Below are 57,671 nucleotides of genomic sequence, written 5' to 3' on the forward strand. Positions count from 1 at the left end.
CGAGCAGCCCCCCAGCCCCCCTCCCCCCGCTCCCCCAGCCCGCCCACCCCGGCGACCGGCCCACCTCCGGGCCCCACCGGCAGACGTCCCCCCACCCCCACTGCACGGTCCACCGCAGAACCAGCCGGCGGACGCTCCCCCGCCGCGCCACCGCCAGGACTCACCGGCGGACGCTCGTCCCCCGCTGCGGCTGCCTGGTCCCCCGCCGAACCGAGCGACGGACGTTCCCCTGCCGCCGGACCACTCCCGGAACCTGTGGGGGGATGCTGGCCGACTTGGGCTGGGCGGTGCTTCGGCGCTGGGCGGTTGTGTGCGTGGACTACCGCGAGGCGTTCGTGGACTACCGCTTCCCGCAGGGGGTCGCCCGCTGCCAGGCCGAGGGCGGCTCGGAGCCGGTCGAGTGCGTCGTCCGGGTGGCCGGTGCGGAGGTCGGCGGTGGCGCGTACCAGGGCGATGGAGAACAGGGCGCCGATGTCGCCTTCCGCCACGGCGGGGCGCATCGCCAGGTCAAGCTCGGCCGAGGCCTCGTCGCAGCGGCCCAGCTCAACCAGGCAGGCGGCGCGCATCGTACGGGCGGCGGCCACGCGTTCGGGGGCCGCGAACGCCTCGGCGGCCGTCCCGAAGTCCTGGGTGGCCTGTTCCATCCCGGCGCCGGTGAATCCGATCACGCCGAGGTGGTAGCGCACGGCGGCGACCCCGTCCCGGTGGCCGAGCTGGTTGTAGGCGCGCTCGGCCCGCTCGAACGCCCGCCTGGCCCCGGACACGTCGGCGCGGGAGAGACGGCGGCGGGCGATGTGGTACCACTCGTCGGCGGCCTCGCGCCGCTGGCCGCGCCGCCGGACCACGTCCACGATGGCGGCCTCGCACGCCGCCGCGTGGTCGGCGTGCCCGAGCTCGTACAGCAGCACCGCGTGCCCGTCCAGCGCCTGGCAGGCGTCGTCCCACTTGCCGATGGCCTCCAGCTCGGACGCGCAGGTGCTGATCAGCTCGGCCGCGGCGGGCAGGTGGCCCAGCTCGGCGCCGGCCCGCGCGCCCGGGATGAGCGCGCGCGCGGCCCGCTCGGCGTCGCCGCGGGTCAGGTGCAGCTCGCGGGCGCGGCCCGCACGTTCCAGCGCCTCCGCCCGGTCACCCGCGTCGAGGTACGCCGCGGCGGCCTTTTCCTGGTACGTGGCCTCGTCCGCGTGCAGGCCCGCTTCCCGGCACAGTTCGGCGGCCCGCCGGTAGCAGGCGGCGGCCCGGCGTGGCTCCCCTGCCCGGGCGCAGGCGTTCCCCATGGCGGCCCGCTGAGCCGCCTCCTCCCGAGGGTGTCCGAGGGCTCCGTAGCCGTCGGCGGCGTGTTCGAACGCCCGTAACGCGGCCTCCCAGGCGCCGAGTTCCTCGTGCTCGTTCCCGATCCTGGAGTACGTGTCGGCCGCCTGGACCGGTTCACCCGCCTCGGCGAAGGCCCTTCCGGCCCGCTCCAGCAGTTCGATCGCCATTCTCCGGCGCCCACGTCCGGCCAGGCCCGTTGCGGCCCTCACCAGATACGTCGCGGCGCGTACCTTCTTGCTTTCGTCGCCGGGCCCTTCCTCCGCGGCTCTCCCGCCGATCCCGGTAGCGCGACCGGGATCGGCGCTGTCGCCTGTTCCGGCCACGTCCCCGCTTCTGGCGGCGACGTAAGTGGGTCCGGCGACGACGTCGGCGGGACCGGCAGTGGCATTGGCGGGGCCGGTGACGACGTCGGGGGTTCCGGCGGTGACATCGGCTGGGCTGGCGACGTTCCAGGAACCGGCGCCGCCGCCGAACCCGAATACGGCGCCATCGTCGGTCCGGGAAACGCCTCCGGCTCCAGCGACGTGGGCAGTAGCAGTGGTGTCGACGGAACTGTCGCTGTCGTCCGTTCTGGCGACGCCCTCGGTTCCGGCGGAGATGTCGGCGGTACCGGCAACATCGGTGGTTGTGCTGGTACCAGTGGTGGCTCGTGACCGCGATGCGCCCGGGGTGTTGGTCTGGCCGCCGGTTCGGGAGTCTCTGGGCGCCCTGGCGTGGCGTTCGCCGAGGCGGAGCAGGTCTCGGGTGGTTTCCTCGTCGTCGCAGACCATGGCGAGCCGGGTCGCTGCCTCGGCCAGCGGCTTGTCCGGCGTCCCTGACAGGGCGCTGAGCGCCAGGCGGAGCAGCGAGGTGAGCTCGGGATCGCCGCCGGGCACGTTCCCGGCGAGTTCCAGCGCCTCGACCAGGTCCTGCTCGTCGCCTCGTACGGTGAACCGCACCAGCAACCCCTTGACCAGCGCAAGCGGTACGGGCGACGCTCCCGCCCCCGTGGGCGGCGGTGCTTCGGGGGTGCGTGGCCGAGGCGACGGCTCTCGCGCCGCACTCGCCGGGGTGCCTTGCGCCGAAGGCAAGCCGCCGAACGGGTCCCTCGGAGTCACAGTCTGCGATGTGGGTGATGCGCCCGGCGGCGGTACCGCTGAGGGAGGGCCGGACGGAGGCGCGGTGGTTCCGGTGGCGAGGTAGGCCAGCTCTGCGGCTTTGCGAGCCGCCTGAACGGCAGCATCCAGGTCCGCGATCTGACGGGCCACCTGAACGGCACCCCCCGCGTCGGCGGAGCTGCGAGCCTTCTGGATCGAACCATCCCAGTCCGCAGGGCGCCCGGTCGTCTGCACCGTCACGTCCGGCTCGGCGGGTTCGCGTACCTCCCGAGCCGCAGGATCCCAGTCCGCAGGGCGCTCGACCGCCTCCACGGCGTCCCAATCGGCGGGTCGGCGTCCCGCCGGGGCCGCAGCGTCCCAATCGGCGGGCTGGTGTCCTACCAGGGCCTCAGCGTCCCAATCCGCAGGGCGCCCGGTCGTCTGCACCGCCTCGTCCCAGGCGGCCGGCCGGCGTCCCGCCAGGGCCTCAGCGTCCCAATCCGCAGGGCGCCCGGCGGCCTGCACCGTCACGTCCGGCTCGGCGGGTTCGCGTACCTGCTGGGCTGCGGCGGCGAGGGTGGCGCGGTGGCGTAGTACGTCGGAGAGGACTGTGTGCGCTTCCGCCTGGAAGCGCGGGTCCGTATCCGCCGCGAGTGCCTTCCGGAGGGTTGTCACGGCCTCGGTGGCGGTGTGCGCGGTGAGGTCCAGGCGCAGGGCCTGGCCGAGCAGGAGAAGGGCTCGGGGGCGCTGGGGGTGGCGGCCTGGGCAGGCTGTGACGGCGGCACGGGCGGCGGTGATGGCGGTGCGGGCGTCTCCTGTTCGTGTGGCGCGGTGGAGGAGGGCCCCGGCCAGGCCGGTGAGGAACGCGGGCCGTTCCGGATGTCCCTCCGGTGCGCGTACCACCGCCTGCCGCAGGGTCTGTACGGCGATCTCCAGGTCCGCCAGGTCGCCGCTCCCCCGGTAGCGCCGCCAGTGGCGGCGGCCGAGCAGGTCGAGCCGGGTGGCCGCGTCGTCCAGCCTGGCGGCGGCGTTCCCCAGCTCCGATGGTCCCGAATCCTCCGGCCAGGCGCCGGCGTGACCATACGGACCTGGAAGGCCCTCAGGCTGGGTCGCGGAACGGTCCGGTCCCGGGGCGGTTTCCGGGGCATCCAGCGGGTCCGGGGATGCGGGGTCGTGCGGATGGGATGCGGGATGGGCGGGAGGCACCGGGTGGGTCGGCGGGGTGGCCGGAGCGGGGGGTAGGGCGGCGAGCATGTCGCGGCCGGCTTCGAGGGAGCGGAGGTCGCCCGTGACCACGTACCACTCCACCAGGGCCGTGCCGTAGCGGGACAGGACCGCCGGGTGGGCGCCGGCCTCGTGCCAGTGGTCGAGGCAGGCCTGGCCCACCCGCAGCAGCGCCAGCAGGTCGGCGTCGGCGCAGGACGCGGCGGCACGGGTGGACGCCAGGAAGAGGAGGTCCAGGAGCGCCGCGGAGCGTTCCGCTCCCGGAGCGCGGCCGGCGGCCACGAGGTACGCCCTGATCAGGGGGGTGTCGCCGGGCAGCGCGTGCCCGAGCGCCGCCGCCAGGTCCGTCACGTGGCCTGGGCCGGCGAGCGCGGCCCGGAACAGGGCGTGCACCGCGTCGTCGAGCGCGCCGCCGTCGCCGGCCGTCCGGTACAGCCGCACCAGGCCGTTGCCCAGGATGGCCAGCGCCTCGGCGGCCCAGGCGGGTGCGGGCATGTCAAGGGCCTGCTCCAGCAGCACCTGCCCGAGCCGGTCGCACACCTCCGCCGTGGGCGTGGCGAGCGCGCGGCGGAGTATGGCGTGCAGGAGCAGCCCCACGTGCGGGTACGCGTCCACGTCCACGTGGCGGAAGACCTGCTCCGCCAGCTCCGCCCAGGTCTCGGCGGTGGCGGCGGCGGGGACGTGCGTCCCGCGCAGCCGTTCCGGCAGCCCGTCGGGGTCGAGTACGGCGACGGCGGCGAAGAACACGCCGGCCACGGCCGCCTCGCCGTCCTCCTCGGGGGCGAGCCGGTAGCGGGCCAGGTGGAGCACCCCGGCGAGCCGCCAGACGGCGGCGTCGCGTGGCCCGCCGTCGCAGGCCAGCATGGCGTCCTCGGCGTCGTCCAGCGCCGCGTCGTCCAGCACCAGCCGGGGGTCCGCCGCCCGCTCGAACTCCTCGATTCGGGCAGCGAGCACCCTGGCCGGATCTTTCATGGGGCCTAGGCTCTCATCAGCCCGTCCTTCACGTACAGCACCGTTCCGGACGAACCGCCGCGAGCCTGGCCGATGGGGCGAACGCCGCGAACGAGGTCAACATCTCGTACAGGCCCCGGCGTGCCCGGGTGAGTGCCGGGCGCGCCGGGGTAGGTGCCTGGGCATGCTCTATGGCAAGGAACACGTCCGGCGCTACCGCGAGACCGGCGGCGCCGAAGGACACGACTGGAACGGCACCACGACCCTCCTGCTCACCACGAAGGGCCGCAAATCCGGCGAGCCGTACACCACCCCGCTCATCTACCAGCCGCACGGCGACGACTTCGTGGTGGTCGCCTCCAAGGGCGGCGACCCGTCGCACCCCGACTGGTACAAGAACCTGGCCGCCGACCCCGAGGTCGAGGTGCAGGTCAGGAGCGACCGGTTCAAGGCGCGTGCCCGCACCGCCACCGATGAGGAGCGGCCGGAGCTGTGGCGGCTGATGACCGCCACGTGGCCCGACTACGACGAGTACACCAAGAAGACCGACCGCAAGATCCCGGTGGTGGTCCTGGAGCCCCAGCGCTGATCAGAACGTCACCAGCGGCTCCCCGACGAAGTCCGCGATGAAGTTCACGAAGAAGAACCCGAAGAACAGGAAGTTGAGCACCAGGATGACGTGGTGCCACCAGCGCGCCCGCGCCGGCTTGGGCAGCTTGCTGTTGAGATACATGAGCATGAACGGGTAGATCAGCGCGCCGAGGTTCGACATGTTCGCCGACCACTCCACCAGCGCCACCGGCAGTGACAGGTGGATGACGACGGCGATCACGATCAGCAGCACGATCATGAACGGGTAGTAGAAGCGCCGCGGGTCGCCCTCGATGAGCCTGCGCAGCCTGGGGCTGGTGGCATGGGCGGCGTCGGTGGTGACCCGTACCATCGCCTCGAAGATGCCCAGCTGCGTGCTGAACAGGATGAGCACGCCCAGGATCAGCGCGAGGACGAACATCGCCTGCCCGTACTCGTCCCCGAGCGCGGCGGCGACGAAGGTCGGCACGGTCGCCCGGGTGGGTTGCTGTCCCGACAGGTTGACCGCGTGCGCCATGAGGATCGTCGGCAGGAGCATGCCGAGCATGGCGCCGACGAAGAACACGCCCCACATGTCGACCATGATCAGCCGGTACCACCGCCGCCACAGCCCGCGGTTGCGCTCGTCGTCGGGGAAGGTGACGCCGCTGGCCAGGATCTCCTGCCGGCCGCCGCGCAGGCCGGCGATGTAACCGGCGCGGTGGCCCATGCCGTAGCCCTTGTCGCGGTAGTGGCCCATCACGTACCAGTTCAGTCCGGAGGCCAGGGCGGTGAAGCCGGCCAGGCCGCCGAGCTGGGTGGCGGTGATCCCGGCGGGCGGCGCGGCCGGGGTGAAGAAGCCCCTGATGCCCTCCCACCACAGCTCCCACGGCACCACGAACAGGTCGATGAGCAGCAGGGCGACCAGGATGGAGCCGACCATGATCCAGTTGGCCAGCTCCAGGGCGCGGCTGACCCGCCGGGCCGCCGCGGTGATCAGGAAGACCAGCACGAGCAGCGCGATGGCCCACAGCCGGGGCTCCTCGGCCCCGGCGGGCGGGATGTCGCCGTGGACGAGCGCGTACACGCCCTGCCCCGCGGAGGCGGCCCAGCCGCCGGCGATGAACGCGAAGATGACGATGAACACCGACAGCGGGACCCACAGCTTCCAGCCCGGCGGCACCCTCCCCCAGCCGACCACCGGGGTCTCGCCGGTGGCCGTCACGTAGCGGGCGCACTCGACGTTGTAGAAGGTCTGGAGCACGGCCGAGACCAGGATGACCCAGCCGACGCCGACGAAGCCGTACTGACCGACGCTGAGCGGGCCGAGCAGCCATTCGCCGCTGCCGATGGAGATGCCGAGGGCGATCAGGCTGGGCCCCACGGCGAACTTGAACAGCTCTACCTTGCCGATCCGGGGGACCTTGAAGACCTCCTCCGGCGTCGGCAGATCGGTGACTTCGAGGTCCGGGCGGCTGACTCCGAGGGGATGCGTCATCTCTGCCTCCTGCCGTTCAGGGTGATCCCGTACGGCGGGCAGGACAAGGCCCAAATGAGACCTACGTCACATAAGTGACGCGTACAGCTCCATCGTGCGGCGGGCGATCGCGGGCCAGGAGAAGTGTTCGACGGCCCGCGCCCGTCCGGCCAGCCCCATCGCGCGGGCCCGCGCCGGGTCCTCCAGCAGCGTGTTCACCCGCCCGGCGAGGTCGGCGGCGAACCGCTCGGGGTCGTGCGGAGTGCCGTCGGGGCCCTGGCCGATCGGTACGAGCAGGCCCGTCTCACCGTCGGCGACCACCTCGGGGATGCCGCCGGTGGCCGTCGCGACCACGGCGGTCTCGCAGGCCATGGCCTCCAGGTTGACGATGCCCATCGGCTCGTAGACCGACGGGCAGACGAACACCGAGGCGTGCGTGAGCAGCTGGATCACCTCGGGCCTGGGCAGCATCTCGGAGATCCAGAACACGCCCTTGCGGTCGAGGCCGCGCACCAGCCCGGCCACCTCGGCGGCGATCTCCGGCGTGTCAGGCGCGCCCGCGCAGAGCACGAGCTGCGCGTCGGGGGCGAAGGACCGCGCCGCGTGCAGGAGGTGGACCAGGCCTTTCTGGCGGGTGATCCGGCCGACGAAGATGACGTACGGTCGATCGCGGTCGATGCCGTACTTTTTCAGGATCTGGTGGTCCTGGTCCGGGGCGTACTCGGCGGTGTCGATGCCGTTGTGGATCACGCTCACCTTGGCCGGGTCGAGCTGCGGGTAGGCGGCCAGCACGTCGCGGCGCATGCCGGCCGACACCGAGACCACCGCGTCGGCGGCCTCCAGTGCGGTGCGCTCGGCCCACGAGGAGATCGCGTAGCCGCCGCCCAGCTGCTCGGCCTTCCACGGGCGCAGCGGCTCCAGGCTGTGCGTGGTGACCACGTGCGGGATGCCGTGGAGGAGCTTGGCGGCGTGCCCGGCGAAGTTGGCGTACCAGGTGTGCGAATGGACCAGGTCGGCGCCCTCGCAGGCCGCGGCGATCTCCAGGTCGACGCCGAGCACCTGGAGCGCGGCGTTCGCGCCGGCCAGCCCGGCGGGCGTCCGGTAGGCCGACACCCCGGGCTCCTCCCTGGCGGCGCCGAAGCACCGCACCCGCACGTCGGCGAGCTCCCGCAGCTCGCGGGAGAGGTACTCCATGTGCACGCCCGCGCCGCCGTAGACCTCCGGCGGGTATTCGCGGCTGAGCAGATCCACTCGCATGACTCGACTTTACGAGGAATCGCGGGCGTCCGGACACGGTGACAGGCGCCCGAGCGGGAAACAACCGGTGCGCTGATGGCGGCACATAGAGGGATCACTCCGGACACCTCGGGAGAGGGCCGGACAGAGTTACGTCGATAGATGCGCCGATTGGGGGTAGCGTCCTGGACATGAGGTCCCGGAAGGTGCTTGCGGTCGTGCTGGCGGGTGGAGAGGGAAAGAGGCTGATGCCTCTCACGGCGGACCGGGCGAAACCGGCTGTGCCGTTCGGCGGGATGTATCGGCTGATCGACTTCGTGCTGTCCAACCTGGCCAACGGCGGCTACCTGAAGATCGTCGTGCTGACCCAGTACAAGAACCACAGCCTGGACCGCCACATCTCCCGCACCTGGCGGCTCTCGGCCATGCTGGGCAACTACGTCACCCCGGTGCCCGCGCAGCAGCGGCTCGGGCCGCGCTGGTTCTCGGGGTCGGCCGACGCCCTCTTCCAGAACCTCAACCTGATCTACGACGAGATGCCCGAGCACGTGATCGTGTTCGGCGCCGACCACATCTACCGGATGGATCCCCGGCAGATGGTCGAGCAGCACGAGCAGTCGGGCGCCGACGTGACCGTGGCGGCGATCCGCCAGCCGCTGTCGCTGGCCGACCAGTTCGGCGTGATCGAGACCGACCCGCAGGGCAAGCGCATCGTGGCCTTCCGCGAGAAGCCCAAGGACGCGGTGGGGCTGGCCGACTCCCCCGACGAGGTCTACGCCTCGATGGGCAACTACGTGTTCAAGACGCAGGCGATGATCGACGCGCTGCGCGAGGACGCGCTCGACCCGACCAGCAGACACGACCTGGGCGGCAACATCATCCCGATGATGGTCAAGTCGGGCGGGGCCGACGTCTACGACTTCGCCCACAACATGGTGCCGGGCTCCACCGAGCGCGACCGCGGCTACTGGCGCGACGTCGGCACGCTCGACGCCTACTACGAGGCCCACATGGACCTCATCTCGGCCCACCCGATCTTCAACCTCTACAACGACAAGTGGCCCATCCACACCGGTCACGACCCGCTGCCGCCGGCCAAGTTCGTGCACAACGACGGCGACCGGGTCGGGCGCGCCCTGGAGTCGCTGGTCTCCCCCGGCGTGATCGTCTCGGGCGGCACGGCCGTCCGGTCGATCCTGTCGCCCAAGGTCGTCCTCCACTCCCACTCGCTGGTGGAGGACTCGGTGCTGATGGAGAACGTCAAGGTCGGCCGGGGCGCGATCGTCCGCAAGGCCATCATCGACAAGAACGTCGTCATCCCCGACGGCGCCCGCATCGGCTTCGACCTGGAGTACGACCGCACCCGCTTCGCCCTGACCCGGAGCGGCGTGGTCGTGATCGGCAAGAACGAGATCGTCGACCGCTGAGAGCGTTCGCCTAGAGTGGGCGGGTGCATCCTGATCTCCGCCGGTCCCTGGTCCAAGAGCTGAGCGAGTCGGAGCGGCCGCGGCGTTACTGGCGCGGCGACGACGAGCGCGGCGGGGTGTGGCTGTTCGAGAGCGTCGAGGGCGACGGCGAACACTGGGCGATCCGGCAGGCGGAGATCGACGGGGCGCGGCGGCTGCGCCGCTACTGGTGGCGCCACCCGCAGGACGAGCACGGGTTCCTCACCGACCAGCCGCTCGACATCTGGGACCTGACCGAGATCGACGGGGCCGCGTTCGAGGCCGTCTGGGCCGCCGGCGAGTGACCCGCGCCGGGTCCGGCCGGTGGGCGTGGTCCCTGGTCACCCGCTACCGTCCCAGGTCGGCGGGGTGAGCATGGTGTCGATGCGGCGCAGCTCGTCGCGGTGCAGGGCGCTCAGCAGGGCCAGGACCCGCTCCCCCTCGGCGGTCAGCAGCACGCGGACCGCCCGGCCGTCGTCGGGGTGGGCGCTCCGGCGTACGAGGCCCTGCCGCTGGGCGCGGCTGACCAGCTCGACCACGCTGTGGTGACGCAGGAGCAGCCGTTCGGCCAGCTCCCGCACGGTCGCCCAGTCACGGCCGGGGAACCCTTTCAGCGCCAGCATGAGCTGATACTGCTGGGGGGCGAGGCCGGCGGCGCGCACCGCGTCCTCGCTGAACCGCAGGTAGCTGCGGATCCCGAAACGGAACCGGGCGAGCGCCTCGAAATCCTGCTTCGACAGCGGCTCGCTCTCCGCCGCCGCCTCCCGAATCCCCCCGTAACCATCCATAGGATCCATTTTATATCGTGCTACGATGTAAATCATTCAGGTGGGATACGAGATGAGATCGCACCTGGCGCGAGCGCCCAGGAGGTGTGTCGTGCTCGACGACCGCGAACGCGACGAGTTGCGTAGGATCCAGCGCCGGCTGCGCGACGAGGATCCGGGTTTCACCGAGTCCTTCCACAGTGACGCGCGGCACCTGCCCCGGCGAGCGCCCGACCTGTCCAGACGGACCTACACGGTCCTGCTCGTCATCAGCTCCACGTCCTGCCTGATCATGATGGCGGCCGGGTCGCCGTTCATCGCCCTGCTGTTCGCCGGGCTGGCCGCGTGGGTCTGGTACGCACGCGCCCACCCCTACGAGGACGACCAGTGACGACCGCGGACCTCGGCGCATGAGGATTTGAGGTCTTCGGCATCACTCGGTGTTGTAGTACGTTGGCGGTGATTTCCTTTCATCCGCCTTTTCTGGGGGTCCGCTTGATGCGGTCGCGCCACGTCATGGTGGCTGCAACGCTCCTTCTCTCCGCCGCCTGCATGAATGACAGCTCTCCCACTCGGCCACAGCCGACCCAGGCCGCCGTCGATTCCGTCACCACGGCACCGTGCGAGTTCCGGGCCGTCAAGGGCGAACCGCCATCCTGGGCCCGGACGGGATTCACCCCCGGCGTGGAAATGCATTATGCCTCCAGCAGCCGCGGTGACATGCTCGCCATCCTTTTCGGCTATCCGCTTTACAGCCCACCGCTGCCGGACCGGGGCAACAAAATTCTGTGGCGTTCCAGAGCGCCGCTGATTCCGTCCGAGCCGTTGCGCATCGAGGCCCGGCTGAACGGCGTGGGCGCGCCGACGCGCATCACCGTCGAGGGCGGCCCCGGGCCTTCTGCGGTCGACCTGCCGAGCCCCGGATGCTGGCGCCTGGACCTCGCGTGGAGCTCTCACACGGACTCCATCGACCTGGAGTTCGTCAGTCGATGACCGGCTCCCCCGCCGCCGCGTCGAACAGCACCGTCCGCCAGTCCCCGACATTGGCGAAAACGGCGCCGCGGGTCCGGACACCGAACCGGCGGGTGACCCGCGCGGCCTTGATGTGCGCCGGGATCCTCCCCATCTGGTAAACCTGGCCGAGGTTGTGGAAGAGGGTGACGCTCAGCACCCTGCGTGCCGCCACGTCCGTACGGGTCGCGATGAAGACGAGCCCTTCGAGCCGCGGCGTGATGCGCGCCGAGATCCAGGCGTGCGCGATCCGGAAGGCGAGCAGCCGCCACAGCCCGCCACAGTCGAACCTGGTCACGACGACGACGCCACCGTCTGGATCCGGGGCACAGCGCCCGGCGGCGGCGGCCACTACACGATCTGGAGCAAACCCAGGCATATCAGCACTACTCCGCTCAAGGCCCGTACAGTACGGATGAACACCCGCTCTCCGCCCAGGAACGCCCGGCCGGGAACGTGGTTGAGTGCCGTCCCGATCACCGTCCCCGCCACCGAGCCGATCACCATCCCGACCAGGAACACCGGTGCCGCCATGGGGTTGAGCAGCACCGTGACCACGAGCGCGCCCCAGATGAGCGACGTGGTCTTCTGCGTGGTGAACAGCAGACCGAGGTCGACGCCCCAGAGCACACCGCGCCAGCCGGGCCGGAGCGCCCGCGCGTAGTCCTGGGGCACCTGCCGCATCACGTGCGGAGTGCGGTTCAGCACGTCCGCGACGCCCACCCCGACCAGCAGCGTGCCCGCCGCCACCTCGCGCCACCGGAGCGGGAGCACGCTCCCGAGCCCTTCCGCCACGACGGCGGCCAGCAGCGCGATGACCGTTCCGCCCACCACGAGGCCCACGGAGTAGCCCGCGATGAAGCGGCGTGCTGCGCCAGGCGACCGCCTGGACAATGGACCGGCCACGCCGACCATCGAGCGGCCTCAAGGGCTCCAGTACTGCAGGACGAAGCCGGCCAGGGCCAGTGCCACGATCGCCGGGACGTCCATCAGACGAGGTCCTTTCCCGGCGCGACGCTCACGCCGCCCGCTGCGCCGGAGGGGTCGTCGAGGGAGGCGATCCAGCTCGACAGGGCGTTGAAGGAGCTGAACACCACAGCGGACCGCACGACCCCCTCGGGGGAGAGCGCCACCGCCGCCGGGCTCATGCCGACGCCGAGCGCCGACATGCTGAATTGTCCTGAGACGTCCACATAGCCGGGCAGGTCAGCCAGCCCGTACTGCGCCACGAACTCCCTGCCCGAGGCGGCCGACGCGCACGACACCACGACGCCGACGAGGTCCACGCCCGAGGAGGCGAAGAAGCCACGCGCCTCGGGAGCCAGTTCCTGGCACGCCCCGCAGGTCGTACTGAGGACGAGGAGCACGCCCGGCGGCCGGGCGAGCCCGTCGGGGAACTCGATGACCGTCGCGCCGAGCTTGGCGTCGGGCAGCGGCTGCACGGACTCGGGGCGCCTCGTCCCGCCGCCCGCGGACGACTCGGAGATCCGCGCGTTGAGCTCGCCCAGCATCGCGAAGAGGATCACGACCGCCAGGCTGAGCAGCACGAGCAGGGTGACCATCAGTGCCGTGATCATGTTTCGGTCCGTTCGCGCGCCATGGTCCCTCTCACGAAGACGATCAGATGGCGGCGGTTCGCCCAGACGGGGACGAACATCGCCGTGTTCAGCGCGAGCAGCAGGACAGCCTGATCGTAGGCGGTCTCACGCAGCGCCGGCACCAAGGCCCAGGCCAGGATCGCGGCGCCGGCCAGCACGTTCCAGGCCCCGAACGACCGCGAACCGCTCCGGCCGAAACAGCCGCAGGGCAGTGAGCTCGCCCGCAGCCGTCCCAGGACCCCCACCACCGCGAATCCCGTTCCCAGCAGGGCCGCCAGCAGCAAGGTGAGCAGGTGCTCCTGGCCGAACACGGCCAGGACGGCCAGCGCGATCTCCGCGGCGGCGACCGCCCGGACCAGGGCCACAGGCGGCGGTCTCCGTGCGCCGGTCAGCTCACCGAGAGCCTCGGCCAGACCGTGCGGGCTGACCAGCTTGCCGGCGCCCGAGCTGAGCAGGGCCGCTGCGAGCAGCGCGCTGAGGACGGCAGGCAGCACCCCCATCGCCGGCTACGACCGGAGCCCGGCCGCGGTCAGCCCTTCGCCCACGGCCACCTTGCGGAGGTGGACCACGTGGTCCTCCCCGTAGACGGCGACGGGCGCGGTCGAGTAGCGGGCGCCCTTCTCCCCGGTCAGCTGAACGGCCGTATCGACCTTGATCTGCTTGGTACGGAAATGAATGGCGATGACGTCGACAGGCTTCTCGTCCTCGATGCGCGCGCAGACCGCCACGTTCACCGAGCCTTCGTTCTCGAAGATGTAGGCGTAGCCGTGATTCGTCGGGGTGATCGACATTGCGGGCCTCCGGATCGTCCGTCCGTTGCTCAGGGATAGCAGCTGATGGAGGCCCTTCCGGAGGCCTCACAGCATTGACAGAAGGACGCCCCCGAATAGCAGCCCCAAATGTAGTACGCGTTGTTCGCGCACGTGCTGTAGGGGAAGGTCGGGCAGTAGACCAGGCGGCAGCACAGGTATTCACAGATGGCCTGTGCGGAAGCGGGCCGCGCCTGAGTGGCGACGGTCGTGGCAGCGGCCAGCGCGCTGGCGCCCATGGCCCGGGTGAAGAAGCGACGAGTCAACCGGCGGTTGCGCTGCGGGGGCTCATGAACTGCCACGGCCACTCCATCAGAGTCGATCGTTTTGAATTGATCTCTTCAGGAGAGTACAACATCATTCACCCATCAACAAGAATACCTTTTTGGAGGAGTCGGACTTTCTGTGTCAACGTAAAATACCTATTAAGGTCAGGCTGCGACGACCTTCAGGAATTCGATTCCCGCTCTTCTTCGGCCGGACAGCGGCCTCGCCAGCTGATCGGTCCGGGCACCAGCGGTTTCACGGCGAGCCGGGCTCGACGACCGCGCGACGAGGATCTGCGTCAACCGGCGAGGCGGTGGCGGGCGAGCGCGTCGTAGAACGGCTGGTGGTGCTCGGCGACGCGGCGCAGGTGCTCGTTCGTGTCGGGCGTCTCACGTCGCTCGGGCGCCTTCCCGGCCACCAGCCCGCTGCTCTCGGCCACCTCCGCGTGCCACTGGTCGGTGCGCCGCCAGTTGTCCCGTCGACCGGGTTCCCAGCGCATCGCCTCGGGCTTGAAGTCGAGCCCGACCCGCTCGCAGTACGCCCGGACCGTCGGCTCCGGATCGGCCACGAGGTCGTCGCCGTCGATCACCAGCGGGATCTCGCCGGTGGCCGACCGCACGGCGTCGAAGATGGTGTGCAGGTACTCGAAGCCGTACTCGTCCAGGGTGGCCCCGGGGTTCATGGCGTAGTGCGAGGAGATCGCGGCCCGCGGCTCCCGGATCATGAACGTGTTGACGACGTCGCTGAACAGGCGCTCGTCCTCGAGCAGCGGCGTGTAGGTGTAGTCGGAGGTCTCCTTGGCGAACACCCGGCGCTCGCCGGCGCTGACGTCGAGCATCAGGTCGAGCATCTCGATCGGCGAGGTGACCCGCCTGCCCGCGAACTCGACGTGGCCGTCCGCCTGGAGGTACGAGAACGGCTCGTGGGCCACCTCCAGATCGCCGCGCTCGATCATGACGCGCAGGAACGCCGTGGATCGCGATCGAGGCACGGCCCACAGCAGGATGGGCTTGCGCGCGGCGCTCATTGCGACCACTCCGTGGGCCGGCGGTCCCAGCGGAACCCGCGCAGCCGCGCCATCAGCTCCTCGCTCAGCGGTTCGGCGTCGCTGGTGGCGATGTTGGCGCGTACGTGCGTGAGTTTGCGCATGCCGGGGATGACGGTGGCGACGTCGGGGTTCTGGAGGATGAAGCGGAGCGCGAGTTCGGGCATGGTCATGTCCTCGGGCACGATCCGCGCCAGCCGTTCGGCGCGCTCCACGCTCGGGACGAGGTTCTCGGGGACGAAGTACGTGTTGCGCCAGTCGCCCTCGGGCCAGCGGGAGTCGCGGGTGAGGGTGCCGGTGAGGGTGCCCTCGTCGAAGGGCACCCGGGCGATCACCGCGACGTCCAGCTCACGGCACGCCGGGAACAGCTCGTCCTCGGGGGCCTGGTCGAAGATGTTGTAGATGACCTGCACCGTGTCGATCAGCCCGGTGCGCAGGGTCTCCAGGACGTTCCAGGGCTCCCAGCGGTTGACGCTGATCCCGACGCCTCTGATGAGCCCGCGTTCCTTCATCTCGATGATCGCGTCCTGCCAGGCCGCGTCGTGCGCCCAGGCGTCCTCCCAGACGTGGAACTGGAACAGGTCGACGGACGGGGTGCCCAGCCCTTCGAGGCTGCGGTGCAGGTACTCCCACAGGTGATCAGGCGGGTAGACCTCGGACAGTTTGGAGTCGCGGGTGGACGGCCAGGCGCGGTCCATGGGCGGCGGCTTGGTGGCCAGATGGAGGCGGCGTTCCGGGTGCCGTTCGACCAGCCGCCCGAGCATCCTCTCGCTGTGTCCCCGGCCGTAGATCCAGGCGGTGTCGAAGAACGTGCACCCGAGCCGGACGGCCTCGTCCAGCGCGGTGTCGCCGGTCCGGTCGTCGGCGCCCGTCCAGCCGCCCTCGCCGCCCGCTATCCCCCACATCCCGTAGCCGACCTCGCTGACCTTCCAGCCGAGCCGGCCGAATCGACGCTCACGCATCGCCTGCTCCTTCCTTGTCTGTAAGCCTTCTCTTGCCGTCTAGCTCCAGCGGTTCCCGCCGGAGCCGAACCGGGTCTGCCGCACCACGGGGCCGGCGACCTTCATCCGCTCGACCCGGACGACGCCCCGGTGGACGGACAGGGTCACGCTGCCGTCGATCTCGCCGACGAGCCGGTCGATCGCCTCCCGCGCCGCCCGCGCGGCGGGTTCGAGCCACCGCGCCTCGTACATCGCCGAGCCCAGGACGGCGGACAGCCGGTCGTAGAGCTCGCGGCTCGCCCCGTCGAGGCTCGCCTGCAGGACGCGGGTCCACGCGCGGTCGAGCAGTTCCAGGCCGGGCGCCTCGTAGACGCCCCGGCAGACCGTGCCGATGATGCGCCGCTCGACCACGTCGCGCAGCCATACCCCGTGCCGCGCGCCGAGGTCGTTGGCGCGCTTCATCCACTCGACCGGGTCGGGCCCGCTCCCGTCGAGGTCGGCGACCCGTCCTTCGCGGAAGAGGACCGTGACGGTCTCGGGCTCGGCCGTGGCCTGCTCGGGCCACGCGCTCCACCGGGGGTCGAGCCGGGTGACCGGCGTTTCGAGGTCCTCCAGCTCCGCCGACTCGTGCGAGACGCCGGCGAGGCTGGCATCGGTGGACCGTCCGGCGCCGCTGCCCGGGTCGAGGATCAGCCCGTGCTCGGCGACGGCCGCGAGCATGGTCTCGCGGTCGGGGAACCGTTCGAGCGCCCGCGGATCCGTCCACGGCTCGACGACCGGCAGGTCCGGCGCGACGTGGGCGCCGTAACGAGCGAAGCGGCGCTGGTCGTTGCCCCCGCCGACACAGCCGTGCGCGAGTGCCCGGCATCCGTCGGCCCGCATCAGCGGCGCGAGCCCGCTGACGAGCACGAAGCGCGCCGCGCCGGTCGTGTTCCAGTAGCCGCCGTCGTGGCGGGCGCGGTACCGCAGGAGATCCGACGCCACGGCGGCGATGGACGGCCGTAGATCCACGACCACGGATTCGTCCCCGAATCGTCGCACCGAAGAAGCGAGCGCGTCCAACTCCGGGGGATCCGCCTGGCCGATGTCGGCGATATAGTGCCTCGCCGGCGTCGGCAGTTCACGAAGCCAGACCCCGACGGCCAGGGAGGAAAGTCCTCCCGATTGGAATAATCCGACAGGTGCGTTGTCGCCGGTTTGCCGCACGACTCCCCCTTACGTCGACAGATGGGGCGCGATGCCGGCGCTGAATGGGCCGACCGTCACCGACCCTACCCATGGATTCGGGACCTTCACGTCCGGAGCGCCCGGGATCGCGGACGTGAACTGTCCGGCCCTTGTCGATTTTCAGCGCCGTCGAGGCGTTCTGCTGCGGCTCGCTTCCGGCCTCATTCTTCGGGCCGGGATGTGCGCTTACCTGGTCATTGACAGACGACGATCATTTCGCGCCCGTCCGCTGATCATTTTTCGCTCTTCGGCAGATTGTCACAAAACAGCGCGTCCGCAGATTGGCGCGCGCCGCCTCGGGTAACGCCGAATATGCTCTTCGCGACTTCCCCCAGGCCGTGCCTGTCCGGCGTGCCCGGCGCCGCACGGCGTCCGGCCGGCCCGGCTGTCGCTCCACACCGATTTCAGTCCGCGGCACATTTTCGTTCCCGCAGGCCATACCGCCTCGCACACCGGCTTCCTGGCCCGCGCCGGCGACACCCGGGTTGCGCATCCCGGTCTCATGTTCCAAGATGTGAGTAACTTGTAATCCAACTGATATCGGTTACTTCGGTTCGAACGTGCGGCACTCCAGTCGTCTGACGAAAGGAGGAAACACGTGGTCAGCGCACGCCCGAAGGCGCCACCCGCTTGATCGGCCGGGCTCGCGATATCCGGCGGGCCGCTCATGCCCGCGGGCAATTCTGTGGATTTCCGGCGCCCGTACCCGGCCGCCGAAAACTCCGAATCTCACCAGAACCCTCGCCATGCCTGCCGAAGGACCGGTTTCCGCTGTCCGGAAACCACAAATCCGAATGGTCACCGATCTGCCTGGCACGACGATCTGTTGCCGTCGAGAACATCGGGAGCACGATGACACGCCAACCGCATGAGAATCCAGACGAACACCATCTGGCCGCCATTCACTTATTCCTTGGGCCGCACCACGATTTCCCCCGGCGGAGCACCGTCCTCGATCTGTTCCACGCACAAAAGGAGAACGCTCCGGACCGTCCCGCGATCCGCTATCGGGACATCACGGTGAGCTATGCCGACCTCGACGCCTGGGCCAATGTGACGGCCAATCGACTGATCAGCGGCGGTGTCCGGGCCGGACAATTGATACCCGTGTTGATAGCGGACGGGCCCGAATTCCCGATCTCGCTCTTCGGGGTGATGAAGACAGGATCGGCGTTCGTACCGCTTGATCCGGCCTGGCCGGTCGACCGTCTCCGCGCGATCGTGGCCGAGTTGTCGCCGCCCGTCGTCGTGGTGTCTCCGGCGACCGCGGGCATCATCGGCGAACTGGAGCAGGCCCTCCCGACGGTGATCGTCGACTGCGCGGAGCCGCCCGGTCCGGCCGACCGGAAACCGCCGCCGGCCGGCCGCGCGCCGGGGCCGGAAGACCTGATCTACGGGTTCTACACCTCCGGCTCGACCGGCGCGCCCAAGTGCGCGCTCAACCACCACCGCGGCCTGGTCAACAGGCTGACCACGATGTCGCGCCGGTTCGGTGACGGGGCCGAACACGTGACGCTGCAGAACAGCCGGTCCACGTTCGACTCCTCGATGTGGCAGGTGCTGTGGCCGCTGGTGTCGGGCGGGCAGGTCGTGCTGCCGCACCGCGACGGCATCCTCGACCTTGAGGAGACGGCCACGGCCATCGGCCGCTACGGCGTCACGATGACCGACTTCGTGCCGTCCGTGCTGGAGGCGTTCGTGTCGCTGCTGGAGGTGCGCGAGGACCTGCGTGAGGCGACGTCGAGCCTGCGGCGCATGCTGATCGGCGGGGAGGCGGCGGGCGCCGGCGTGGTGCACCGGCTGCGCGCGCTGCTGCCGGGGCTGGAGGTCACCAACACGTTCGGGCCGACGGAGTGCTCGATCGGGTCGGTGTTCCACGACGTCACGGACGCCGACGCCGACCGGATCCCCCTCGGGCGGCCCATCGACAACACCGCCGCGATCCTGCTCGACGACGACCTCAAGCCCGTCCCGGTGAACACTCCCGGCGAGATGTATCTCGGCGGCGAGTGCGTCGGAGCGGGCTACCTCAACGATCCCGAGCGCACCGCGCGGGTGCTCGTGGCCAACCCGTTCCCCCAGATCCCGGGTGGGAAGCTCTATCGGACCGGCGATCTGGCACGGGTCGACGAGGACGGCCTGATGTACTTCATCGGCCGGCGCGACGAACAGGTGAAGCTCGGCGGGGTGCGCGTCGAGCTGGGCGATGTCGCCTCGGCCGTGGCCGACCATCCGCTCGTGGGCAACGCGGTGGCGATCGTGCTCGGCGAGGCGCCCGAGTCCACGCTCGTCTGCTGCGTCACGCCGCGCTCGCCGGACGACCCGCCGTCGCCGGAGCTGCTTCGCGGGTACGCGGCGGAGAAGCTGCCGGCCGAGCAGGTGCCGCACCGGATCGTGGTGCTCGACGCGCTCCCCCTCAACCACAACGGGAAAGCGGACCGCAAGGCGCTGGCCGCCCTCATCGTGGCCCAGACGGCGACGCAGGAGGGCCCGGCGGAGCCTGTCGAGCCGCCGGCCGACCCGATGGAGGAGCTGGTCTGCTCGGCCTGGCGCGACGTGCTCGACCGGGAGCAGGTCTCGGTGGTCGTGCCGTTCTCCGACTACGGGGGCACCTCGCTGCTCGCCTACCGGCTCACCGCCGCGATCAGCGAACGGCTGGGGAGGCCGGTGCCGCCCCGGGACCTGCTCGTCGCCTCGACCGTACGCGCGCAGGCGGCGCGGCTCACCCAGGGCGTCGACGACGACTGCGCCGAGCTCGCCTACATCAGGCACGACCTGGCCTGGAGCCCGCCGCAGACTCTGCTGCTCACGGGCGCGACCGGCTTCGTCGGGGCACACGTCCTGGCCGAGCTGCTGACGCGCTCCAACGCCGGGCTGATCTGCCTGGTGCGGTGCGCCGACCCCGCCGACGGCGCCCGGCGGCTGACCGAGGTCCTCGAACAGTACGGGCTGACGTCCGCCTGGCAGCTGCTGCCCACGGCGCTCAAGACCGGACGGGTCGAGGTGATCCCCAGCGACCTGGGCAGCGAGCTGCTCGGCCTGCCGCAGCGGCGGTTCGACGCGATCGCCTCCACGGTGTCCGGCGTCGTCAACGCCGCGGGCGCGGTGAACTTCCTGTCCGGCTATCTGGACCACCGCCCCGCCAACGTGCTCGGCGTACAGGAGATCATCAAACTCGCCTCGGGCGGCGCGCGCGTGCACACCCTGTCGACCTTGAGCATCTTCCCGCCCGCCGGGCCGGGCGCGCCGCCCGTCACCGAGGACCGGCTCCCGGCGACGGAGGAGGTCGCCGCGGACGGCTACAACCGATCGAAGTACGTCGCCGAGTCCCTGCTCGCCGACGCGCACCGGCAGGGCGTCAGATCCGTGGTGTACCGCCTCGGCGAGGTCTGGCCGCACCGCGCGACCGGCGTGGCCAACCCGGACTCGCTGGCGCACAACCTGTTGTACGCGTGCGCGCGCACCGGATGCGTGTTCCCGACCGGGGCCGAGATCGACGTGACGCCCGTCGACGTGGTCGCCGAGTTCGTGGCCCGCGCGGCGACCGGCGACATCGAGGTGCCCGACGGCGCCATGCACGTGCTGTGGCCGGCCCGGCTGCGCTTCGCCGAGGCGTTCGGCGTGCTCGCCGAACGGTGCGCGCTCGACCGGGTCGGCTACCCCCGGTTCCGCGACCGCCTGGAGGCCATCGCGGAGACCGACGAGCGGCTCGCCGGGCTGCTCCTGCTGCTGCCGCCTCCGGTCGCCGACCAGGACGCGGCACCGGCCGAGTTCGACCGGATGTTCACCGACGGCTCCCGGCACTTCGACACCCGGCGGTTCAGCCGCCACGCGACCTCGCTGGCCAGGCCGGAGACGGACGGGCTCAGGACGCTCGACCGCTACCTCGGTGAACTGACCGGCATTCACGCCTTCGTACCACAAGAAAGGTGAGCGTCATGGAAGAGAGATTCGTCGTGGTGATCAACCACGAGGAGCAGTACTCGATCTGGCCCGCGGGCCGGGAGATTCCGGCCGGCTGGACCGAGGCCGGTACGGAGGGAAGCAAGAGCGACTGCCTTGCACACATCGCGCGGGTGTGGACCGACCTGCGCCCGATGAGCGTGCGACGGTGAAGGAGGAGAACGAGATCATGTCCACACCCGACAAGCGTGACGCAGCCGACATCAGACGCGCCCTGCTGGAGAGGAAGGTCCGCCAGCGCGTGGCGGAGAAGGCCGAGCGGGAGCGGATCGTCCCCGTCCCGCGTACGGGCAAGATGGCCATCGCCGAGCAGCAGCGGTTCCTGTGGTTCCTGCACCAGATGGTCGCGGGCGCACCGGTGTACAACGTGCCGTTCGCGATGCGCCTGCGCGGCCCGCTCGACGTGCCCGCCCTCTCCAAGGCGCTGCGCGGCATCGTCACGCGGCACGAGAGCCTGCGCACCCGGTTCGGCGACGAGCACGGCGTGCCCTTCCAGACGGTCGATCCGCCGCCCGAGACGTGGGACCTGCCGGTGACCGACGGGACCGAGGAGTCCGTCCAGGACTGGATCGACGGGCAGGTGCGCGAGGAGTTCGACCTGCGCAACCACCCGCCGTACAGGTTCGCCCTGCTGCGGCTGGGCCCCGAGGAGCATGTGCTGTCCATCGTCTGGCATCACATCGTCATCGACGGATGGTCCTCGCGGCAGTTCGCCGAGGAGCTGACGGCCCGCTACACCGATCCGGACGGCTCGGAGTTCCCCGAGCTGACCCTCCAGCCCGCCGACTTCGCGGCCTGGCAGCGGCTCTGGCTGCTCAGCGACGGACCGGCCAAGCAGATCGACTACTGGCACTCCGCGGTGGACGGGATGGAACCGCTGGAGTGGCGCACCGACCGGCAGCGCCCGTCGGCGCCCACCGGGGCCGGCCGCATCCACGAGACCCGCCTGCCCGACGACCTGGCGCGGAAGATCCGCGACATGGCCCAGGCCGAGGGGGTCTCCCTGCTCGCCCTGACGATGGCCGGGTACCAGGTGCTGCTGAACCGCTACACCGGTCAGCAGGACATCGCGCTCGGGTCGGTACTCTCCGGGCGGACCCGCTCGGAAGTCGAGCCCATGATGGGGTTCTTCGCCAACACGGTGGTGGTCCGCGGGAACCTGGAGGGCGATCCGGTGTTCCGCGACCTGGTGCACGCCGCCAACGACAACATCCTGGAAGCGATGGCCAACCAGGACGTGCCGTTCGGCCGCCTGGTGGAGGAGCTCAAGCCGGAGCGGCTGCCGGGGCGGAACCCGCTGGTCGCCCACCTGTTCACGCTGCTGCCCGAGCCGATGATCGCGCGCTGGCGGCTGCCCGGCGTCGAGGTCGAGATGCTGACCCCGCAGCCGGAGACGACCCGGTTCGACATCACGTTCCAGATCAACGACCTGCCGGACGGCGGCCTGGGCGTGTGGATCGAGTACTCCTCCGAGCTGTTCGACCACGAGCGCATCGAGCAGCTGGTGGAGCATTTCAGCACGGTCATGGCCGACGCGCTGTCCCGGCCGGACGCCCGGGCGAGCTCGCTGGACATCATGCCCGACAGCGAGTACCTGCGCGTGCTCACCGCGTGGAACCCCGAGCCCGGTGAGCGCGACGAGCGCCTGCTGCACGAGCTGTTCGCGGCGCGCGTGGCCGAGGCGCCCGACGCGGTCGCGATGCGTTTCGCGGGCGAGGACCTGACCTACGCGCAGCTGGACGAGCGGTCCAGCAGGCTGGCGCACGCGCTGGTCGAGGAGTTCAAGGTGACGCCGGGGCGCGTGGTCGGCGTGCTGCTCGAACGCGGCTTCGACCTGCCGGCCGCCGAACTCGGCGTGCTCAAGGCGGGCGGCGCGTGGCTGCCGCTCGACCCGCAGTACCCGGCGGAGCGGCTGGCCTACCAGCTCGGCGACGCCGACGTGGCCGCGGTGGTGACGACGTCGGATCTCGCCGACCGCCTGCCCGCTGAGGTGGAACGGATCCTGCTGGACTCCGACACGCTCGACGGACGGCCGGTTTCGCCGCCTTCCGTGCAGGTGGCGCAGGAGGACACGGCGTACGTCATCTACACCTCGGGCTCGACCGGCACCCCCAAGGGGGTCATGGTCCCCCACCGGGCGGTGGTGAACTTCTGCACCACCTTCCAGCGGATGTTCTCGGTGACGCCGGACGACCGGATCCTGCAGTTCTCCAACCCCGCCTTCGACGTGAGCGTGTCGGACGTGTTCTCGACGCTGACCGCCGGCGGGACCATCGTGGGCGCGCCGCGCTCCGAACTGCTCGACCCGGAGGCGCTGCAGGGGCTGCTGGCCCGCGAGCGGGTGACGATGGTGGACATCCCGCCCGCGGTCCTGGGGCTGCTCGACCCGTCCGAGCTGGACGACCTGCGGGTGTGCTTCATCGGCATGGAGCCGTTCGGCCCCGACCTGGTCAACCGGTGGAGCAAGCCGGGACGGGAGTTCCACAACGGCTACGGGCCGACCGAGGTCACCGTGACGTGCGTGGACTACCTGTGCCCGCCGGAGCCGCTGGAAGGGACGCCGCCCATCGGGCGGGCGATGGCCAACCAGCGGGCCTACGTCCTGGACAAGGGCCTGCGGCCGGTGCCGGTCGGCGTGCCCGGGGAGCTCTACATGGCGGGCGCCGGGCTGGCCGTCGGCTACCTCGGCCGGCCCGACCAGACCGCCGAGAAGTTCCTGCCCGACCCGTTCGCCACCACCCCGGGCGAGCGCATGTACGCCACCGGCGACCTGGTGCGCTGGAACGGTGACGGCAACCTGGAGTTCCTGGGCCGGGTCGACCGCCAGGTGAAGCTGCGCGGGCTGCGCGTGGAGCTGGGCGAGATCGAGCACGCCATCGAGAGCTTCGACGGCGTGCGGCAGTGCGTCGTGACCGTACGCGACGCGGGCACGCCCTCGGCCTGGCTGGCCGCGTACGTGGTCGGCGACGTCGAGCCGGACGAGCTGCGCGAGTTCCTGAGCGGGCGGCTGCCGCTGCACATGGTGCCCACCGACTACGTGCGGCTGGACCAGCTCCCGCTGACCTCGACCGGGAAGGTGGACCACGGGAAGCTGCCCGACCCCCGCCCCGACGGCGGCGCCGGTCAGGCCGAGCTGACCACCGAGACGCAGCGCAGGGTGGCCGAGATCTGGCAGAGCCTGCTGAGCCTCGACCCCGGCAGCGTCGGCGCGCAGGACAACTTCTTCCTGCTCGGCGGCAACTCCCTGCAGGTGACCCAGATGATCTCCCGGGTGCGCGACGCCTTCCAGGTGACGCTCGACCCGCGGCGGCTGTTCAGCTACCCGCTGCTCAGCCAGTTCGCCGCCCAGATCGACGACGCGCAGCACGCGCTGCTCGGCGAGGACGAGGTGGCGAAGCTGGAGGCGCAGGTCGCCGATCTGCCCGAAGAGGAGGTCGATCGGCTGCTGAAGGAGTCGAGCTGATGGCCGGGTCGCACCCCTCCGCCCTGGCGGAGAAACGGCGCGCGCTGCTGGACCTGCGGCTGCGGCGCCGGCGGGAGGAGGCCCTCGCCCAGCAGGAGGCCGCGCCGCCGGAAGGGTGGCCGCGGCCCTCCGGCCGGCGGACGGTGTCCCCGCTCGTGCCGCTCGGCCCGGCGGGCACGGAGCCGCCGCTGTTCCTGGTGCACGCGGCCGGCGGATCGGTGGCCCCCTACGTCGCGCTGGCCGGGCTCCTGGGCGACGACCGCCAGGTCTGCGCCCTGGAGGACCCCGGCCTGCACGGCGGCGCGATCGGGGAACGCTCGCTCGCGGACCTCGCGGCCACCTATCTGGCCGCGGTCCGCGAGGCCCGGCCCGACGGGCCGCTGCACGTGGGCGGCTGGTCGGTCGGCGGCGCGGTGGCGCTGGAGATGGCACGCCAGGACGGCGACGTCGCGCTGACGTTCGTGCTCGACACCGCCGTCCCGGACGCGCCGTCCCGTCCCGGCGACGACGAGCTGAGCGCGTGGTTCGCCTCCGACGTCGCGGCCATGGGCGCCGAACCGGGCGAGGCCGAGCTGGCCGAGCGGTTCCCGGTGTTCGCCGCGAACGTGCGCGCGCTCCTGACGTTCCGTCCGTCGCGGGTGGACAGCCGGGTCGTGCTGCTGTGCGCCGAGAAGTCCGAGAGCGAGAAGCTCAGCCGGTGGCGGCCCTACGCCGACGAGATCCAGGTGGTGCCGGGCGACCACTACACCATGCTCCGACCCCCACACATCGAGGCGCTGGCGGAAGCCATGCGCCACAGATTGAGCGAGGTGAGTGTCCGATGATCCCGGCCTTCACGCCGGAACAGGACAACTTCCGGGAAGAAGTCTGCAAGCTCCTGTGCGAGGACGAGGTGCGCGCGGAGATCGCGCAGTCCCGGCGGACGCCGTACGGGCAGGAGACCGGCCTGCTCGACGTGCATCGGCGGCTGGGCAAGCTCGGCTGGCTCGCGATCAACTGGCCCGAGCGCTACGGCGGAGCGGACGCCACGATCGTGGAGAAGGCGATCCTCACCGAGGAGATGATCCGCCACGGCGTGCCCGACAACGTGCACTCGCTGGGCGTCGACATCGTCGGGAACGCCATCCACCTGTTCGGCACCGAGGAGCAGAAGGAGCGGTTCCTGCCGGGACTCGCACGCGGCGAGATCACGGCCAACGTGCTCTTCAGCGAGCCGGACATCGGGTCCGACCTGGCGTCACTGACCACGCGCGCCGAACCCGACGGCGACGGCTGGCGCCTGCACGGCCGGAAGATCTACAACATGAAGGCGCAGCACAGTGACTTCGCGCTGTGCGCGGCCCGCACGTCGACCGGGCCGGTGAACTTCGCCGGCATCACGCTGTTCCTGGTGCCGCTGCAGTCCATGGGCGTGGTCATCGAGCCGGTGTGGAACCTGTCCGAGGAACGCTTCGACCTAGTGACGCTCGACGGGATCCGGATCGGGCCCGAGGACGTGCTCGGCGAGGCCGACGACGGCTGGCAGGTGCTGGGCAAGGTGCTCCCGCTGGAGCGCACCGGGCTCGACCACTCCGCCAAGGCGGAACGCACGCTGGCCGCGCTGCGCGAGCACGCCCCCCCGGGGTGCGAGCAGCGGCTCGTCGAACTGGACACGCGGGTGCGCGCGGCCCGGCTCCTGGCCTGGCGGTGCGTGGCCAACCTGCACGAGGGCCGGCCCGACGAGGTCCACTCGGCGACCGCGAAATGGTACACGTCGGAGACGGCCAAGGAGGTGTCGGTGGCGGCGGTCGAGATCCTCGGGCCGCGGGCGCTGCTGGACGCACGCGATCCCGACGCGATCGCCGACGGCGTCCTGGACGCCGCGTTCCGGGAGGCGCCGGGGCTCACGCTCGCCCAGGGTTCCTCGGAGATCATGCTCTTCTTCGTCGCCACATCGAAACTGGGGTTGCCGTCATGACCACGATGATCGCCGACTTCTTCGACGAGGAACTGGCCCCGCTGGTACGGCGGATGGCCGACCGGCCGCGCGCGGAGGGCTGGGACGACGACGACAGCCGGGAGACCCGCGCGATGGTGTGGCAGGGGCTGGCCGAGCTCGGCGCGCTCGACGCGTCCGGCCCCGACGCCGTGCGGCTGGCCGAGCTCCTCGGGTCCGTGCTGTACCAGGGCCCGCTGCTCGACACGCTCACCGCGCGGGAACTGCTCGGGGACGACCACATCGGCCGGTCCCCGGTGGCGCTGGCGGTGGCGGACGAGCCGCTGTCCGAGCAGGACGGCGTGGTCTCCGCGCGGCGGACCTTCGTCGGGTTCGCCGCGGAGGTGGACCACTTCCTCCTGGGCGGCGCCGGACCGCGCCTGGCGCTCGTGCCCGCCGGCCATCCCGCCATCACGACGCGCCGGTACGAGGAGACGGGCCGGGGCGAGGCGTACGAGGTCGTCTTCGACGGCGCCCCCGTGACCGCGTGGGCCGACCCCACCCGGTGGGAGGCGGCGCTGGCCCGCGCACGGGTCCGCCAGGCCGCGTACCTGGTGGGTCTGGCCCAGGCGGCGCTCGACCACGCCGTCGGCTACGCGAAGACCCGCCGCCAGTTCGGCCAGCCCATCGGCAAGTTCCAGGGCCTGGCGTTCCGGCTGGCCGAGCTGTCGATGCACATCGACGCGACGCGCCTGCTGGTGCACGACCGCGACGCGGCGGCGCACGCGGCGGCCGACCTCGCGGCGGCGTCGGACCTGGCCCGCACCGTCACGACGCGGACCATGCAGGTCCACGGCGCCGCGGGCATGCGGTCCGACGACGACGCCCAGCTGTACTACCGGCGGGCCGCGGCCGAATCGGTCCGCCTCGGCACACCGGACCAGTTGCGACGCGAAAGCCGGGAGACGCGATGACGATCGTCGTGGCGCAGGAAGAGGAAACCAATGGACCTGGTGATACAGAAGTACGGCGGAACATCACTGGGTGACGCGGGCAAGATCCGTCGCGTGGCGCGGCGCATCGCCGCCGCGGACGGGTCCGTGGTCGCCGTGGTCTCCGCGATGGGCCGCACCACCAACTCCATGATCGAGCTGGCCCGGGACCTCACCGACACGCCGCACGCCCGGGAGCTGGACCTCCTGCTCAGTACCGGTGAACAGGCCTCCGCCGCCGCGCTCGCCATAGCGCTGCACGAGCTGGGCGTGCCCGCCCGCTCGTTCAGCGCGCACGACTGCGGCATCATCACCGACGGAGTGCACGGCCGCGCGCGTATCGTCAACGTCGATCCCGTACGCATCCGCGAATGCGTCCAGGACGGCCACGTCCCCGTCGTCTCCGGCTTCCAGGGCCTGTCCGCCGACAACGGCGAGCTCACCACCCTGAGCCGGGGCGGCTCCGACACCACCGCCGTCGCCCTGGCGGCGGCGTTACGGGCCAGGGTGTGCGAGATCTTCACCGACGTCGAAGGCGTGTTCACCGCCGACCCGCGACACGTCGCCGACGCCCGCAAGGTGGACCGCCTCTTCTACGAGGACATGGCCGAACTGGCCGCCTGCGGCGCCACGGTGCTCGCGCATCCCAGCGTGGAGTACGCCGGCGCCCATCGCGTTCCCGTGCACGTCCGGTCCAGCACGACCGAGGCCGCCGGCACCTGGGTGACCGGCTTCCGCTCGGCCGCCCCGCTCGACGGGGAGCGGTTCACCGCCGTCGGCGTGGCGCACCGGACCGGTCAGCTCCGCTGCCGGCTCGACGGGGTCGACCCCGGCGCCCTGACCACGATCGCCGCCGCGCTGGCCGATCCGATGCCGCCGGTGGACATGCTCGGCCAGCCGGCCGCCGACGCCTCCGCCGGTTCGCTGGGGTTCATCGTGAACGCCGCCGACCGGGACAAGGTGGACGAGGCGCTCGCCGGCCTGCGCGCGGCCGACGCCTTCACCGGATGCCACTGGTCCGGCCCCATGGCGAAGGTGTCGCTGGTGGGCTGCGGTTTCTGTGCCCACCATCCGCAGGTGCGGCTCCTCGTGGACGCGCTCAAGGCCCGCGGCGTCACCGTGACGGACGTGATCGTCCGCGCCCGGCGCATCTCCATCACCTGCGCCGAGCACGACGTGCTCAACGCCGTGACGCATCTCCACCGCATGTTCCTCGGCCCCGGCACGCTCGCGGACGCCCATCCGCACGGCGGTCGCCGCCACGCGGAGCACCGCGCCCACGCGCCGGGACCGCAGCGGAGACATCCGGACCCGCAGTCGACAGAAGCAGAGGGGATACGCCATGAAGGAAGCATCGGCGCGCACGGCCGGAAGGGATGAGAGCACCTTCCGGTCCCGGCATCTCTGGCAGCTCACGGTCATCTGCGGCACCCAGTTCCTGGTCGCCCTCGACTATTCGATCATCAATGTCGCGGCTCCGAGCATCCGCGAATCCATGGACTTCTCCTCCGGTGGAGGCGTCGCGTGGGTTCTTTCCGCCTATCCGCTCGCCTTCTGCGGCTTCCTCCTTCTCGGGGGGAGGATCGCCGATCTGTACGGAAGAAAGCGGGTGTTCATCTGGAGCCTGGCCGGATTCCTGCTCGCCTCGCTGCTGGCGGGCCTCGCCTGGTCGCCGGCGGCTCTCATCGCGGGCCGCGCCCTGCAGGGGGTCGCCGCCGCGTTCATCGCTCCGGCGGGTCTGGGGCTGCTCCAGGCGGCCATCCCGGAAGGACCGCCACGGGAGCGCGCCCTCGGCATCTACGGGTCGGCGCTGTCGGCGGGATTCGTCTCGGGCATGGTCCTCGGGGGCGTCCTCACCGAGTTCGCCGGATGGAGGTCCGTCTTCCTGATCAACGTGCCCATCGTCGTGGCGTTCGGCCTGCTGGCCAGAGCGCATCTTGAGGAGAGCCGGGACAGGCACGCGTCGCGCCACCTCGACCTCACCGGCGTCGTCCTGGCGACCGTGGGCATGGTCGCGTTCGTGTTCGCCCTCACCGAAGGGGAGAAGTACGGCTGGTCGTCGGTCCCGATCCTCGCCTGCGCGGCGGTCGCGGTGCCGGCCGTCGCCCTCTTCGTCTGGGTGGAGTCCCGCAAGGACAACGCCCTCGTGCCGATCTCCATCTTCCGCACGGCCGCCATCGGCGCGGCCAACCTGGTCAATGTCCTGCTGATCTGCTCCTACGGGGGAATGCTCTTCGTCCTCACGCTCTATCTGCAGACGCATCTCGGTCTGGGCGCGCTCCAGACCGGCCTCACGTTCGCGGTCTCGGGCGCGATCGCCATCGTCGTCGGAATCTACGCGGGCAGGTACGTCGAGCGCTTCGGGCTCTACCGGGTCCTCCTGTGCGGGATCGTCATCGAGACGGCCGGCATTCTCATCATGGTGGGCCTGCCGGAAGGCTACGGGTTCGCCCTCGTCCTGATCGGCACCTCCGTGAACGCGTTCGGCCACATCATCGCCCTGGTCACGACGAGTATCGCCGGCACGAACGGCGCCGAGGAGGGGCGGCGGGCCACGGCCGGCGCGCTGCTCAACGTCTCCCAGCAGCTGGGACTGGCCGTGGGGGTGGGAGTCGTCACCTCGGTGGCGGCCCACTTCGCCGCGGCCTCCGGCGGAGCCGTCGACGGCTGGCGCTGGGCGCTCTGGTGCTCGGTCGTCTTCGCGGTGGGGGCGATCGTCGCGACCGTCCTTCTCCGGAAGCGTTTCCAGGGGGAGGCCACGGCTCCGGCCTGACGCCTAGCCAAGGGCCGCGTAACCATTTAAACTAGACGTAATGGTTACTCTAGCTATCAAGGCCCAGTCTCCCTGGCAGGACGCCCACTTCGTCGGCGGCCACCCGGTCCTGGACCTCACGAACACCGTCTTCGACCGCAACCACCCGGCGGAGGACGGCGAGCTGCTGAACACGCCCTCGGACGTCCTGACGTGGTGCGCTTCCGCCGGGCTGTTCGAGGAGACGCCGCCCTTGCCGGAGGCGTCCGCCAAGGATCTCGTACCCGAGGTCCAGTCCGTCCGGGAACAGGCGTGGGCCGTGTTCAGCGCGATCGCGCGCGGCGAGGCGGCGCCGGCCGGGCCCTTCGGCGCGCTTCTCGAACGGGCCGGAAAGGGCGTGGGAGCCGACCAGGTGCAGCGGATCGACGCCGCGCTCGACCGGTTCACCGCGGACTGGACGGCGCCGGGAGCGATTCCGGCCGTCCTGTCGCTGCTGGCGGTCCACGCGGTGTTCACCCTTCCGTCCGGCCGCGTCAGGGCCTGCGGGAGGTGCGGCTGGCTGTTCCTGGATTCCTCGCGGGGCGGACGCCGCCGCTGGTGCAACATGAGCATCTGCGGGAACCGGGAGAAGGCGCGCCGCCACCGTCAGGGCCGGACGCCCTGACCGGCGCGCCTTCCCAGGGATCAGGTGAGCTGCCGCCGCATGATCGGCCGGTCCTTGCGCGGGCGAGCCACCTCGGAGAACCCGGCCTTGAGGAAGGCGCTGGCTATCCCCGTCATCGCCGTGTCCGAGCCCGCGCGTTTCCCCTCGGGAGGCTCGACCGGATACCCCTCGGCGGTCGAGTAACCCTCGGACGCCGCGTACGCGCAGACGGCTTCGAGGATGCCCGGCAGCAGCCCGGAGCCACGATGCTTCTTGTGGACGAAGACGCACGCGAGCGCGCAGACCGGCTCGTCGTCGACGCTCGACAGGAGCGGCGAGCGTTCGAGCCTCGGGAACGCGGAGCGCGGCCCGAGTGAGCACCACGCCACCGGCGCGCCGTCGTCGTAGACGATGACGCCCGGCACCGGTTTCCGCTGGGCGAGACGGCTCATGGCCTTCTTGTTCCCTTCGCCCTTTCCTTCCGTCCACTCCGCGATGGAGAGCCGCCAGTGCATGCACCAGCACCCCCGGGCGCCTCCGTTGGCGCCGAGAACCGTCTCGAAGTCGTTCCAGGTCTTCTTGGACAGCTCTTCGACGGTCAAAGAGCCGTTCCGCTTGCCACGAGCGTTCATCCGCCACACCGCCGATCTGGTTGTTCGTAGCGTTTCCGGCCGCGCGTCCTGGGAAGTTGATGACCTCTCCTCCGCTCGGCCGGTCCGGGTCTTGCGTGAGACCGAGTAACCCGATATCACCTATTTATAGGTTACTATAGACACGTACGGCCGCGAAGACGGTCTATCTGGCACAGCGACGACGGAGGGTCTGCACATGGCCGGAGAAGACGTCCTGGACATGCTCGAAGCCGAGGCGATCCATGTGCTGCGCGAGGTCGCCGGCGCGTTCCGCCGCCCGGTGCTGCTGTACTCGATCGGCAAGGACTCCTCGGTGCTGCTGCACCTGGCGATGAAGGCGTTCGCGCCGGGCCGGATGCCGTTCCCCGTGGTGCACGTCGACACCGGCTGGAAATTCCGCGAGATGATCGCCTTCCGGGACGAGACGGCCGAGCGGCTGGGGCTCGACCTGCGGGTGCACACCAACCCCGAGGGAGCCACGCCGTTCACCCACGGCGCTCACGAGTACACGCGGATCATGAAGACCGTCACGCTGCGCCGGGCGCTCGACGACGGCGGGTTCGACGCCGCGATCGGCGGCGCGCGACGCGACGAGGAGCGGTCACGGGCCAAGGAGAGGATCTTCTCGCTGCGTGAGCCCGGTCATCGCTGGGAGCCGCGCTCGCAGCGTCCGGAGTTCTGGTGGCGGGCGAACACCGAGCTGGCGGAGGGCCAGACGATGCGGGTGTTCCCCCTGTCGAACTGGACGGAGCTGGACGTCTGGCGCTACATCAAGCGAGAGGACATCCCCGTGGTGCCGCTGTACTTCACCGCACCCCGCCCGGTCGTCGAGCGGAACGGCTCGTTGATCATGGTGGACGACGAGCGCTTACCGCTGGAGCCCGGCGAAGAGCCGCGACTGCGCCACGTACGGTTCCGCACACTCGGCTGCTACCCGCTGTCCGCGGCGGTCGAGTCGAAGGCGGCGACCGTCGACGAGGTCATCGACGAGATGAGACGCGACCGCAGGTCCGAACGCGCCGGCCGGCTCATCGACGGTGAGGGCGGCACCTCCATCGAGAGCAAGAAGTCGGAGGGATACTTCTGATGATCTCCATGCTTCGAGTGGTCGCGTGCGGCTCGGTCGACGACGGCAAGTCCACCCTCATCGGCCGGCTGCTCGCCGGCACCGGCGGCGCCACCGACGACCAGCTCGACTACGCGCGGCGGACCAGGCGCGGCGGTTCCACGATCGCGGCGGGCGCGGTGGACTACTCACTGCTGACCGACGGGCTGGAGGCGGAGCACGAGCAGGGCATCACCATCGACGTCGCCCACCGTTTCCTGGACCTGCCGTCCGGGCGCCGGGTGATCATCGCCGACGCGCCGGGACACGAGCAGTACACCCGCAACATGGCGGTCGCGGCGTCCACCGCGGACGTCGCCGTGTTACTCGTCGACGCCACCAAGGGGGTCCGCGAGCAGACCCACAGACACCTGGCGATCTGCGCGTTGATGGGTGTGCGGGCGGTCATCGCGGTGGCGAACAAGCTCGACGCGGTGGACTACGACCAGGCGGTGTTCGAGAAGCTCGCGAGCGAGGTCCTGGCGGCGGCGAACGGCCTCGACATGGCGGCGAGCGTGATCCCGGCCAGCGCCGTCCAGGGCGACAACGTGGTCGAGCCCTCGCCGAACCTGCCCTGGTACGACGGGCCGACGCTGCTCGGCGCGCTGTCGGAGTGGGAGCCGGCCGAGGGGTCGCGGGCGGACGACGCCGGCGGCTACCGGCTGCCCGTCCAGTACGTGATCCGGGCGGACGACTTCCGCGGTTTCGCGGGCACGGTGATCGGCGCCCCCGTCCGGCGGGGCGACGCCGTCGCGGTCGCCGGCAGCGGGGTCGCGTCCAGGATCGACCGGCTGATCGGCCCCGGCGGCGGCGACCTCGACCAGGCCGCCCCCGGCACCCCGGTGACGGTGACGCTGGCCGACGACGTCGACGTCCGGCGCGGGGACCTGCTGACCACGCCGGAAGCCCTGGGCGACGGACTGTCCCCGGCCACGGCGTACTCCGCCACCCTGATCTGGACCGCCGAGGAGCCGCTGCGGCACGGCCGCTCCTATCTGATGCTGGCCGGGCCGCGGACCGTGCCCGCCACGGTCACGGCCGTGCGCGGCCGGATGGAGGTGGTGTCCGGCAAGCGGCTCGCCGCGCGCACCCTCGGCCTCAACGACATCGGCACGGTCGAGCTGGCCACCGACACCCCTCTCTGCCTGGACGGTTACCAGGAGTGCCGGGACACCGGCAGCTTCCTGCTCGTGGACCGGGTCAGCAAGGAGACGGTGGCGGCCGGCATGGTCCGGCACGCGCTGCGGCGCGGCCGCAACGTCGTCCGGCAGACCTTCACCGTCGACCGCGACGCCAGGCAGGAGCTGAAGGGGCAGCGGGCCAAGGTGCTGTGGCTGACCGGGCTGCCGGGGTCCGGGAAGTCGACCATCGCCAACGCGCTGGAGCGGCGGCTCCACGCCATGGGGCTGCACACGTACGTGCTCGACGGCGACAACGTCCGCAGCGGACTCAACAGAGACCTCGGGTTCACCCCGGGAGACCGGGCGGAGAACGTGCGCCGGGTCGCCGAGCTGACCCGCATCCTGCTGGACGCCGGGCTGATCGTGATCGTCGCGCTGGTCTCGCCCTTCCGGACGGACCGGGCGGCGGCGCGGAGCCTGTTCCCGCCGGGCGACTTCGCCGAGGTCTGGGTGGACACCCCGCCCGAGGTGTGCGCGAGCCGGGACCCGAAGGGCCTGTACGCCCAGGCGAAGGCCGGCAGGCTGCCCAACATGACCGGCCTCGGCCAGGCCTACGAACCGCCGGAGCACCCTGACCTGGTGGTCGACGGCTCCGGATCGCCCGACGAGGTGGCGGAGAAGCTGGCCGGACTGCTGCAGGGTTAAGAGAGGTGGGCCCCGGGCCGGGCTGGCGTGGGCCGTGCCCGGGGCGGAGGGCCGTGTCCGGCCGGGGGTCGCCACTCCCGCCGGTCCAGATCAGTGCCCGCGGCCCTCTTCTTTCAGGGCCGGTGTCCGAGTGGCAGGATTCGAACCTGCGACGCTCCTGCTCCCAAGGCAGGCGGGCTGCCAAGCTGCCCCACACTCGGGTGGTGAAGAACCGCCTGTGAACCCCGGCGGCCGGGTCGGGTCAGCCGGATGCCGGGCAGGCGCCGGGAGACGGGGCAAGCGGTTCGCGCTTCAGGCCGGTCACTGCTCGCCCCCTTTCTCCTCGGTCTTGACGCTGTCAACGCTAGACCGATGATCGGCCGGAGCGCCAGCGGTTTTACGGCGAGCCGGGCTCGCCGGGCCAGGGGACGCCCGCCCGGGTCTCGGGCGACTCGACGCGGAAGCGGGGCATGGCCTCGGGATGGTTCTCGCGCACGTACGTGATGAGCTGCTCGCGCACGTCGCACTTGAGGTCCCACGCGGAGGCCGAGTCCGCGGCGCTCATCAGCGCGCGCAGCTCGACCAGGCCGTTCAGCTGGATGTCGGTGACCTGGAGGGTCCAGTCCTTCTGGTCCCACAGCGGGTTGGTCTGCAGGTAGCGGTAGAGCTCCTCACGCAGCTTCTCGACCGGCACCGACCAGTCGACGCGCAGGTAGACGACGGCGAGGACCCGGCTGCCGTGCCGGGTCCAGTTCTCGAACGGGTTCTGCGTGAAGTAGGAGACAGGCAGGACCAGGCGCCGCTCGTCCCACAGCCGCACCACGACGTAGGTGAGCGTGAGCTCCTCGATCCTGCCCCATTCCTCCTGCACCACGACGACGTCGTCCAGGCGCAGCGCGTCGCTGAAGGCGAGCTGCAGCCCGGCGAGCATGTTGCCGAGCGTCGGCTGGGCGGCGATGCCGACGACCGCGCCGGCGATGCCCGCGGACGCGAGCAGACCCGCGCCCAGCGCCCGCACCTGCGGGAAGGTGAACAGCATCGCGCCGAACGCGATCACCACGACGGTCGCGGTGGCGACCCGGCGCACCAGCGTGATCTGCGTCTTGATGCGGCGGGCCCGCCGGTTGCGCTCCCCCTCCACGAGGTCCAGGCGCTCCAGGGCGACGTCCGTGAACGCGTACGTCGCCTGGATGATCAGCCAGGTCGCCGCGCCGATGATGAGCAGCGTGACGACCCGCTCGACGGACTCGCCGAACGCCCGCTGCTGCGGCTCAGGGCCGATCATCAGCGGATAGAACATGATGTTGAACGTCATCAGCAGGACGGTCGTCACCACCGGCCAGTGGCAGTGCTTGACCAGGCGGCTGCTGAAGGTCCACTTGCGCCCGACCCTGAGGAGCACCTGCCGGGTCAGCTCCAGGACGATGACCGCCCCGATCATCGCGCCGGCCAGGTTCAGCCAGGCGCTGGAGAACTGCACGTGAGCGACCCCCCGAAGATTCAGAAGTTCTCGTCAAAACTCACATTGCCCTCAACCGCCACCTGATAAGCGGACACCCGGCGTTCGAAGAAGTTGGCCAGCTCCTGCACGTCCTGGAGCTCCATGAAGGCGAACGGGTTCTCGGTGCCGTAGCGGCGGGGCATGCCCAGCCTGACCAGCCGCTGGTCGGCGACGTACTCCAGGTAGGCGCGCATCTGCTCGGCGGACATCCCGGGCATGCCGTCGCCGCACAGGTCACGGGCGAAGGCCAGCTCGGCGGCGACCGCCTCCTCCAGCATGCGGCCGACCTGCTCGCCCAGCTCCTCGTCGAACAGCTCGGGCTCCTCGGCGCGGACGGTGTCGACGACGCTGAACGCGAACTCCATGTGCATGGACTCGTCGCGGAACACCCAGTTCGTCCCGGTGGCCAGCCCGCTGAGCAGGCCGCGGGAGCGGAACCAGTACACGTACGCGAAGGCGCCGTAGAAGAACAGGCCCTCGATGCAGGCGGCGAAGCAGATGAGGTTGAGCAGGAACCGCCGCCGGTCGCCCGCGTTCTCCAGACTCCGCAGGTCGCCGATGGAGTCGATCCACCGGAAGCAGAACTCGGCCTTGTCGCGGATCGACGGGATGTGCTCGATCGCGGCGAACGCCTTGACCCGCTCGTCCGGGTCGGGCAGGTAGGTGTCGAGCAGCGTCAGGTAGAACTGCACGTGCACCGCCTCCTCGAACAGCTGCCTGCTCAGGTAGAGCCGGGCCTCGGGGGCGTTGACGTGCTGGTAGAGGTTGAGCACCAGGTTGTTGGCGACGATCGAGTCACCGGTGGCGAAGAACGCGACCAGCCGGTTGATCAGGTGCCGTTCCTGGGCGGTCATCCTGGCCAGGTCGGCCACGTCGGAGTGCAGGTCGACCTCCTCCACCGTCCAGGTGTTGCGGATGGCGGCCCGGTAGCGCTCGTAGAAGTCCGGGTAGCGCATCGGGCGCAGGGTGAGGTCCATTCCGGGATCGAGAAGCATGAGGGGATCTCCTTACTGGCAGGCTTCGCAGACGTCGGGGTTCTCCAGCGAGCAGGCCACCTGCTCGACGGCGGCGGCCGGCTGGACGGTGGTCTGCGCGATGCGGGTGGCCGGGCGGGAACGCAGGTAGTAGGTGGTCTTCAGGCCCTGCTTCCACGCGTAGGCGTACATCGACGAGAGCTTGCCGATGGTGGGGGCGGCCATGAACAGGTTGAGCGACTGGCCCTGGTCGACGTACGGCTGGCGGGCGGCGGCCAGGTCGATGAGCGCCTTCTGCGGCAGCTCCCAGGCGGTGCGGTAGAGCAGCTTGAGGTCGTCGGGGATGCCCGGCAGGTGCTGCACGGACCCGTCGGCGCGCTTCAGCCCGTCGCGCGTCGCCTGCGTCCACAGCCCGCGTTCCCGCAGGTCGGCCACCAGATAGCGGTTGACCTGGAGGAACTCGCCGGACAGCGTCTCGCGCTTGAACACGTTGGACACCTGCGGCTCGATGCACTCGTAGCAGCCGGCGATGGACGCGATGGTGGCCGTCGGCGCGATGGCGATCATGAGCGAGTTGCGCAGCCCGGTGGCGGCGATCTTCTCGCGGAGCGCGTCCCAGCGCGGCGAGGCGGCGGCGGCGTAGTGGTCGGGGTGCAGCACGCCCGCCGCGGCGCGGGTGTCGTCGTACGAGGGATGCCGCCCGCGTTCGGCGGCCAGGTCGGCCGAGGTGTCGTAGGCCGCCAGCGCGATCTCCTCGGCGATGCGGGTGGACAGCTCCAGCGCCCGCGGCGAGTCGAACGGGAGGCGGAGCGCGAAGAACACGTCGGCCAGCCCCATCACGCCGAGCCCGATCGGCCGCCAGCGCCGGTTGGCCGCCCCGGCCTCGGGCGTCGGGTAGAAGCCGAGGTCGATGGTGCGGTCGAGGAAGCGCACGGCCGTCCGGACGGTGGCGCGCAGCCGCTCCCAGTCGAGGCCGTCGCGCCCGTCCAGGTGGGCGGCGAGGTTGACCGAGCCGAGGTTGCACACCGCGGTCTCGGCGTCGCTGGTGACCTCCAGGATCTCGGTGCACAGGTTGGACAGGTGGATGACGTTCTCCGGCCGGGCGGTCTGGTTGGAGGTGCGGTTGGCCGTGTCCTTGAACGTCATCCAGCCGTTGCCGGTCTGCGCGAGCGTCCGCATCATCCGCCCGTACAGGGTCCTGGCCGGGATCCGCCGGGTGTGCCGGCCCTCGGCCTCGTAGGCCCGGTAGGCGCGGGTGAACGCCTCGCCGTGCAGGTCGGGCAGGTCGGGGACGTCCTTGGGGTCGAACAGCGACCAGTCCTCACCGGCCTCGACGCGGCGCATGAACTCGTCCGGCACCCAGTTGGCCAGGTTGAGGTTGTGGGTGCGGCGGGTGTCCTCTCCGGTGTTGTCGCGCAGCTCCAGGAACTCCTCGATGTCGGCGTGCCAGGTCTCCAGGTAGACGCAGGCCGCGCCCTTGCGCCGGCCGCCCTGGTTGACCGCCGCTACCGAGGCGTCGAGGGTGCGCAGCCACGGCACGATGCCGTTGGAGTGGCCGTTGGTGCCCCGGATGAGCGAGCCGCGCGAGCGGACCCGGGTCCACGAGATGCCGATGCCGCCCGCGTACTTCGACAGCCGGGCGACCTGCGCGTACCGGTCGTAGATCGCCTCCAGCTCGTCGCGCGGCGAGTCGAGCAGGAAGCACGACGAGAGCTGCGGGCGGCGCGCGCCCGCGTTGAACAGGGTCGGCGAGCTGGGCAGGTAGGACAGCGTCGCCATCAGCCGGTAGAGCTCGGCGGCCTCCGCGACGGTCTCCGACAGCCCGCAGGCGACCCGCAGGAAGAAGTGCTGGGGCCGCTCCAGCACGGTCCGGGTGACCGGGTGGCGCAGCAGGTAGCGGTCGTAGACGGTGCGCAGCCCGAAGTACTCGAACCGCTCGTCGGCGGCGTCCGAGACGAGCGCGTCCAGCTCGGCGGCGTGCGCGGCGACGAACTCCGCCAGGCCGTCCTGGATCAGCCCCGCCGCGTGGGTGGCGGCGATCGAGCCGGAGAACGAACGCACCCCGTGCGCGGCCGCCTCGTCGGCGATCTCCTCGGCGAGCAGCCCGGCGGCCACCCGCGAGTTCGCCGGGTCGGCGATCACCCGGGCCGCGGCCTCCTCGATGGCCAGGCGCCGATCACCCTCGACGATCTGTGTCACGTGCTCTCTCCTCGCGAGCTCATCCCCGTGAGGGCGCGCGAGAGCACGGCGGCGCACGCCGCTAGGCCCCCGGGCCCTCCCTCGAGGCCCTGGACATGGTCCATCGCCGGCAGGTCTTCGGGCTCGCGGGCGTCTCGCACTCTCCTACTGGCCGTCGCTTCCCGGATCTCTCCAGTGCTCGTTGACGGCGGTCGTTCCCGCTCACCGCTGCGGGGCAGCCCCGGAATCGCACCGGGTTCCCTTTTGCTCCGCCCCGGGCGGGGGCGAACCGGCGAACGATCGAGATCCTACATCTAGTGGCTGCTTTCGCAACCGCCACATCATGTTGTGCCCTTGCCGCTTTCGAGGAGGCCGAGATCGCGGAGCACGGCCTTGGTGCGGCGGACCTCGGAGACGACCCAGGCGGCGAAGCGGTCGCCGGCCAGCGGGATCGGCATCCAGTCGCCCTCCCGGCAGGTACGCTGCCAGCCGGGCGAGCCGGTCACCTCCTCGCACATGCCGATGGCCGCCTCGCGGCTCTCCTGCGGCATGCCGCCGGGACCGACGGCGGCGCACCAGCTCGCGAAGTCCACCCGGACCCCGAGCTCCAGCAGGCTGGGCGCGTCCAGCCCGGGGAACCGCTCGGCACAGGACACGGCCAGCACCCGGACCCGGCCCCGGTCGATGTACGGGCGCCAGCCGGCGAGCGGGCCCGTCGCGGCGACGGCGCGGCCGGCGAGCAGCGCGGTGGCGACCTCGGAGATGCCGGGGTAGCCGGTGTAGTCCACCTGCCGGGTGTCGGCGCCGAGCCCGCGCGCGATGAGCCCGAACAGCAGGTGGTCGGGGGCGCCCTGCGGCCCGCCGGCGAGCGGGGTGCCCGTGGGGTCGGCGCGCAGGCGGGCGCCGAACGCGTCGAAGGTGGCCGGACCCGAGTCCCGCGGCACCAGCACCACCTCGACCTCGCCGGCCAGCCGGGCCAGCGGGGTGGTGCCGTGCAGGGGCGACTCGGCCGCGTTCAGCTCGGCGGCGGCGAGCGCGGGCAGCCCGGTGATGGTGATCGTGGTGACCGGCCCGGCCCCGCCGACCGGGTAGCCGGCCCCGCGGGCCATCTGGGTGAACGCCTCGGCGACGCGGCTCCAGCGCTCGCCGCCGCCGAGGATCTCGTACGCGCCCGGCGCGCGTCCGGCGTGACGGTCACCGCAGCCGGCCAGGCAGGCGGCCACTCCCAGGCCTGTCACGAGGAACCGCCTGCGCCGCATGACCCGCCTCCCCCGAAGTGTCCACTTCAGGTTATTTACAGATCACGCAGAGTTACACATGCCGGATATCACCTACTAAGGTTTCCAAGCCATCCCGGCCAGCAGCGGCAGCCGTGTGGCGCCGACCAGGCGTGGCCGGTCGGGCCGCCACTCGTGGGCCTGCACCAGACCGGGCTCGATCATGACGAAGTCACCGAAGAACGCCTGGATCTCCTCCGGTCCCCGGCCGGTGCCGCCCGCCGGGGCGTCGCCCGACGAGGTGGCGTGCGCGATGGCCAGGTGGCTGCCCGGCGCCAGCGCCTCCCGCAGGAGGGCGACCACGGCGTGCGGGTTCATGCTGTCGGGCACGAAGTGGAGCACCGACACCAGCAGCACCCCGACCGGCCTGGCCGGGTCGAGGAAGCCGGCGGCGCCGTCCAGCATCCGCGCGGGGTCGAGCAGGTCGGCCTCCACGAAGACGGCCCCGGCCTGCTCCTCCAGCAGTTCGCGGCCGTGCGCGGCCACCACCGGGTCGTGGTCGACGTAGACGACCCTGGCGTCCGGGACCACCTCGTGCACGTTGCCCTGGGTGGGCAGGCCGCTGCCCACGTCCAGGAACTGGGTGACGCCCTGCGCGGCGGCGTAGCGGACCGCACGCTGGAGGAACTCCCTGGCGGCCCGCGCCTGCGGCACCGCCTCCGGTATCAGGTCCGCCAGCCGGTCCAGGGCCTCGCGGTCGACCGCGAAGTTGTCCTTGCCGCCGAGCAGGTAGTCGTACATTCGGGCGAGATTGGGAGTGTCGGGGTCGGACTGGGGCACATTTTCGACCCTAGGCGCTCCCCTCCCGGGGCGACACCGGCCGGATTCCGACTATGACCCAGCCGAACGGTAAGGGTTTGCTAACCCCCTCTTGCCGCTATTCCACCGTGACACTCTTGGCCAGGTTGCGCGGCTTGTCCACGTCCCTGCCGAGGGCCACCGCGGCGTGGTAGGCCAGCAGCTGGAGCGGGATCGTGAGCAGGATCGGGTCCAGCTCGATCTCGTTCTTGGGCACCACGATGCAGTCCTCGGCCAGCTTGGTGTCCGGTTCGCGGTGGCCGACCATCAGCACGCTGCCGCCGCGGGCGCGGATCTCGCCGAGCGTGGTGAGGTTCTTGTCGAGCAGCTCGTCGTCGGGGACGACCGCCACCGTCGGCATCTCCGGGCCGATCAGCGCGAGCGGGCCGTGCTTGAGCTCGCTGGCCGGATAGGCCTCGGCGTGCACGTACGAGATCTCCTTGAGCTTCTGGGCGCCCTCGCGGGCCACCGGATAGCCGCGGACCCGGCCGACGAACATCATGCTCGCGTGCTTGGCGTACTTCTGCGCCAGCTCGGCGATCTTGTCGCCCTGGGTGAGGATCTCCTCGATCTGGCCCGGCAGCCTGCGCAGGCCCTCGCAGATGCGCCGGCCGTCGGCCGGCGACAGGTCGCGCACCCGGCCCAGGTGCAGGGCGAGCAGCGCGAACGCGACCGCGGTCGAGGTGAACGCCTTGGTCGAGGCCACCGACACCTCAGGGCCCGCGTGCAGGTAGACGCCGCCGTCGACCTCGCGGGCGATGGCGCTGCCGACCGCGTTGACGATGCCGATCACCCGGCCGCCCTTGCGCTTGAGCTCCTGCACGGCGGCGAGCGTGTCGTAGGTCTCGCCGGACTGGCTGATGGCGACGTAGAGCGTGTCCTGCTCGACGACGGGGTTGCGGTAGCGGAACTCGCTGGCGGGCTCGGCGTCGGCCGGGATCCGGGCCAGCTCCTCGATCAGCTGGGCGCCGATCTGGCCGGAGTAGTACGCCGAACCGCAGCCGATGACCTTCACCCGGCGGAAGGAGCGGGTCTCGCGGGCGTTCATGTTGAGCCCGCCCAGGTGGGCCACGTTGAAGCGCTCGTCCAGGCGGCCGCTCATCGTGCGGGCGGTGGTCTCGGGCTGCTCGGAGATCTCCTTGAGCAGGTAGTGCTCGTAGCCGCCGGTGTCGTAGTGACCGGCGTCCCAGTCGACGGTCAGCGGCTCCTTGGCGGTCTCGCGGGCGTCGCTGGCGAAGGTGTGGAACCCGTCGGCGCGCAGCACGGCCAGCTCGCCGTCCTCCAGGTGGACCACCTGGCGGGTGTAGCGGACGAGCGCGGCCACGTCGGAGGCGGCGAACATCTCCTTCTCGCCGATGCCGAGCACGATCGGGCTGCCGTTGCGGGCCACGACCACCTCGCCCGGCCGCTCGGCGTCGATCACCGCGATCCCGTACGTGCCGACGACGCTCTTGAGCGACTTTCGTACGGCCTCCTCAAGGGAGTCGTTCTCGTCGACGGCGGCGGCGATCAGGTGGGCGAGCACCTCGGTGTCGGTCTCGGACCGGAACTCCACGCCGTCGGCGACGAGCTTGGCCCGCAGCTCCCCGGCGTTCTCGATGATGCCGTTGTGCACCACCGCGATGCGCTCATCGCCCGACAGGTGCGGATGCGCGTTCTCGTCGCTGGGCACGCCGTGCGTCGCCCACCGGGTGTGGCCGATACCGAGAGCGCCCTTGAACCTGGCCGGCACCACCTTGGCCAGGTCGGCGACCCTGCCCTTGACCTTGCGGACCTTGAGTCCTTTGCTGGAGACGACGATCCCGGCCGAGTCGTAGCCGCGGTACTCCAGCCGCTGCAGCCCTTCGAGCAGGATGGGTGCCGCGTCCTTCGGCCCCACGTACGCGACGATTCCGCACATCCGAGTCTCCTATCCGTAGACGATCCGGCGCAGTTGCCGCAGCGACAGCTCGGGCGCCGCCACCCGGCGGGCCCTCAGCTCGGCGGCGATCCTGGGAAAGATCTCATCGTTGGTGAAGCCACGGGCCTGCAACTCCCCGTGGCGACGCCGGACGAACTCCTCCGAGGGCTCGGAGAAGTACGACAGCACGTCGGCCACCACGCGCGCCGCCTCGCCGGGCCCGAGCGGGCTCGTCCGGGTGAGGTGGACGATGAGGTCCTCGTAGGGATGCCGCGCCGTAGACACAGACGAGGACATTACGCAGATGGAACGAGACACGCCAACATCCTGCCCGATATCGGGCAGAAATCAGCTCCGGCGAGGGCTCGGCTTCTCCCAATCAGGTGTGCGGCTTTAGGTAGATCCCATGCGGGCGCGGGAATGGTGACGCACAGTGTTCGCGTCGTACCGTCGCGTGGAGGTCCGTCATGCTGTTGCAGGTCGCCGTCGCCGCCGCCGTCCTGGCCGGCCAGCCGGGGGGACGCCAGGACGACTTCGCCTCGGCGGCCAGGGAGTACGGGGTGCCGGTCAGCGTGCTCCTGGGCGTGTCGTACCTGCAGTCGCGCTGGGACGCGCACGCGGGCGAGCCCTCCACGGCGGGCGGTTACGGCCCCATGCACCTGCTGGACCCCGCGCTCATCACGGGCGCCGGTCCCCGCTCCGGCGGCCGGCCGCACGGCCCCCTCCCCCGCGCCGCCGCGCCGGGCCACCAGCACGGCGACGCCCGCGGCGACTCCGCCCGCCCCCGCCCGCACCTGGATCCCCCGGGCAAACCTGCCGCACTGTCCGGCGCCCTGACGGCGGGCCCGGCGGAAGGCAAGGGGACGACACCCCACGAGACCACCCGGCCGGCATCCGGCTCCCAGCGAGCGACCTCGAAAGAGGCGGCGCGGACCGGAAGCGGCGATCGGCGAGAGGCGGCGCCGCCCGGAAGCGGCGATCGGAGGGAGGCGGCGCGCCCTGGAAGCGGCGATCGGGGCGCGGCCCGCGGCGAGGGGGCGCGGTCCGGAAGCGGCGATCGGGGAGTGACCTCGGGAGAGTCGGCCTCGTCCGGAGGCGACTGGGGGGCGACTCTCGGGGAGGCGGCGCGGTTGACGGGGGTCAGCGTCGAGCGGCTGCGGAGGGACGCCGCCGCGAACATCCGGGCCGGCGCCGCCCTGCTCGCGTCCTACCAGGGCGTGCCCAGCGCCGACCCGGCCCGCTGGCACGCCGCGGTCGCCCGCTACTCGGGCTCGCGCGCGTTCGCCGACGAGGTGCTGCGGGTGATCCGCGACGGCGCGGCCCGACGGGCGGACGACGGCTCCCTGGTCCGGCTGCCCGCGCACCCCGCGCTCCGCTCCCCCGTCCGCCCGCCCGCTCCGGGGGAGGGGGCCGAGTGCCCGCCGTCGCTGGAGTGCCGGTGGATGCCCGCCGCGTACGCCAGGACCGGCGAGCAGGACTACGGCAACCACGACCGCATGAGCCGCCCCCGCCGTATCGACTACATCGTCATCCACGACACCGAGGGCCCCTTCCGGGGCATCCCACGCCTGATCCGCGACCCGGAGTACGTGAGCTGGCACTACACGATCCGCTCCCGCGACGGCCAGATCGCCCAGCACGTGAAGACCCGCGACATCGCCTGGCACGCCGGCAACTGGGACGTCAACACCCGCTCGGTCGGCATCGAGCACGAGGGCTACCTGGCCAGGGGCGGCACCTGGTACACCGAGGCCATGTACCGCGCGTCGGCCCGGCTGGTCCGCCACCTGGCCGCCGAGCACGACATCCCGCTCGACCGGGCGCACATCCTGGGCCACGACAACGTCCCCGGCACCACCCCGGACACCCTCGCGACCATGCACGAGGACCCCGGCCCCTACTGGGACTGGGCCCACTACTTCGACCTGCTCGACGCCCCCTTCGACAAGCGCCCCCGGCGACTCGACCCCCTGAGGAAGGCAGCCACCGACGAGCCCGCCACCTCGTACGGCGAAGAACCAGACCACCCCGACACGACCAGTCCCTCCCACGCCCAGCCTCCGGCGGCCCCAGCCATACGCGACCACACCACCACAGACCTGCCCATGCACCACACCGCCGCGGACCCGGCCGCGCACGACGGAACCGCCACGGACCCTGCCACGCACCACCACACCCCTGCGGATCCGGCCGCACATGACCAGACCACCGCGGACCCTGCCACGCACCACCACACCCCTGCAGACCTAGCCGCGCATGACCGGACCGCCGCGGATCCGGCCGCGCGTGATCAGACCGCCGCCGACACCATCGGGCTTGATCAGCTCGCGGAGGACGCGGTCGTGCGCGGTCAGAGCGGCCCGGTCGTGCGTGACCAGACCTCCATGCGCGACCAGACCGCCGCAAGCTCGGTCATGCGTGATGGGGTCGGGTTCGGCAGGGTTGTGCGGGAACGGCCCGGGCGTGGGGGATCCGTCCTGATCCTGCCGGAGTACGACGAGCACCGGCCGCGTTTCACCGGCTGCAAGAGCGCCAAGCCCGACCGGCCGTGCCCGCCGCACGGCGCGTCCGCGGTGTGGCTGCACACGGCGCCCCGCCACGACGCGCCGCTGGTGGACGACATCGGCAAGCGCGTCGGCGAGCCCAGCACGTACAGCGTCTACGACCACAGCGCCCGCGCCTCCGCCGGGCAGCGGTTCGCGGTGGCCGGGCGGCGCGGCGACTGGACGGCCATCTGGTATCTCGGCCGCCGTGCCTGGTTCCACGACCCGCACGAGCACCCGACCGCCGTCCGCGCCCGCGGCCCCGTGGTGGTCCCGCGCAACCCGGACGTCAAGGTGTACGGGCGCGCCTACCCGGAGAAGTCGGCCTATCGCGGCACGGGTGTCGCCTACCAGCCTCATGTCGCGCTCCCGTACCGGATCGGCCCCGGCGAGGCGTACACGGTCGGCGACACCCTGACCGGTTCGTACCATGCGGCCGGATACAAGCCCGCGAGCCACGTCACCGTGAGGGGCAGGCAGCGCTACCACCAGATCCAGCTCGGCCACCGCGTCGCGTTCGTCAAGGCGGAGGACGTCCGCCTCGTCCGCTGATTTTCGCCCCGGGAGCTGCTCCATGGACACGGGCACTCCCGGAAAGCGATATGGTTTTCTTCGTAACCGGCTGGCGCCGGAGACACGCGGAAGTGGCTCAGGGGTAGAGCATCACCTTGCCAAGGTGAGGGTCGCGGGTTCGAATCCCGTCTTCCGCTCGGAGTTCAACTCCTGGTGGAGTGGCCGAGAGGCGAGGCAGCGGCCTGCAAAGCCGTCTACACGGGTTCAAATCCCGTCTCCACCTCGGCAGATTCGGCGGATCTCACGAGATCCGCTAAGGTAAGAGCAGTGCCATGCGGAAGTGGCTCAGGGGTAGAGCATCACCTTGCCAAGGTGAGGGTCGCGGGTTCGAATCCCGTCTTCCGCTCTGAGTGACAACTCAATACGGACGATTAGCTCAGCGGGAGAGCGCTTCCCTGACACGGAAGAGGTCACTGGTTCAATCCCAGTATCGTCCACCCCACAAAGCCCCAGATTCTGGCACCCGCCAGGTCTGGGGCTTTCTCGTTGCACCGGGCCAGGGCGAATCATCGAGCGGTCTTGACCTCAAGGGCATCCATCATCACGCTCTGTTTACCATTTGGCCGCTTCTGCGCAGATTATGTCACGCTGCGTGCATATAGCCACTCCGAGCGGGTAGCGCGCTGACATTGGCTCCTCGGAGGGGGAAACCGTGGACATCAACATAGGCCAGGGCATATCCGATGCCTGGCGAATGATCGCGACATTCGTACCAAGACTCATCGCGTTCCTGGTCATACTCATCATCGGCTGGATCGTGGCGAAGCTGCTGGAGAAGGTCGTCGACAAGGTTCTGGAGCGGGTCGGGTTCGACCGGGCCGTCCAGCGCAGTGGCGTGCAGAGGTGGCTGGAGCGCAGCCAGTACGACGCGAGCAGCCTGCTCGCCAGGATCGTCTTCTATGCGATCATCCTGGTCACCCTGCAGATCGCGTTCAGCGTGTTCGGGCCGAACCCGATCTCCGCGCTGCTGAACGCCGTGGTGGCGTGGCTGCCCATGGCGATCGTGGCCATCGTGATCATCGTGGTGGCCGGAGCGATCGCGAAGGCCGTCGGCGACATCATCAGGGGCGCGCTCGGCGGGCTGTCCTACGGCCGCCTGCTGGCCGTGGCCGCGGAAGTGTTCATCTGGGCGCTGGGTATCATCGCCGCGCTCAACCAGATCGGCGTGGCCACGGCGGTCACCACCCCGGTCCTGATCGCGGCGCTCGCCACAGTGGGCGCGATCGCGGCCATCGGCGTCGGCGGCGGGCTCGTGCGGCCCATGCAGCAGCGGTGGGAGCGCTGGCTCAGCCGGATCGAGGAGGAGGCGCCGCAGGCCAGGGCGCACGCGGAGGCGTACCAGCAGGGGCGTGAGCACGCCCGTGCCATGACGCCCGAGGAGATGGCCGAGCGCGGCACGTCGGAGCAGCGGATCACGCCGCAGACCGGCACCGGGACGGTCGGCTCCACCCGGCCGGACATCCGGGAGCCCTGACTCCCGCCGCCCTCCGGGACGATGCGGGGGCGGCCGGGCCGACTCGGCCCGGCCGCGACCCCGCGTTCACCGGGGGCCGTGCTGGTCATAGGCGACGGACCCGCACCCGAAGGCTGAACGAGCTCATGGCAGAGGCGAGCGGGCGGTTCGAGATCCCGCCCACCGACCCCTCCGCATCACCAACAGGCGGAAAGGAGGTCTGGACGCTGTGACACGGCGCCGACCCTGGGCAGGGGAAAAGCAGAGCGAGCGCTTCCTGAGAGGTGGGTCAGATGTCCGAGCCCCAGCCTGACGTGGTTTCTTCAGAAGAACGAACTCATGCGCTCGAGGCCGAGCTGAACGCTCTCAGGGCCCGGGCCGACAAAGTCGACCAGCAGCTCCAGGCGTTGGCGGAGGCGAGTCTGGCCCTGGCCCGCGGCCTGGAGAGCCCGCCGGTGGAGGAGCCCGGGCAGCCGCATGCGGAGCGGGCCGCACGACTCGCCCACGAGCTGCTGCTCGCGGCCGGCCTGGGCCGGAGGGGGAGCGAGGGCAGCGAGGGGTAGGCGCCCCGCCAGGAGCGGAGGTGGACCACACCGATGACACTGCAGATCGTGGCGGGAACGGCCAACCACGCGCTGGCCGGCTCCGTGGCCGGGATTCTCGGCATCGCGCCGGTCTCCGCGGCGGTGGAGCGATTTCCGGACGGAGAGCTCCGGCCCGTCGTGGGCGGGATGCGGGGTGCGGACGTCTATCTGGTTCAACCCACGAGCCCGCCGGTCAACGAACACGTGATGGAGTCGCTGTTGCTGATCGACGCCTGCCGTCGGGCGGGCGCGGCGCAGATCACCGCGGTCATGCCGTACTTCGGATACGCCCGTCAGGACCGTCGTGGCCGGTCCGGGCAGGCGATCGGAATCCGCGTCGTCGCGGACGCGCTCGCGTCGGCCGGGATGCGGCGTCTGATCGTGACGGATCCGCACACGACCGCGCTGGAGGCGATCTGCGCTGTTCCGGTGGAGATGCTGACGGCCGTGCCGTCCCTCGCCCGCGTGCTGGGTGAGCAGGTGCCGGACGAGGCCGTGGTGGTGGCGCCTGATCTCGGCGCGGTCAAGCTGGCGGAGCATTACGGCGCTCTGCTGTCGTGTCCTGTGGCGGTGGTGCGCAAGACCAGGCTGAGCGGGACACGTGTGGTCGCCGAGGAACTGGTGGGGGATGTACGGGATCGTCCGGTGGTCATCGTCGACGACATGATCAGTACGGGCGGCACCATCGAGGCTGCCGCGGAGGTGGTGGCCGGCCACGGTGCCGCGCCGGAGATCGTGGTGGTGGCGACGCACGGGTTGTTCGTGGCATCGGCGGCCGAGCGCCTCAACCGTGGCATGATCCGGCGGATCCTGGTCACCGACACCGTCGCGCAGCGGCCCGACTCGGGGATGCCGCTTGATGTGTGCTCGGTGGCGCCGCTCCTGGCCGATGCCATCGGGCGCCTGTACCGGAACGAGCCGCTGGACCAGCTGCCGGCGCGGGCATGACGGGCCCGCGGACGGCCTAGGCGGGGAGGTCGCCGGTGAGGAAGCCGTGCCGGTGGGCGAGCCAGCACGCGGCCGTCAGGCGGAGCGCCGGAGGGTCGGGCAGGCCGTCGTAGAACCAGCCCCACTCGCGCAGTCCGTCCAGGAAGCCCAGCACGTAGTCGCCCAGGATCTCGGGGTCGAGCGGGATCGTGTCCCGCAGGATCGCGGCGTGCTGGTCCACCGCGGCGACCAGCGCGGGGTCGGTGGCCATCCTGGCGAGCTGGTCCTGGCCCAGCTCCCCCATCACCCACTGCAGGGGCGCAGCCGCCCACCCATCCTCGAAATGCACCTTTAAACCATAAACCACCCCAAAACCCTTTTACCCTTCGGCGTCGATGTCCGCGAGCGTGCGCTGCGCCACCGCGAAGGCCGAGTTGGCCGCCGGGACCCCGCAGTAGACGGCGGTCTGCAGCAGCACCTCCTTGATCTCCTCGCGGGTGAGACCGTTCCGCAGAGCCGCCCGTACGTGCATCGCGAGCTCTTCCATGTGACCGCGCGCCACCAGCGCGGTGAGCGTGGCGACGCTGCGGGCGCGCCGGTCGAGGCCGGGACGGTTCCAGATCTCGTCCCAGGCGTAGCGGGTGATGAGATCCTGGAAGTCGCGGGTGAAGTCGGTGATGGCGGCGTTGGCCCGGTCGACGTGCGCGCCGCCGAGCACCTCGCGCCGGGTCCGCATCCCGTCGGCCCGGCTCTCCCCCGCGGCCTTGCCCGCGCCCGCCGGCCAGGTGTCGGAGAGGTGGCGCAGGATCGCGGCCGTCGCCGGGACCGGACGCTGGACGGTCGCCAGGTGCGAGGCCGCCGGGATGGCCGCGAGCAGGGCGCCCGGGATGCCGGTGGTCAGGGTGAGCGCGTGCTCCAGCGGCGTCGCCGGGTCGTCGGCCCCCGCTATGATCAGCGCGGGCGCGGCGATCTCCGGCAGCCCGGTCCTCAGGTCGTAACCGGCCAGCGCCTCGCAGCAGGCGGCGTAGGACTCGTCGTCGACCTGGCCGAGCATGTCGATGACCCAGCCTCCGTCGTACCCGTCGGTGAACCAGCGTGAGGCCAGCACGGGCCCGAGCGACCGCACGCCCGCGTTCCGTACCTGTGCCGCCCGCTCCCGCCAGGGGCCCGGCTCGCCGAACCTGGCGGACGAGCAGCACATGATCAGGCTCCGCACCCGCTCCGGCGCCCTGAGCGCGGCGGTCGCGGCGACCGCGCCGCCGACCGAGATCCCGCCGATGGCGAAGTACGGCTCGTCCACGAGGTCGAGCACGGCCAGGGCCAGGTCGTCGAGTGTGAACCCGCCGGCCGCGGGCGAGCCGCCGTGCCCCGGCAGGTCGTACCGGAGCACCCGCCACCGGTCGGTCAGCGCCGGCAGCTGCGGCTTCCAGACGTCCAGGGTGGTGCCCAGCGACGGGCCGAGCACGAGCAGCGGCCCGCCGGCGGGGCCGTCGACGCGATGATGGAGCTTCACTGGTGTCCTTCTCTGTCTCGGTACGCGGCCAGGACTCGGTCGGTGAGGGCCGGGGCCGCGCCCAGGTAGCCGGACGGGTCCAGCAGGTCGGCGGGGGCGTCGAGGGGGCCGTCCCGGCGGAGCGTCCCGGTGAGCGCGTCCCGGCCGAGGTGGGCGGCCAGGCGTTCGGAGACGATGCGGCCGCCGGTGAGCCCGGCGTTGGCGCGCATCTGGCCCGGGAAGACCTGGAGGCCGGCGGTCAGTTCCGCGGCGGTCTCCGCGGCGCCGCCGGTCAGCCGCAGGCACTCGCGGAGCGGGCTCCACTCGGCCTGCCAGGCGCCCGCCGCGCGTTCGTGCTCCCCCACCTGGGCCAGCGCCTGCGCGTAGACGGGGACCTGGAGCGAGGCGGCGCGGATCAGGACGGACAGGGCGGGGTTGCGCTTGTGCGGCATGGCGGACGAGCCGCCCGGTGACGCCTCGGCCACCTCGCCGACCTCGGTCTGCGACATGAGCACGACGTCGGCGGCGATCTTGCCGAGCGCCGTCGACACCCCGGCCAGCGCCGCGCCCAGGTCGGCGACGACCGACCGTTCGGCGTGCCACGGGATCTCGGGCGCGACCAGCCCGGTCTCCTGGGCGAACAACTCGACGACGCGCAGGGCCCGTTCCCCTGCCGAAGGCGGGTGTCCACCGACGCCAGAGGCCGCCCGCCCTTCACGCGTACGACCTTCGCCGGGCTGGTGTGGAGTGGGAGAGGGTGTCTCTGCGGCTCCCGCTCCTTCGGGAGACTGGGCGCTCGTGGGAGGGCCTTCGGCGGCTTCGGTGAGGGCGGAGAGGGTGCCGGCGGCGCCGCCGAGCTGGGCGGGGAGGGGGACGGCCGCCAGGCGGTCGCGGGCGCGCAGGACGCCTGCCAGCCAGGTGGCCGCCTTCAGGCCGAAGGTGGTGGGGACGGCCTGCTGGCCCAGCGTGCGGGCGGCCATCACCGTGGTGCGGTGCCGCTCCGCCAGGCCGGCCAGGGACGCCGCGACGGCGTCGAGGTCGGCGAGGATGGCTTCGGACGCCCGGCGGGCGACCAGCATCGCGGCGGTGTCCAGGATGTCCTGGCTGGTGGCGCCCAGGTGCACATGGGAGGCCGCCGCGGCGGCGGCCACGCGCAGGTCGGACACCAGCGGCACGACGGGGTTGGCCGACCGGCGGGCGCGTCGGGCCAGGGCGGGCACGTCCACGTCCAGCTCCGCCGCCGCGCGGCCGATCAGCGCCGCCGCCTCCTCCGGCACCAGGCCCGCCCGCGCCTGCGCTCGGGTCAAGGCCGCCTCGGCGTCCAGCATCGCCCGTACCCAGGCCTGGTCGGACGTCAGCTCCTCGACGCGGACGCCCGCACGCACCGGCGCCAGAAGCCCGCTATCGAGCGCCCCGGAACCCTCTCCGGAGCCGCCCGCGACGGCGGCGGTCCCCCAGGAGGCGGCACCAGAACCCCCGGACGCGCCCGCTGCCGCACCGCCGGAACCTCCGGAAGCGGCGCCAGAACCTCGGGACGCGCCCGCTGCCGCGCCACCGGAGCCCCCGGAGGGAGCGCCGGAACCCCCCGACGCGCTGTCGGGGGTGTCGTCAGAAGTCAAGGAACACCGTCTCCCCTTCGCCCTGCAGGCGTACGTCGAACTCGTAGGTGTCCCCCTTCCCCGTCGCGAGGAGTGTCGCACGCCTGGCCGGGTCGAGTCCGTCCAGCAGCGGGTCAGGAAGGTCCTCCAGGTACACGCGGGTCAGGACGGAGCGCAGCAGGCCGCGGGCGAAGATCTGCAAGGAGAGGTACGGCCCGGAGGGACGGATGGTTCGAAAGCGGTAGCGGCCGTCGGGATCGGTGGCGCAGCGGCCGAATCCGGACACGCCGCCGTCGCCGCGGCGGAGCGCGCCCCGGTCGCCGGTGCGGCCGAGCCACAGCTCCAGCAGCGCGTCAGGGACCGGCTCGCCGGCGCCGTCCCAGACGCGGCCGGTGAGCGTGATCGCCTCCGGGTGCCGCTCGGGGACGAGCTCCCAGTCGTGCTCGTACGGGAGCGCGTGCGCGAAGAAGGGGCCGACGGTCTGCGAGGGGGTCGCGGGCATCAGGACTCCATGGGGGTACGGCCGAGGACGACGTCGAAGGTGTAGCCGAGCGCCCACTCGGGCTGGGTGACGTCGTGCGCGTACGAGGACACGAGCCGCTGGCGGGCCGCCTCGTCCGGGATGGACTGCATGATCGGGTCGAACGGCATGAGCGGGTCGCCGGGGAAGTACATCTGGGTGACGAGCCGCTGGGTGAAGGCGGTGCCGAACACCGAGAAGTGGATGTGGGCGGGCCGCCAGGCGTTCGGGTGGTTGCGCCACGGGTACGCGCCCGGCTTGATCGTGACGAACCGGTAGCGGCCCTCGTCGTCGGTGAGGCAGCGGCCGGCGCCGGTGAAGTTCGGGTCGAGCGGCGCCGGGTGCTGGTCGCCCGCGTGCGCGTACCGTCCGGCGGAGTTGGCCTGCCAGACCTCCACGAGCGTGCCGCGGACCGGGCGTCCGCCGTCGTCCAGGATGCGGCCGGTGACGATGATCCGCTCACCGATCGGCTCGCCGGCGTGCTGCCGGGTCAGGTCGGCGTCCAGGGAGCCGACCTCGTCGTGCCCGAAGACGGGGCTGCTCAGCTCGATCGCGTCGGGGTCGGCCTTGAACGCCACCGGGGGCCGCGACGGGGCGCGCAGCACGGTGCTCTGGTAGCCGGGATACAGGTAGGGCGGATGAGTCATGGTCTGTCCTTCGGTCACCATTCGTAGCCGACGTAGTTCTCCGCCAAGGTGGTCGCCGCCGCCTCGGACGAGGTCACGTAGTCCAGGTAGGAGAGCTGCAGCCGCCGCCCGTAGGCGTCGTCGGAGTCGAACGTGTGCAGCAGCGTCGTCATCCACCAGGAGAAGTGCTGGGCCCGCCAGACCCGCTTGAGGCAGGCGGCGGAGTAGCCGTCGAGCAGTTCGGCCGAGCCGTCCTCGAAGTACGCCGCCAGCGCCTCGGTCAGCACGCGCACGTCGGCGACGGCCAGGTTGAGGCCCTTGGCGCCGGTGGGCGGCACGATGTGGGCGGCGTCGCCGGCCAGGTAGAGCCTGCCGTACTGCATGGGCTCCACGACGAAGGAGCGCATCGGCGTGACGCCCTTCTCCACGATCTCGCCGGTGGTGAGGGTGAAGCCGGGCACGGTCTCCAGGCGGGCCTTCAGCTCGTCCCAGACGCGCCCATCGGGCCAGTCTTCGACGTCGGCGTCCGGCGGCACCTGCAGATAGAAGCGGCTCACCGTGGGCGAGCGCATGCTGTGCAGGGCGAAGCCGCGCTCGTTGCGCGCGTAGATGAGTTCCTCGGACGAGGGCGCGACGTTGGCGAGGATGCCGAGCCAGGCGAACGGGTACTCGCGCTCGTACGCGGTCAGCACGCCCTCGGGCACGGCCGGTCTGGACACGCCGTGGAAGCCGTCGCAGCCGGCGATCACGTCGCAGTCGAGCCGCTCGCCGCCGAAGGTCAGGTAGGGCCGGTCCTCCAGGGAGTGCAGCGCCACGTCCTCGACCTCGAACCGGATGTCGCCGCCCGCCTCCAGCCTGGCGGCGATGAGGTCCTTGACCACTTCCTGCTGCCCGTACACGGTGATGGCCCGGCCGGGCACCAGCTTCTCGAACGGGACGCGGTGTCCCGCGCCGCCGTACCTGAGCTCGATGCCGTGGTGCGGCAGCCCCTCCCGGAGCATCCGCCCGCCGACGCCCGCCTCGACGAGCGTGTCCACCGTGCCCTGCTCCAGCACCCCGGCGCGGACGCGCCGCTCGACGTAGTCGCGGCTACGCCTCTCCAGCACCACCGAGGAGATGCCGCGCAGGTGGAGCAGGTGAGACAGGAGCAGGCCGGCGGGGCCGGCTCCGATGATCCCTACCTGAGTCCGCATGCGGAAAGCATCCTGCCTTCCCGCCCCGCGGATCGAGGGGGCGCTTCCACTGAGCGGAAGAATCCTGCGAGGATGGGCGCATGGCAGGTGGAGCACGGGAGCCGGGCAGGAGCGTGACGTCCAAGGTCCTGGCGATCCTCGGCGCGTTCGACGCCGCGCACCCGCGGCTGACGCTCACCGAGGTGGCGGCGCGCAGCGGGGTGCCGCTGACGACGGCGCACCGGCTGGTGGGCGAGCTGGAGCGGTGGCAGGCGCTCGGCCGCGGCCCCGACGGGCGGCTGAGCGTGGGGCTGCGGCTGTGGGAGCTGGGGCAGCTCGCGCCCGGCCGGCTGCAGGACCTGGCGCACCCGTGGCTGCAGGAGGTGTTCGCCGGCACCGGCGAGAACGTCCACCTGGCCGTCCGCGAGGGCCTGGAGGTGCTGTACGTCGACAAGGTGTACGGGCGGCGGGCGGTGCCGATCGTGTCCAGGGCGGGCGGGCGGCTGCCGATGCACCCGACCGGGGTGGGCAAGGCGCTGCTGGCCTACGAGCCCGACTGGTTCGTCCGCGCCTATCTGGCGCGCGAGCTGGAGCGGCCCACCCCGCACACCATCACCGAGCCGGGCCGGCTGGCCCGCGAGCTGTCCACGGTCCGCGCCCAGGGATACGCGCTCACGTACGAGGAGATGACCTTGGGCTCCTGCTCGGCCGCCGCCCCGGTGCTGGTGGAGGGCCGGGCCATCGCCGCGCTGGGCATCGTGCTGGCCTCCCGCCGGGCCCGCGAGCTGCCGCGCCTGGTCGACATCCTGCGCACGGCGGCGGGGGGCATCGCCGAGTCGTACTCCGCCGCCGCCTGAACCCGCAGGTGGGGGGTAGTAGCCCGGCATGCGCATTCTGATGTCGGGAGCGGGCGGGGCGCTGGGCAGGGCGACCGTGCCCGCCCTGGTCAAGGCGGGTCACGAGGTCCGCGCGCTGGGCCGGGGACCTGGTGAAGGCGGCGACTCCCGGTGGTTCCCCGGCGAGCGGGTGAAGGACGCCGTGCGCGGCTGCGACGCCGTCCTGCTCCTGCCTGAGCGGCGCGCGGACCCGGCGGCCGCTCGCGCGCTGGTGGCCGCCGCGTGCGGGGCGGGCGTGCCGCACCTGCTGCGGGTGGCGGCGCCGGCGACCGGACGGGAGCGCCGGCGCCGGGAGGACGCCGAACGCGTCGTCAGGAGCAGCGGCCTGGGCTGGACCCTCGTCCGCCACAGCCACCTGCACCAGTCGCTGGACCTGCTGCTGCGGCAGTGGGCCGCCTCTCCCGTGCTCCCGGTGGACCCGTCGCTGCCCTGGCAGCCGGTGGACGCCCGGGAGGTGGCCGGCTACCTGACGGGGCTGCTGGCGGGCGAGCCGCGCCGGGCGGCGCTCGCGTACGGCGGCCCGGAGGTGCTCAGCACCTCCGAGCTGGTCAGGACCTGGCTCAGGGCGCGCGGGCTGCGCCGTCTGTGCCCGCGGGTGCGCTATCCCGGCAAGGCGGCGGCCGAGCAGCGGGCGGGCTGGCTGATGGTCAGGAACGCCCCGCTGGGCACGCTCGGGTGGCGGGAGTGGCTGACGCCGGCGGCCGAGCTGTCGGACGACTTCGCCGAGGAGCACACCGCGTCGCCGACCAGCCCGGCGAACCAGCCGGAGCGCGATCCGGATGTGCGGGTGTACGGCGGCGACGAGGGTTACCAGCGGCAGACCCGGGCGTAGTATGCCGTTTTGCTGGGGTTTCTCCTAACCTGTACGGTCCCTTCCGTTACACTGAACACCTTGTTCAGTGCCGCCGACCGAGGGTTCGATGACGGAGCCAGAGACCGCCCGCCTGGGTGCGCGCATCCGGACGTACCGGAACATGCGCCGCATGACCGTGCGCGGACTGGCCGTCGAGGCGAAGGCGAGCCCGAGCTTCATCAGCCAGCTTGAGCGCGGCCGGACCAGCGCCAGCATCGGCATGCTCAGGCGGATCGCCACGGCGCTCGGCCTGACCGTGGCCGACCTGTTCAGCGAGGAGGACGAGATCGGGCACCGCGTGGTGCGCCGCCCGTCGCGTCCCGAGTTACGCACCGCCCCCGGCACCCGCAAGTACCTGATCTCCCAGCGTCCTCTCCAGAACGTGGAGGTGTACGCGGGCGAGTTCGACCCCGGTGCCTCCACCGGGGACGAGCCGTACTCCCACGGCGAGTCGCAGGAGATCCTCCTCGTGCTCCACGGCCGGATCACCGTGTGGCTCGGCCCGTCGGGCTCTGCCTCCCCGCACGTGCTCGGGCCGGGTGACAGCGTGGAGTACCGGACCTCGGTGCCGCACCGCGTGGCCAACGAGGGCGACCAGCCGGCCGAGGTCATCTGGGTGATCAGCCCGCCCACCCCGGCCTGAGCACCCGGATCACCGACGGGGCGCCCGGCTCCGTTCCTCTCTTCCCCACTAGCCTGACATGGAAGGCGGTTTCAGACGTGAATGGGATCCCGCTGACGGGGGACTTCGCCAACGGCGGGGTCTCGTTCTGGTACCGGCAGGCCGGACTGCCGGCGCGCCGGGCGCCGCTGCCCGGCCCGCGCGTGTACGACGTGGCGATCGTGGGCGGCGGTTACACCGGCCTGTGGACGGCCTACTACCTGAAGAAGGCCCAGCCTGACCTGCGGATCGCCGTGCTGGAGAAGGAGTTCGCCGGGTTCGGCGCGTCCGGCCGCAACGGGGGCTGGCTGTCGGCGGAGTTCGCCGGGTCGCGCAAGCGGCACGCCAGGGCGCGCGGCCGCCAGGCCATGATCGACCTGCAGCACGCCATGTTCCGCGCGGTGGACGAGGTCATCGACGTGGCCCGTGAGGAGGGCATCGACGCCGACGTCCACAAGGGCGGGCTGGTGCACGCCGCCACCAACCCGGCGCAGCGCCGCCGCCTCCGCGCCGAGGTCGCCGACCTGCGCACGTGGGGGTACGGCGAGGACGACATGCGCCTGATGGACCGCGACGAGATGGGCGAGCGGCTGCACGTGGCCGGCGCCATCGAGGGCGCCTACTCGCCGCACTGCGCCCGCATCCAGCCGGCCAAGCTGGCGATCGGGCTGGCCCGCGCCGCCGAGGCGCTGGGCGTGGACATCTTCGAGAGCACCACGGTGACCGAGATCCGCCCGCGCGAGGCGGGCCGGGCGTCGGCCGTCACCACGCGCGGCACGGTCACGGCCGAGTACGTGATCCGCGCGACGGAGGGCTTCACCGCCAGCCTGACGGGCCAGCACCGGCAGTGGCTGCCGATGAACAGCTCGATGATCGTCACCGAGCCGCTGCCCGCCGAGATGTGGAAGCACATCGGCTGG

Annotated in this window: 50 protein-coding genes, 5 tRNA genes and 1 riboswitch (1 of these 56 running past the window's edge); of the genes, 28 read left to right on the top strand and 27 right to left on the bottom strand. The window is 71.5% G+C overall.

The features are described from left to right. On the bottom strand, positions 1-4,583 hold a 4,583-nt coding region (locus tag KME79_RS28980), incomplete at its 3' end, for a hypothetical protein (RefSeq protein ID WP_372452485.1). Between the two features lie 163 nt (positions 4,584-4,746). On the opposite strand from KME79_RS28980, the gene KME79_RS28985 reads away from it, so the two are divergent. Beyond that, entirely contained in the window at positions 4,747-5,151 is a 405-nt protein-coding gene (locus KME79_RS28985; RefSeq protein ID WP_148030697.1) for a nitroreductase family deazaflavin-dependent oxidoreductase, read from the top strand. Here the strand turns inward: KME79_RS28985 and KME79_RS28990 are convergent, their stop codons facing one another. After that, positions 5,152-6,630, bottom strand: a complete 1,479-nt coding sequence (locus tag KME79_RS28990; protein ID WP_219547525.1) for an Nramp family divalent metal transporter — start codon at positions 6,628-6,630, stop codon at positions 5,152-5,154. Between the two features lie 66 nt (positions 6,631-6,696). Further along, complete coding sequence (gene glgA, locus KME79_RS28995) at positions 6,697-7,866, bottom strand: glycogen synthase (protein WP_219547527.1); 1,170 nt, start codon at positions 7,864-7,866, stop codon at positions 6,697-6,699. 170 nt (positions 7,867-8,036) lie between these two features. On the opposite strand from glgA, the gene glgC reads away from it, so the two are divergent. Both glgC and KME79_RS29005 read left to right on the top strand, forming a co-directional pair. Beyond that, a complete protein-coding gene (gene glgC / locus KME79_RS29000) occupies positions 8,037-9,272 on the top strand; it encodes a glucose-1-phosphate adenylyltransferase (RefSeq protein WP_219547529.1) in 1,236 nt (411 codons plus the stop codon). A gap of 23 nt (positions 9,273-9,295) precedes the next feature. After that, a complete protein-coding gene (locus tag KME79_RS29005) occupies positions 9,296-9,595 on the top strand; it encodes a hypothetical protein (RefSeq protein ID WP_219547531.1) in 300 nt (99 codons plus the stop codon). Positions 9,596-9,631: 36 nt separating this feature from the next. Here KME79_RS29005 and KME79_RS29010 read toward each other — a convergent pair whose 3' ends face one another. Continuing rightward, complete coding sequence (locus KME79_RS29010) at positions 9,632-10,078, bottom strand: MarR family winged helix-turn-helix transcriptional regulator (protein ID WP_219547533.1); 447 nt, start codon at positions 10,076-10,078, stop codon at positions 9,632-9,634. A gap of 91 nt (positions 10,079-10,169) precedes the next feature. Here KME79_RS29010 and KME79_RS29015 point away from each other — a divergent pair, with 91 nt between their 5' ends. Both KME79_RS29015 and KME79_RS29020 read left to right on the top strand, forming a co-directional pair. Beyond that, the gene (locus KME79_RS29015) at positions 10,170-10,448 is read left to right on the top strand and encodes a DUF3040 domain-containing protein (RefSeq protein WP_219547535.1); all 279 of its coding nucleotides are present in this window, start codon (positions 10,170-10,172) and stop codon (positions 10,446-10,448) included. Positions 10,449-10,510: 62 nt separating this feature from the next. Next, on the top strand, positions 10,511-11,050 hold the full coding sequence (locus tag KME79_RS29020; RefSeq protein ID WP_219547537.1) for a hypothetical protein: 540 nt from the start codon (positions 10,511-10,513) through the stop codon (positions 11,048-11,050). On the opposite strand, the gene KME79_RS29025 is transcribed toward KME79_RS29020, so the two are convergent. From KME79_RS29025 to KME79_RS29060, 8 genes are all read right to left on the bottom strand, one after another. Then, the gene (locus KME79_RS29025; protein ID WP_148030689.1) at positions 11,040-11,366 is read right to left on the bottom strand and encodes a hypothetical protein; all 327 of its coding nucleotides are present in this window, start codon (positions 11,364-11,366) and stop codon (positions 11,040-11,042) included. The genes KME79_RS29020 and KME79_RS29025 overlap by 11 nt on opposite strands. Before the next feature lie 53 nt (positions 11,367-11,419). Next, positions 11,420-11,974, bottom strand: coding sequence for a hypothetical protein (locus tag KME79_RS29030; RefSeq protein ID WP_219547539.1), 555 nt, complete (start codon positions 11,972-11,974; stop codon positions 11,420-11,422). A gap of 83 nt (positions 11,975-12,057) precedes the next feature. After that, a complete protein-coding gene (locus KME79_RS29035) occupies positions 12,058-12,645 on the bottom strand; it encodes a thioredoxin domain-containing protein (RefSeq protein ID WP_219547541.1) in 588 nt (195 codons plus the stop codon). Then, positions 12,642-13,166 carry a MauE/DoxX family redox-associated membrane protein gene (locus KME79_RS29040; RefSeq protein ID WP_148030686.1) on the bottom strand — a complete coding sequence of 175 codons (525 nt, stop codon included), beginning with the start codon at positions 13,164-13,166 and terminating at the stop codon, positions 12,642-12,644. The genes KME79_RS29035 and KME79_RS29040 overlap by 4 nt, the downstream gene beginning before the upstream one ends. Before the next feature lie 6 nt (positions 13,167-13,172). Further along, complete coding sequence (locus tag KME79_RS29045) at positions 13,173-13,457, bottom strand: hypothetical protein (protein ID WP_148030685.1); 285 nt, start codon at positions 13,455-13,457, stop codon at positions 13,173-13,175. A gap of 583 nt (positions 13,458-14,040) precedes the next feature. Next, a complete protein-coding gene (locus KME79_RS29050; protein WP_219547543.1) occupies positions 14,041-14,769 on the bottom strand; it encodes a sulfotransferase-like domain-containing protein in 729 nt (242 codons plus the stop codon). Continuing rightward, a complete protein-coding gene (locus KME79_RS29055) occupies positions 14,766-15,749 on the bottom strand; it encodes an aldo/keto reductase (RefSeq protein WP_219547545.1) in 984 nt (327 codons plus the stop codon). Before KME79_RS29055 ends, KME79_RS29050 begins: the two co-directional genes overlap by 4 nt. A gap of 39 nt (positions 15,750-15,788) precedes the next feature. After that, on the bottom strand, positions 15,789-16,934 hold the full coding sequence (locus tag KME79_RS29060) for an argininosuccinate synthase domain-containing protein (protein ID WP_219547547.1): 1,146 nt from the start codon (positions 16,932-16,934) through the stop codon (positions 15,789-15,791). An 873-nt stretch (positions 16,935-17,807) separates the two neighbouring features. On the opposite strand from KME79_RS29060, the gene KME79_RS29065 reads away from it, so the two are divergent. From KME79_RS29065 to KME79_RS45435, 9 genes are read left to right on the top strand one after another with little or no spacing between them, the layout of a single operon-like run. Continuing rightward, the gene (locus KME79_RS29065) at positions 17,808-20,888 is read left to right on the top strand and encodes a non-ribosomal peptide synthetase (RefSeq protein WP_246640615.1); all 3,081 of its coding nucleotides are present in this window, start codon (positions 17,808-17,810) and stop codon (positions 20,886-20,888) included. 5 nt (positions 20,889-20,893) lie between these two features. Continuing rightward, positions 20,894-21,070 carry an MbtH family protein gene (locus tag KME79_RS29070; protein WP_219547551.1) on the top strand — a complete coding sequence of 59 codons (177 nt, stop codon included), beginning with the start codon at positions 20,894-20,896 and terminating at the stop codon, positions 21,068-21,070. Positions 21,071-21,087: 17 nt separating this feature from the next. Further along, entirely contained in the window at positions 21,088-24,381 is a 3,294-nt protein-coding gene (locus KME79_RS29075) for a non-ribosomal peptide synthetase (RefSeq protein ID WP_219547553.1), read from the top strand. Next, positions 24,381-25,205, top strand: coding sequence for a thioesterase domain-containing protein (locus KME79_RS29080; RefSeq protein WP_219547555.1), 825 nt, complete (start codon positions 24,381-24,383; stop codon positions 25,203-25,205). The genes KME79_RS29075 and KME79_RS29080 overlap by 1 nt, the downstream gene beginning before the upstream one ends. After that, positions 25,202-26,338 carry an acyl-CoA dehydrogenase family protein gene (locus tag KME79_RS29085; RefSeq protein WP_219547557.1) on the top strand — a complete coding sequence of 379 codons (1,137 nt, stop codon included), beginning with the start codon at positions 25,202-25,204 and terminating at the stop codon, positions 26,336-26,338. Before KME79_RS29080 ends, KME79_RS29085 begins: the two co-directional genes overlap by 4 nt. Then, positions 26,335-27,270 carry an acyl-CoA dehydrogenase family protein gene (locus KME79_RS29090; protein ID WP_219547559.1) on the top strand — a complete coding sequence of 312 codons (936 nt, stop codon included), beginning with the start codon at positions 26,335-26,337 and terminating at the stop codon, positions 27,268-27,270. Before KME79_RS29085 ends, KME79_RS29090 begins: the two co-directional genes overlap by 4 nt. A 30-nt stretch (positions 27,271-27,300) precedes the next feature. Beyond that, positions 27,301-28,668 carry an aspartate kinase gene (locus KME79_RS29095; protein WP_148030675.1) on the top strand — a complete coding sequence of 456 codons (1,368 nt, stop codon included), beginning with the start codon at positions 27,301-27,303 and terminating at the stop codon, positions 28,666-28,668. Further along, positions 28,631-30,061, top strand: coding sequence for an MFS transporter (locus KME79_RS29100; protein WP_219547561.1), 1,431 nt, complete (start codon positions 28,631-28,633; stop codon positions 30,059-30,061). Before KME79_RS29095 ends, KME79_RS29100 begins: the two co-directional genes overlap by 38 nt. A gap of 40 nt (positions 30,062-30,101) precedes the next feature. After that, a complete protein-coding gene (locus KME79_RS45435) occupies positions 30,102-30,704 on the top strand; it encodes a CGNR zinc finger domain-containing protein (RefSeq protein WP_246640616.1) in 603 nt (200 codons plus the stop codon). 20 nt (positions 30,705-30,724) lie between these two features. Here the strand turns inward: KME79_RS45435 and KME79_RS29110 are convergent, their stop codons facing one another. Further along, a complete protein-coding gene (locus KME79_RS29110; protein WP_219547563.1) occupies positions 30,725-31,315 on the bottom strand; it encodes a GNAT family N-acetyltransferase in 591 nt (196 codons plus the stop codon). Between the two features lie 196 nt (positions 31,316-31,511). Between KME79_RS29110 and cysD the strand changes: the two genes are divergently transcribed. Beyond that, a complete protein-coding gene (gene cysD, locus KME79_RS29115; RefSeq protein WP_148030671.1) occupies positions 31,512-32,402 on the top strand; it encodes a sulfate adenylyltransferase subunit CysD in 891 nt (296 codons plus the stop codon). Positions 32,403-32,410: 8 nt separating this feature from the next. Then, complete coding sequence (cysC, locus tag KME79_RS29120; RefSeq protein ID WP_219547565.1) at positions 32,411-34,246, top strand: adenylyl-sulfate kinase; 1,836 nt, start codon at positions 32,411-32,413, stop codon at positions 34,244-34,246. A 125-nt stretch (positions 34,247-34,371) separates the two neighbouring features. Here cysC and KME79_RS29125 read toward each other — a convergent pair. The 8 genes from KME79_RS29125 to KME79_RS29160 all read right to left on the bottom strand — a co-directional run bounded on the left by KME79_RS29125 (position 34,372) and on the right by KME79_RS29160 (position 43,138). After that, positions 34,372-34,446 (bottom strand) — tRNA-Pro (locus KME79_RS29125). Positions 34,447-34,622: 176 nt separating this feature from the next. Further along, positions 34,623-35,705 (bottom strand): mechanosensitive ion channel family protein, encoded by a 1,083-nt coding sequence (locus KME79_RS29130; RefSeq protein ID WP_308249089.1) that lies wholly within the window; start codon positions 35,703-35,705, stop codon positions 34,623-34,625. A 20-nt stretch (positions 35,706-35,725) separates the two neighbouring features. Continuing rightward, positions 35,726-36,721 (bottom strand): ribonucleotide-diphosphate reductase subunit beta, encoded by a 996-nt coding sequence (locus KME79_RS29135; protein WP_219547567.1) that lies wholly within the window; start codon positions 36,719-36,721, stop codon positions 35,726-35,728. A gap of 12 nt (positions 36,722-36,733) precedes the next feature. Continuing rightward, positions 36,734-38,899: a ribonucleoside-diphosphate reductase subunit alpha gene (locus KME79_RS29140; RefSeq protein WP_219547575.1), complete on the bottom strand. Its 2,166-nt coding sequence runs from the start codon at positions 38,897-38,899 to the stop codon at positions 36,734-36,736. 91 nt (positions 38,900-38,990) lie between these two features. Beyond that, positions 38,991-39,187: riboswitch (cobalamin riboswitch) on the bottom strand. 32 nt (positions 39,188-39,219) lie between these two features. Continuing rightward, a complete protein-coding gene (locus KME79_RS29145; RefSeq protein WP_219547577.1) occupies positions 39,220-40,137 on the bottom strand; it encodes a tripartite tricarboxylate transporter substrate-binding protein in 918 nt (305 codons plus the stop codon). A 75-nt stretch (positions 40,138-40,212) separates the two neighbouring features. Further along, entirely contained in the window at positions 40,213-40,935 is a 723-nt protein-coding gene (locus tag KME79_RS29150) for an SAM-dependent methyltransferase (RefSeq protein WP_261808453.1), read from the bottom strand. Between the two features lie 97 nt (positions 40,936-41,032). Beyond that, a complete protein-coding gene (gene glmS / locus KME79_RS29155; RefSeq protein WP_219547579.1) occupies positions 41,033-42,853 on the bottom strand; it encodes a glutamine--fructose-6-phosphate transaminase (isomerizing) in 1,821 nt (606 codons plus the stop codon). A gap of 9 nt (positions 42,854-42,862) precedes the next feature. Then, positions 42,863-43,138 (bottom strand): hypothetical protein, encoded by a 276-nt coding sequence (locus KME79_RS29160; RefSeq protein ID WP_261808452.1) that lies wholly within the window; start codon positions 43,136-43,138, stop codon positions 42,863-42,865. Positions 43,139-43,320: 182 nt separating this feature from the next. Here KME79_RS29160 and KME79_RS45440 point away from each other — a divergent pair, with 182 nt between their 5' ends. The 8 genes from KME79_RS45440 (at position 43,321) to KME79_RS29200 (ending at position 48,954) form a co-directional block, all read left to right on the top strand. Next, positions 43,321-45,948, top strand: a complete 2,628-nt coding sequence (locus tag KME79_RS45440; RefSeq protein ID WP_246640617.1) for an N-acetylmuramoyl-L-alanine amidase — start codon at positions 43,321-43,323, stop codon at positions 45,946-45,948. Positions 45,949-46,034: 86 nt separating this feature from the next. After that, positions 46,035-46,106, top strand: a tRNA-Gly gene (locus tag KME79_RS29170). 15 nt (positions 46,107-46,121) lie between these two features. Next, positions 46,122-46,192: transfer RNA gene (locus KME79_RS29175), tRNA-Cys, on the top strand. Between the two features lie 51 nt (positions 46,193-46,243). Further along, a tRNA-Gly gene (locus tag KME79_RS29180) sits at positions 46,244-46,315 on the top strand. A 19-nt stretch (positions 46,316-46,334) separates the two neighbouring features. Further along, positions 46,335-46,406 (top strand) — tRNA-Val (locus KME79_RS29185). A 221-nt stretch (positions 46,407-46,627) separates the two neighbouring features. Further along, complete coding sequence (locus tag KME79_RS29190) at positions 46,628-47,443, top strand: mechanosensitive ion channel family protein (protein WP_148034451.1); 816 nt, start codon at positions 46,628-46,630, stop codon at positions 47,441-47,443. A 272-nt stretch (positions 47,444-47,715) separates the two neighbouring features. Further along, positions 47,716-47,985: a hypothetical protein gene (locus KME79_RS29195; RefSeq protein WP_219547583.1), complete on the top strand. Its 270-nt coding sequence runs from the start codon at positions 47,716-47,718 to the stop codon at positions 47,983-47,985. A 48-nt stretch (positions 47,986-48,033) separates the two neighbouring features. Continuing rightward, positions 48,034-48,954, top strand: coding sequence for a ribose-phosphate diphosphokinase (locus tag KME79_RS29200; protein WP_308249090.1), 921 nt, complete (start codon positions 48,034-48,036; stop codon positions 48,952-48,954). Between the two features lie 16 nt (positions 48,955-48,970). Here the strand turns inward: KME79_RS29200 and KME79_RS29205 are convergent, their stop codons facing one another. The 6 genes from KME79_RS29205 to KME79_RS29230 all read right to left on the bottom strand — a co-directional run bounded on the left by KME79_RS29205 (position 48,971) and on the right by KME79_RS29230 (position 54,362). Continuing rightward, on the bottom strand, positions 48,971-49,282 hold the full coding sequence (locus tag KME79_RS29205) for a DUF6401 family natural product biosynthesis protein (RefSeq protein WP_219547587.1): 312 nt from the start codon (positions 49,280-49,282) through the stop codon (positions 48,971-48,973). A 30-nt stretch (positions 49,283-49,312) separates the two neighbouring features. Further along, a complete protein-coding gene (gene pcaDC / locus KME79_RS29210; protein WP_219547589.1) occupies positions 49,313-50,446 on the bottom strand; it encodes a bifunctional 3-oxoadipate enol-lactonase/4-carboxymuconolactone decarboxylase PcaDC in 1,134 nt (377 codons plus the stop codon). Then, positions 50,443-51,810 (bottom strand): lyase family protein, encoded by a 1,368-nt coding sequence (locus KME79_RS29215; protein ID WP_308249091.1) that lies wholly within the window; start codon positions 51,808-51,810, stop codon positions 50,443-50,445. The genes pcaDC and KME79_RS29215 overlap by 4 nt, the downstream gene beginning before the upstream one ends. A gap of 223 nt (positions 51,811-52,033) precedes the next feature. Continuing rightward, positions 52,034-52,525, bottom strand: coding sequence for a dioxygenase family protein (locus tag KME79_RS29220; RefSeq protein ID WP_148030660.1), 492 nt, complete (start codon positions 52,523-52,525; stop codon positions 52,034-52,036). Next, positions 52,525-53,190: a protocatechuate 3,4-dioxygenase subunit beta gene (pcaH, locus tag KME79_RS29225; RefSeq protein ID WP_148030659.1), complete on the bottom strand. Its 666-nt coding sequence runs from the start codon at positions 53,188-53,190 to the stop codon at positions 52,525-52,527. Before pcaH ends, KME79_RS29220 begins: the two co-directional genes overlap by 1 nt. A gap of 14 nt (positions 53,191-53,204) precedes the next feature. Beyond that, the gene (locus KME79_RS29230) at positions 53,205-54,362 is read right to left on the bottom strand and encodes a 4-hydroxybenzoate 3-monooxygenase (protein WP_219547591.1); all 1,158 of its coding nucleotides are present in this window, start codon (positions 54,360-54,362) and stop codon (positions 53,205-53,207) included. An 80-nt stretch (positions 54,363-54,442) separates the two neighbouring features. On the opposite strand from KME79_RS29230, the gene KME79_RS29235 reads away from it, so the two are divergent. From KME79_RS29235 to KME79_RS29250, 4 genes are all read left to right on the top strand, one after another. Then, positions 54,443-55,198, top strand: a complete 756-nt coding sequence (locus KME79_RS29235) for an IclR family transcriptional regulator (RefSeq protein ID WP_148030657.1) — start codon at positions 54,443-54,445, stop codon at positions 55,196-55,198. Positions 55,199-55,226: 28 nt separating this feature from the next. Next, complete coding sequence (locus tag KME79_RS29240) at positions 55,227-56,069, top strand: SDR family oxidoreductase (RefSeq protein WP_219547593.1); 843 nt, start codon at positions 55,227-55,229, stop codon at positions 56,067-56,069. An 88-nt stretch (positions 56,070-56,157) separates the two neighbouring features. Further along, positions 56,158-56,733, top strand: coding sequence for a helix-turn-helix domain-containing protein (locus KME79_RS29245; protein WP_148030655.1), 576 nt, complete (start codon positions 56,158-56,160; stop codon positions 56,731-56,733). A 77-nt stretch (positions 56,734-56,810) separates the two neighbouring features. Further along, positions 56,811-57,671 carry the 5' portion of an NAD(P)/FAD-dependent oxidoreductase gene (locus tag KME79_RS29250; RefSeq protein ID WP_148030654.1) on the top strand. Its footprint extends 555 nt past the window's final position, so 861 of the gene's 1,416 nt are visible here — the first part of the coding sequence; it begins with the start codon at positions 56,811-56,813; the stop codon falls past the right edge of the window.

The sequence above is a fragment of the Nonomuraea harbinensis genome, assembly GCF_019396385.1.
Lineage (GTDB): Bacteria > Actinomycetota > Actinomycetes > Streptosporangiales > Streptosporangiaceae > Nonomuraea > Nonomuraea ferruginea.

Coding starts and splice junctions, on each gene's coding strand:
- KME79_RS29070 (WP_219547551.1), top strand. CDS start 20,894: ATGGAAGAGAGATTCGTCGTGGTGATCAACCACGAGGAGCAGTACTCG.
- KME79_RS29050 (WP_219547543.1), bottom strand. CDS start 14,769: ATGAGCGCCGCGCGCAAGCCCATCCTGCTGTGGGCCGTGCCTCGATCG.
- KME79_RS29085 (WP_219547557.1), top strand. CDS start 25,202: ATGATCCCGGCCTTCACGCCGGAACAGGACAACTTCCGGGAAGAAGTC.
- KME79_RS29040 (WP_148030686.1), bottom strand. CDS start 13,166: ATGGGGGTGCTGCCTGCCGTCCTCAGCGCGCTGCTCGCAGCGGCCCTG.
- KME79_RS29245 (WP_148030655.1), top strand. CDS start 56,158: ATGACGGAGCCAGAGACCGCCCGCCTGGGTGCGCGCATCCGGACGTAC.
- pcaH (WP_148030659.1), bottom strand. CDS start 53,190: ATGACTCATCCGCCCTACCTGTATCCCGGCTACCAGAGCACCGTGCTG.
- KME79_RS29230 (WP_219547591.1), bottom strand. CDS start 54,362: ATGCGGACTCAGGTAGGGATCATCGGAGCCGGCCCCGCCGGCCTGCTC.
- KME79_RS29240 (WP_219547593.1), top strand. CDS start 55,227: ATGCGCATTCTGATGTCGGGAGCGGGCGGGGCGCTGGGCAGGGCGACC.
- KME79_RS29035 (WP_219547541.1), bottom strand. CDS start 12,645: ATGATCACGGCACTGATGGTCACCCTGCTCGTGCTGCTCAGCCTGGCG.
- KME79_RS29080 (WP_219547555.1), top strand. CDS start 24,381: ATGGCCGGGTCGCACCCCTCCGCCCTGGCGGAGAAACGGCGCGCGCTG.
- KME79_RS29195 (WP_219547583.1), top strand. CDS start 47,716: ATGTCCGAGCCCCAGCCTGACGTGGTTTCTTCAGAAGAACGAACTCAT.
- KME79_RS29055 (WP_219547545.1), bottom strand. CDS start 15,749: ATGCGTGAGCGTCGATTCGGCCGGCTCGGCTGGAAGGTCAGCGAGGTC.
- KME79_RS29010 (WP_219547533.1), bottom strand. CDS start 10,078: ATGGATGGTTACGGGGGGATTCGGGAGGCGGCGGCGGAGAGCGAGCCG.
- KME79_RS45435 (WP_246640616.1), top strand. CDS start 30,102: ATGGTTACTCTAGCTATCAAGGCCCAGTCTCCCTGGCAGGACGCCCAC.
- KME79_RS29090 (WP_219547559.1), top strand. CDS start 26,335: ATGACCACGATGATCGCCGACTTCTTCGACGAGGAACTGGCCCCGCTG.
- KME79_RS29110 (WP_219547563.1), bottom strand. CDS start 31,315: ATGAACGCTCGTGGCAAGCGGAACGGCTCTTTGACCGTCGAAGAGCTG.
- KME79_RS29065 (WP_246640615.1), top strand. CDS start 17,808: ATGACACGCCAACCGCATGAGAATCCAGACGAACACCATCTGGCCGCC.
- KME79_RS28985 (WP_148030697.1), top strand. CDS start 4,747: ATGCTCTATGGCAAGGAACACGTCCGGCGCTACCGCGAGACCGGCGGC.
- KME79_RS29135 (WP_219547567.1), bottom strand. CDS start 36,721: ATGCTTCTCGATCCCGGAATGGACCTCACCCTGCGCCCGATGCGCTAC.
- cysD (WP_148030671.1), top strand. CDS start 31,512: ATGGCCGGAGAAGACGTCCTGGACATGCTCGAAGCCGAGGCGATCCAT.
- glgA (WP_219547527.1), bottom strand. CDS start 7,866: ATGCGAGTGGATCTGCTCAGCCGCGAATACCCGCCGGAGGTCTACGGC.
- KME79_RS45440 (WP_246640617.1), top strand. CDS start 43,321: ATGCTGTTGCAGGTCGCCGTCGCCGCCGCCGTCCTGGCCGGCCAGCCG.
- KME79_RS29095 (WP_148030675.1), top strand. CDS start 27,301: ATGGACCTGGTGATACAGAAGTACGGCGGAACATCACTGGGTGACGCG.
- KME79_RS29100 (WP_219547561.1), top strand. CDS start 28,631: ATGAAGGAAGCATCGGCGCGCACGGCCGGAAGGGATGAGAGCACCTTC.
- KME79_RS29235 (WP_148030657.1), top strand. CDS start 54,443: ATGGCAGGTGGAGCACGGGAGCCGGGCAGGAGCGTGACGTCCAAGGTC.
- KME79_RS29145 (WP_219547577.1), bottom strand. CDS start 40,137: ATGCGGCGCAGGCGGTTCCTCGTGACAGGCCTGGGAGTGGCCGCCTGC.
- KME79_RS28990 (WP_219547525.1), bottom strand. CDS start 6,630: ATGACGCATCCCCTCGGAGTCAGCCGCCCGGACCTCGAAGTCACCGAT.
- KME79_RS29045 (WP_148030685.1), bottom strand. CDS start 13,457: ATGTCGATCACCCCGACGAATCACGGCTACGCCTACATCTTCGAGAAC.
- glgC (WP_219547529.1), top strand. CDS start 8,037: ATGAGGTCCCGGAAGGTGCTTGCGGTCGTGCTGGCGGGTGGAGAGGGA.
- KME79_RS29075 (WP_219547553.1), top strand. CDS start 21,088: ATGTCCACACCCGACAAGCGTGACGCAGCCGACATCAGACGCGCCCTG.
- glmS (WP_219547579.1), bottom strand. CDS start 42,853: ATGTGCGGAATCGTCGCGTACGTGGGGCCGAAGGACGCGGCACCCATC.
- cysC (WP_219547565.1), top strand. CDS start 32,411: ATGCTTCGAGTGGTCGCGTGCGGCTCGGTCGACGACGGCAAGTCCACC.
- KME79_RS29220 (WP_148030660.1), bottom strand. CDS start 52,525: ATGCCCGCGACCCCCTCGCAGACCGTCGGCCCCTTCTTCGCGCACGCG.